This window comes from Haloactinopolyspora alba (assembly GCF_003014555.1).
GTDB classification, from domain to species: domain Bacteria; phylum Actinomycetota; class Actinomycetes; order Jiangellales; family Jiangellaceae; genus Haloactinopolyspora; species Haloactinopolyspora alba.
On sequence record NZ_PYGE01000004.1, the window covers coordinates 1 to 56,451 of the forward strand.

Annotated in this window: 54 protein-coding genes, 3 tRNA genes and 1 pseudogene (1 of these 58 only partly in view); 33 read left to right on the forward strand and 25 right to left on the reverse strand. The window is 70.2% G+C overall.

Going from position 1 to position 56,451, the window contains the following annotated elements:
• From CLV30_RS26910 to CLV30_RS06565, 3 genes are all read left to right on the forward strand, one after another.
• On the forward strand, positions 1–102 hold a 102-nt coding region (locus tag CLV30_RS26910; protein WP_211300022.1), incomplete at its 5' end, for a DLW-39 family protein.
• Between the two features lie 168 nt (positions 103–270).
• Positions 271–1,020, forward strand: coding sequence for a MerR family transcriptional regulator (locus CLV30_RS06560; RefSeq protein WP_106536420.1), 750 nt, complete (start codon positions 271–273; stop codon positions 1,018–1,020).
• A 121-nt stretch (positions 1,021–1,141) separates the two neighbouring features.
• A tRNA-Ala gene (locus tag CLV30_RS06565) sits at positions 1,142–1,217 on the forward strand.
• Between the two features lie 119 nt (positions 1,218–1,336).
• Here the strand turns inward: CLV30_RS06565 and CLV30_RS06570 are convergent.
• Entirely contained in the window at positions 1,337–1,822 is a 486-nt protein-coding gene (locus CLV30_RS06570; RefSeq protein WP_106536421.1) for a hypothetical protein, read from the reverse strand.
• Between the two features lie 141 nt (positions 1,823–1,963).
• On the opposite strand from CLV30_RS06570, the gene CLV30_RS06575 reads away from it, so the two are divergent.
• Entirely contained in the window at positions 1,964–2,881 is a 918-nt protein-coding gene (locus tag CLV30_RS06575; RefSeq protein WP_106536422.1) for an LLM class flavin-dependent oxidoreductase, read from the forward strand.
• 49 nt (positions 2,882–2,930) lie between these two features.
• On the opposite strand, the gene CLV30_RS06580 is transcribed toward CLV30_RS06575, so the two are convergent.
• From CLV30_RS06580 to CLV30_RS06600, 5 genes are read right to left on the reverse strand one after another with little or no spacing between them, the layout of a single operon-like run.
• The gene (locus CLV30_RS06580) at positions 2,931–5,594 is read right to left on the reverse strand and encodes a GH116 family glycosyl-hydrolase (RefSeq protein WP_129710877.1); all 2,664 of its coding nucleotides are present in this window, start codon (positions 5,592–5,594) and stop codon (positions 2,931–2,933) included.
• An 8-nt stretch (positions 5,595–5,602) separates the two neighbouring features.
• Positions 5,603–6,304: a hypothetical protein gene (locus tag CLV30_RS06585; RefSeq protein WP_106536423.1), complete on the reverse strand. Its 702-nt coding sequence runs from the start codon at positions 6,302–6,304 to the stop codon at positions 5,603–5,605.
• Positions 6,301–7,176 (reverse strand): carbohydrate ABC transporter permease, encoded by an 876-nt coding sequence (locus CLV30_RS06590; protein WP_211300019.1) that lies wholly within the window; start codon positions 7,174–7,176, stop codon positions 6,301–6,303. Before CLV30_RS06590 ends, CLV30_RS06585 begins: the two co-directional genes overlap by 4 nt.
• Positions 7,158–8,105, reverse strand: a complete 948-nt coding sequence (locus CLV30_RS06595) for a carbohydrate ABC transporter permease (protein ID WP_106536425.1) — start codon at positions 8,103–8,105, stop codon at positions 7,158–7,160. Before CLV30_RS06595 ends, CLV30_RS06590 begins: the two co-directional genes overlap by 19 nt.
• Positions 8,102–9,427, reverse strand: coding sequence for an ABC transporter substrate-binding protein (locus CLV30_RS06600; RefSeq protein ID WP_106536426.1), 1,326 nt, complete (start codon positions 9,425–9,427; stop codon positions 8,102–8,104). The genes CLV30_RS06595 and CLV30_RS06600 overlap by 4 nt, the downstream gene beginning before the upstream one ends.
• A 544-nt stretch (positions 9,428–9,971) precedes the next feature.
• On the opposite strand from CLV30_RS06600, the gene CLV30_RS06605 reads away from it, so the two are divergent.
• The 9 genes from CLV30_RS06605 to cobT are packed head-to-tail and all read left to right on the forward strand — an operon-like array spanning position 9,972 to position 19,228.
• Positions 9,972–10,928, forward strand: a complete 957-nt coding sequence (locus CLV30_RS06605; RefSeq protein WP_106536427.1) for an ABC transporter substrate-binding protein — start codon at positions 9,972–9,974, stop codon at positions 10,926–10,928.
• A gap of 16 nt (positions 10,929–10,944) precedes the next feature.
• Positions 10,945–12,009, forward strand: coding sequence for a FecCD family ABC transporter permease (locus CLV30_RS06610; RefSeq protein WP_106536428.1), 1,065 nt, complete (start codon positions 10,945–10,947; stop codon positions 12,007–12,009).
• 5 nt (positions 12,010–12,014) lie between these two features.
• A complete protein-coding gene (locus CLV30_RS06615) occupies positions 12,015–12,815 on the forward strand; it encodes an ABC transporter ATP-binding protein (RefSeq protein ID WP_106536711.1) in 801 nt (266 codons plus the stop codon).
• Complete coding sequence (gene cbiB / locus CLV30_RS06620) at positions 12,808–13,773, forward strand: adenosylcobinamide-phosphate synthase CbiB (protein ID WP_205740538.1); 966 nt, start codon at positions 12,808–12,810, stop codon at positions 13,771–13,773. Before CLV30_RS06615 ends, cbiB begins: the two co-directional genes overlap by 8 nt.
• Complete coding sequence (locus CLV30_RS06625; protein ID WP_106536429.1) at positions 13,770–15,182, forward strand: cobyric acid synthase; 1,413 nt, start codon at positions 13,770–13,772, stop codon at positions 15,180–15,182. Before cbiB ends, CLV30_RS06625 begins: the two co-directional genes overlap by 4 nt.
• Positions 15,179–15,745, forward strand: a complete 567-nt coding sequence (cobO, locus tag CLV30_RS06630) for a cob(I)yrinic acid a,c-diamide adenosyltransferase (RefSeq protein WP_106536430.1) — start codon at positions 15,179–15,181, stop codon at positions 15,743–15,745. Before CLV30_RS06625 ends, cobO begins: the two co-directional genes overlap by 4 nt.
• Positions 15,745–16,506, forward strand: a complete 762-nt coding sequence (locus tag CLV30_RS06635; protein WP_106536431.1) for an adenosylcobinamide-GDP ribazoletransferase — start codon at positions 15,745–15,747, stop codon at positions 16,504–16,506. Before cobO ends, CLV30_RS06635 begins: the two co-directional genes overlap by 1 nt.
• Positions 16,503–18,182, forward strand: coding sequence for a bifunctional adenosylcobinamide kinase/adenosylcobinamide-phosphate guanylyltransferase (locus CLV30_RS06640; protein WP_106536432.1), 1,680 nt, complete (start codon positions 16,503–16,505; stop codon positions 18,180–18,182). Before CLV30_RS06635 ends, CLV30_RS06640 begins: the two co-directional genes overlap by 4 nt.
• The gene (cobT, locus tag CLV30_RS06645; protein WP_106536433.1) at positions 18,179–19,228 is read left to right on the forward strand and encodes a nicotinate-nucleotide--dimethylbenzimidazole phosphoribosyltransferase; all 1,050 of its coding nucleotides are present in this window, start codon (positions 18,179–18,181) and stop codon (positions 19,226–19,228) included. Before CLV30_RS06640 ends, cobT begins: the two co-directional genes overlap by 4 nt.
• A gap of 205 nt (positions 19,229–19,433) precedes the next feature.
• Here cobT and CLV30_RS06650 read toward each other — a convergent pair whose 3' ends face one another.
• Positions 19,434–20,324: a hypothetical protein gene (locus CLV30_RS06650; RefSeq protein WP_129710876.1), complete on the reverse strand. Its 891-nt coding sequence runs from the start codon at positions 20,322–20,324 to the stop codon at positions 19,434–19,436.
• A 149-nt stretch (positions 20,325–20,473) separates the two neighbouring features.
• Here CLV30_RS06650 and CLV30_RS06655 point away from each other — a divergent pair, with 149 nt between their 5' ends.
• Both CLV30_RS06655 and CLV30_RS06660 read left to right on the forward strand, forming a co-directional pair.
• Positions 20,474–20,998, forward strand: coding sequence for a peptidylprolyl isomerase (locus tag CLV30_RS06655; RefSeq protein WP_106536435.1), 525 nt, complete (start codon positions 20,474–20,476; stop codon positions 20,996–20,998).
• A 46-nt stretch (positions 20,999–21,044) separates the two neighbouring features.
• The gene (locus tag CLV30_RS06660; RefSeq protein ID WP_106536436.1) at positions 21,045–21,971 is read left to right on the forward strand and encodes a rhomboid family intramembrane serine protease; all 927 of its coding nucleotides are present in this window, start codon (positions 21,045–21,047) and stop codon (positions 21,969–21,971) included.
• A gap of 240 nt (positions 21,972–22,211) precedes the next feature.
• Here the strand turns inward: CLV30_RS06660 and CLV30_RS06665 are convergent, their stop codons facing one another.
• Complete coding sequence (locus CLV30_RS06665; protein ID WP_106536437.1) at positions 22,212–22,466, reverse strand: cell division protein CrgA; 255 nt, start codon at positions 22,464–22,466, stop codon at positions 22,212–22,214.
• 47 nt (positions 22,467–22,513) lie between these two features.
• The gene (locus CLV30_RS27235; RefSeq protein ID WP_244908026.1) at positions 22,514–22,990 is read right to left on the reverse strand and encodes a hypothetical protein; all 477 of its coding nucleotides are present in this window, start codon (positions 22,988–22,990) and stop codon (positions 22,514–22,516) included.
• Between CLV30_RS27235 and CLV30_RS27240 the strand changes: the two genes are divergently transcribed.
• Positions 22,904–23,317: a DUF881 domain-containing protein gene (locus CLV30_RS27240; protein WP_244908027.1), complete on the forward strand. Its 414-nt coding sequence runs from the start codon at positions 22,904–22,906 to the stop codon at positions 23,315–23,317. The genes CLV30_RS27235 and CLV30_RS27240 overlap by 87 nt on opposite strands.
• Positions 23,314–23,958 (forward strand): aminodeoxychorismate/anthranilate synthase component II, encoded by a 645-nt coding sequence (locus tag CLV30_RS06675; RefSeq protein WP_106536439.1) that lies wholly within the window; start codon positions 23,314–23,316, stop codon positions 23,956–23,958. Before CLV30_RS27240 ends, CLV30_RS06675 begins: the two co-directional genes overlap by 4 nt.
• 19 nt (positions 23,959–23,977) lie before the next feature.
• Here the strand turns inward: CLV30_RS06675 and pknB are convergent, their stop codons facing one another.
• The 6 genes from pknB to CLV30_RS06705 form a co-directional block, all read right to left on the reverse strand.
• Positions 23,978–25,852, reverse strand: coding sequence for a Stk1 family PASTA domain-containing Ser/Thr kinase (gene pknB / locus CLV30_RS06680; RefSeq protein ID WP_106536440.1), 1,875 nt, complete (start codon positions 25,850–25,852; stop codon positions 23,978–23,980).
• Positions 25,853–25,943: 91 nt separating this feature from the next.
• Positions 25,944–27,413: a peptidoglycan D,D-transpeptidase FtsI family protein gene (locus tag CLV30_RS06685; protein WP_106536441.1), complete on the reverse strand. Its 1,470-nt coding sequence runs from the start codon at positions 27,411–27,413 to the stop codon at positions 25,944–25,946.
• Positions 27,410–28,807, reverse strand: a complete 1,398-nt coding sequence (locus CLV30_RS06690; protein WP_106536442.1) for an FtsW/RodA/SpoVE family cell cycle protein — start codon at positions 28,805–28,807, stop codon at positions 27,410–27,412. Before CLV30_RS06690 ends, CLV30_RS06685 begins: the two co-directional genes overlap by 4 nt.
• Positions 28,804–30,303: a PP2C family protein-serine/threonine phosphatase gene (locus CLV30_RS06695; protein ID WP_106536443.1), complete on the reverse strand. Its 1,500-nt coding sequence runs from the start codon at positions 30,301–30,303 to the stop codon at positions 28,804–28,806. Before CLV30_RS06695 ends, CLV30_RS06690 begins: the two co-directional genes overlap by 4 nt.
• A gap of 6 nt (positions 30,304–30,309) precedes the next feature.
• Positions 30,310–30,786 carry an FHA domain-containing protein FhaB/FipA gene (locus CLV30_RS06700; protein WP_106536444.1) on the reverse strand — a complete coding sequence of 159 codons (477 nt, stop codon included), beginning with the start codon at positions 30,784–30,786 and terminating at the stop codon, positions 30,310–30,312.
• 7 nt (positions 30,787–30,793) lie between these two features.
• Complete coding sequence (locus CLV30_RS06705; protein WP_106536713.1) at positions 30,794–31,513, reverse strand: FHA domain-containing protein; 720 nt, start codon at positions 31,511–31,513, stop codon at positions 30,794–30,796.
• Between the two features lie 267 nt (positions 31,514–31,780).
• Between CLV30_RS06705 and CLV30_RS06710 the strand changes: the two genes are divergently transcribed.
• Positions 31,781–31,867: transfer RNA gene (locus tag CLV30_RS06710), tRNA-Leu, on the forward strand.
• 128 nt (positions 31,868–31,995) lie between these two features.
• On the opposite strand, the gene CLV30_RS26305 is transcribed toward CLV30_RS06710, so the two are convergent.
• Positions 31,996–32,211 carry a hypothetical protein gene (locus CLV30_RS26305; RefSeq protein WP_165358454.1) on the reverse strand — a complete coding sequence of 72 codons (216 nt, stop codon included), beginning with the start codon at positions 32,209–32,211 and terminating at the stop codon, positions 31,996–31,998.
• A gap of 94 nt (positions 32,212–32,305) precedes the next feature.
• On the opposite strand from CLV30_RS26305, the gene CLV30_RS06715 reads away from it, so the two are divergent.
• Entirely contained in the window at positions 32,306–33,535 is a 1,230-nt protein-coding gene (locus CLV30_RS06715; protein ID WP_165358477.1) for a GNAT family N-acetyltransferase, read from the forward strand.
• Between the two features lie 3 nt (positions 33,536–33,538).
• Here CLV30_RS06715 and CLV30_RS06720 read toward each other — a convergent pair whose 3' ends face one another.
• Together CLV30_RS06720 and add are read right to left on the reverse strand one after the other, a co-directional pair.
• A complete protein-coding gene (locus CLV30_RS06720; RefSeq protein ID WP_106536446.1) occupies positions 33,539–34,252 on the reverse strand; it encodes a polyamine aminopropyltransferase in 714 nt (237 codons plus the stop codon).
• A 29-nt stretch (positions 34,253–34,281) separates the two neighbouring features.
• A complete protein-coding gene (gene add, locus CLV30_RS06725; RefSeq protein ID WP_106536447.1) occupies positions 34,282–35,292 on the reverse strand; it encodes an adenosine deaminase in 1,011 nt (336 codons plus the stop codon).
• A 412-nt stretch (positions 35,293–35,704) separates the two neighbouring features.
• On the opposite strand from add, the gene CLV30_RS26315 reads away from it, so the two are divergent.
• Positions 35,705–36,577: a nucleoside/nucleotide kinase family protein gene (locus tag CLV30_RS26315; protein ID WP_165358476.1), complete on the forward strand. Its 873-nt coding sequence runs from the start codon at positions 35,705–35,707 to the stop codon at positions 36,575–36,577.
• A 49-nt stretch (positions 36,578–36,626) separates the two neighbouring features.
• Here CLV30_RS26315 and soxR read toward each other — a convergent pair whose 3' ends face one another.
• Positions 36,627–37,106: a redox-sensitive transcriptional activator SoxR gene (soxR, locus tag CLV30_RS06735; protein ID WP_106536449.1), complete on the reverse strand. Its 480-nt coding sequence runs from the start codon at positions 37,104–37,106 to the stop codon at positions 36,627–36,629.
• Positions 37,107–37,191: 85 nt separating this feature from the next.
• On the opposite strand from soxR, the gene CLV30_RS06740 reads away from it, so the two are divergent.
• Positions 37,192–38,169: a zinc-binding dehydrogenase gene (locus tag CLV30_RS06740; protein WP_106536450.1), complete on the forward strand. Its 978-nt coding sequence runs from the start codon at positions 37,192–37,194 to the stop codon at positions 38,167–38,169.
• A gap of 173 nt (positions 38,170–38,342) precedes the next feature.
• Here the strand turns inward: CLV30_RS06740 and CLV30_RS06745 are convergent, their stop codons facing one another.
• Positions 38,343–39,182 carry a PP2C family protein-serine/threonine phosphatase gene (locus CLV30_RS06745; RefSeq protein WP_106536451.1) on the reverse strand — a complete coding sequence of 280 codons (840 nt, stop codon included), beginning with the start codon at positions 39,180–39,182 and terminating at the stop codon, positions 38,343–38,345.
• A gap of 345 nt (positions 39,183–39,527) precedes the next feature.
• Here CLV30_RS06745 and CLV30_RS06750 point away from each other — a divergent pair, with 345 nt between their 5' ends.
• Positions 39,528–40,157, forward strand: coding sequence for a hypothetical protein (locus CLV30_RS06750; RefSeq protein ID WP_106536452.1), 630 nt, complete (start codon positions 39,528–39,530; stop codon positions 40,155–40,157).
• Between the two features lie 87 nt (positions 40,158–40,244).
• Here the strand turns inward: CLV30_RS06750 and CLV30_RS06755 are convergent, their stop codons facing one another.
• The 3 genes from CLV30_RS06755 to CLV30_RS06765 all read right to left on the reverse strand — a co-directional run bounded on the left by CLV30_RS06755 (position 40,245) and on the right by CLV30_RS06765 (position 43,646).
• The gene (locus CLV30_RS06755; protein WP_106536453.1) at positions 40,245–41,489 is read right to left on the reverse strand and encodes an RNA polymerase sigma factor; all 1,245 of its coding nucleotides are present in this window, start codon (positions 41,487–41,489) and stop codon (positions 40,245–40,247) included.
• A gap of 8 nt (positions 41,490–41,497) precedes the next feature.
• Positions 41,498–41,854: a YciI family protein gene (locus CLV30_RS06760; RefSeq protein ID WP_106536454.1), complete on the reverse strand. Its 357-nt coding sequence runs from the start codon at positions 41,852–41,854 to the stop codon at positions 41,498–41,500.
• A gap of 103 nt (positions 41,855–41,957) precedes the next feature.
• A complete protein-coding gene (locus CLV30_RS06765; RefSeq protein ID WP_205740536.1) occupies positions 41,958–43,646 on the reverse strand; it encodes a S49 family peptidase in 1,689 nt (562 codons plus the stop codon).
• 95 nt (positions 43,647–43,741) lie between these two features.
• Between CLV30_RS06765 and CLV30_RS06770 the strand changes: the two genes are divergently transcribed.
• Both CLV30_RS06770 and CLV30_RS06775 read left to right on the forward strand, forming a co-directional pair.
• The gene (locus tag CLV30_RS06770; protein WP_106536456.1) at positions 43,742–43,966 is read left to right on the forward strand and encodes a hypothetical protein; all 225 of its coding nucleotides are present in this window, start codon (positions 43,742–43,744) and stop codon (positions 43,964–43,966) included.
• Positions 43,967–44,131: 165 nt separating this feature from the next.
• Complete coding sequence (locus tag CLV30_RS06775; RefSeq protein ID WP_165358475.1) at positions 44,132–44,914, forward strand: SurA N-terminal domain-containing protein; 783 nt, start codon at positions 44,132–44,134, stop codon at positions 44,912–44,914.
• Positions 44,915–45,440: 526 nt separating this feature from the next.
• Here CLV30_RS06775 and CLV30_RS06780 read toward each other — a convergent pair.
• A complete protein-coding gene (locus CLV30_RS06780; protein WP_106536458.1) occupies positions 45,441–45,737 on the reverse strand; it encodes an immunity protein YezG family protein in 297 nt (98 codons plus the stop codon).
• On the opposite strand from CLV30_RS06780, the gene CLV30_RS25900 reads away from it, so the two are divergent.
• The 7 genes and pseudogenes from CLV30_RS25900 to istB all read left to right on the forward strand — a co-directional run bounded on the left by CLV30_RS25900 (position 45,724) and on the right by istB (position 53,230).
• Positions 45,724–45,969 carry a hypothetical protein gene (locus tag CLV30_RS25900; RefSeq protein WP_129710874.1) on the forward strand — a complete coding sequence of 82 codons (246 nt, stop codon included), beginning with the start codon at positions 45,724–45,726 and terminating at the stop codon, positions 45,967–45,969. The genes CLV30_RS06780 and CLV30_RS25900 overlap by 14 nt on opposite strands.
• On the forward strand, positions 45,966–47,648 hold the full coding sequence (locus CLV30_RS06785; protein ID WP_106536459.1) for a UvrD-helicase domain-containing protein: 1,683 nt from the start codon (positions 45,966–45,968) through the stop codon (positions 47,646–47,648). The genes CLV30_RS25900 and CLV30_RS06785 overlap by 4 nt, the downstream gene beginning before the upstream one ends.
• Before the next feature lie 762 nt (positions 47,649–48,410).
• Complete coding sequence (locus CLV30_RS06795; RefSeq protein ID WP_106536460.1) at positions 48,411–48,983, forward strand: PadR family transcriptional regulator; 573 nt, start codon at positions 48,411–48,413, stop codon at positions 48,981–48,983.
• Positions 48,984–49,075: 92 nt separating this feature from the next.
• A complete protein-coding gene (locus CLV30_RS06800; RefSeq protein WP_106536461.1) occupies positions 49,076–49,498 on the forward strand; it encodes a DoxX family protein in 423 nt (140 codons plus the stop codon).
• Between the two features lie 27 nt (positions 49,499–49,525).
• The gene (locus tag CLV30_RS06805; RefSeq protein WP_106536462.1) at positions 49,526–50,359 is read left to right on the forward strand and encodes an alpha/beta fold hydrolase; all 834 of its coding nucleotides are present in this window, start codon (positions 49,526–49,528) and stop codon (positions 50,357–50,359) included.
• Between the two features lie 410 nt (positions 50,360–50,769).
• Positions 50,770–52,454 (forward strand): annotated as a pseudogene (gene istA, locus CLV30_RS06810) (IS21 family transposase).
• Positions 52,451–53,230 carry an IS21-like element helper ATPase IstB gene (gene istB, locus CLV30_RS06815; RefSeq protein WP_106536463.1) on the forward strand — a complete coding sequence of 260 codons (780 nt, stop codon included), beginning with the start codon at positions 52,451–52,453 and terminating at the stop codon, positions 53,228–53,230. The pseudogene istA and the gene istB overlap by 4 nt, the downstream one beginning before the upstream one ends.
• Before the next feature lie 287 nt (positions 53,231–53,517).
• On the opposite strand, the gene CLV30_RS06820 is transcribed toward istB, so the two are convergent.
• Positions 53,518–53,590, reverse strand: a tRNA-Arg gene (locus CLV30_RS06820).
• Between the two features lie 201 nt (positions 53,591–53,791).
• Between CLV30_RS06820 and CLV30_RS06825 the strand changes: the two genes are divergently transcribed.
• Together CLV30_RS06825 and CLV30_RS06830 are read left to right on the forward strand one after the other, a co-directional pair.
• Positions 53,792–54,994 carry a metal-dependent hydrolase family protein gene (locus CLV30_RS06825; RefSeq protein ID WP_106536464.1) on the forward strand — a complete coding sequence of 401 codons (1,203 nt, stop codon included), beginning with the start codon at positions 53,792–53,794 and terminating at the stop codon, positions 54,992–54,994.
• A 261-nt stretch (positions 54,995–55,255) separates the two neighbouring features.
• Positions 55,256–56,451: the 5' portion of a phosphoenolpyruvate carboxykinase (GTP) gene (locus tag CLV30_RS06830; protein WP_106536465.1), read on the forward strand. Its footprint extends 652 nt past the window's final position; only the first 1,196 of its 1,848 coding nucleotides appear in the window; the start codon lies at positions 55,256–55,258; its stop codon lies off the right edge, out of view.

Consider the following 56,451-nt stretch of genomic DNA (forward strand, 5'->3'; position numbering starts at 1 on the left):
GTTGCCGGGTACCTCGGCTACCGCCGTTACCAGTCCGGGCAGGCTGAGCAGGATCTGTGGGCCGAGGCCACGGATCCGATTCCGCCGGCCGACCCGCGCTGACCACCGTTGTCGGCCGCGTGCCCCGACGTTCGAGGATGTCGGGGCACGCGGCCGACCCATGTCCGCAGACGCGCACGTTCCGAACTTGAAGTTGACGCATCGTCAACCAATACCGTCGTCGTCGGATCGGAGAGACCGATCCGGTGAACGACACGGGAGTGCACAGCCGTGAGCTGGTCGATCAACGAGGTGGCCCGCGATTCCGGCGTGACGTCGCGGACGCTGCGTCATTATCACGCTGTCGGGCTGCTGACGCCGGCGTGGACCGAACCGGGAGGTCGCCGGTTCTACGAGCGGGAGCAGCTGCTGCGGCTGCAGCGCATCCGCGTGCTCCGCGAACTGGGCCTGGGCCTGGGCGCCATCGGCGAGATCCTGGCCGGTCAGGACCGCGACAGTACCGTCGACGTCCTGCGCCGGCACCGTGATTGGCTGCTGGCCGAACGCGACCGCGTCGACCGGCTGGTCGCCACCGTGGAGAACACCATGACCGACCTCGAGGAGGGAGGCACGATGTCCACGAGGGCCATGTTCGACGGATTCGAGACGAACCCTTACGAGACCGAGGCCCGGGCCCGATGGGGCGACGACGCCGTCGACGACACCGACGCGCGGATGCGCAACTGGTCGCCGGAGCAGGCCGAACAGGCGAAGAACGGGTTCGACGAGGTGCGTGCCCGGCTGGTGGAGCTGCGCGAGGCCGGCGCCGCCGTCGACGACGAGCGTGTCCAACAGACCGTCGATGCTCACTACCGGTGGATCCGCCTGTTCTGGACGCCGGACCGGGACGCGTACCAGGGCCTGGCCGATCTCTACACGGACGACGACCGGTTCCGGCAGAACATCGGGCAGGGCGACGACGGCGTCGTCGAGTATCTGCGGGACGCGATGAAGGTCTACGCTGGGGCTCGGCTGAGCTGATGAACGGTGCCGGGATAGCTGCAGATCTCCCGGCACCCGGTCCCGGTCGGATTGGGTGCCGTGGCCCGGCGCGGGTTATCCTTGGGCGGCGCACCGTGCCGACACCTCGTGGCGGTCGTACGGGGACGTAGCTCAATTGGCAGAGCACTGCCTTTGCAAGGCAGGGGTTAGGGGTTCGATTCCCCTCGTCTCCACCAGCGACAACACCACCAGAACGAGCTTCCGAACTTCAATACCGGAGGATGCACGTCGAGGCCGACTTCGTCCGTTGGGCGCCGCAGTCGGTATCGAAGTCGGCTTCGTGGTGGCTGCCTGGTCAGTCCCAGGGACCGACGATCCGGCCGCGCTTCGCGAAGTGCCTGAGAAGAGCCGCCATGGTCACCAGTAGTGCGACGCCCAGCGCGATCGCTGCCCACGGCGGGAACGCGACGAGACGTGTGCCGTCGCCCGGGAGCCACTGGGTGAGGACGATCGCACCGGCCAGGGCGAGCGCGGCGCAGCCGCCGACGGCACACGCGGCGGTTCGCCGCACAGTGGTGGCGGCTACCCGGACCAGCCCGTAAGTACCCGCGACGACCACCGTGAGCAGGACGAGCAGGGACAAGGCATCGGCTACGGTGTACGCCACGGTCTGCTCCCCGGACGCGAGCCCGTCGATCAGCAGGTCGGTGCCGATCAGTGCGCAGGCGCCGGAAGCCAGCCCGGTGCCCATGGCCGCCGCCGGCGATCGGACCTTGCCCCTGACGCTGAACTGTGCCGCGACGTCGGCGGCGTAAGCTCGCGGTGCGCCGAACGCGTCCACCGGATCCTCACACTAGTCGACACGATCTCCTAGTGTCGGTCCACCCCGCCGGTTTCGCGGCTACCACCGTCTCGACCGGCCGGGTTCTGCACTGTCAGAGGGGCCGTGCACAATACGCAGATCACTTACGGAGGAGGGCTCATGGTGCAGATCGGCGCGGCACTACCGGTTTCGGGTCACGACATCACGCCGGGGGCCGTCGCCGCGGTCGCGGAGACGGCGGAACGCATGGGGCTGGGCAGCGTGTGGACGTACGAACGGTTGCTGCGCCCGACCGAGCCGATACCGATGGGCGGGCCGGGTGGGCCCGTCATGGACGCTCCCCAAGCGTGGGCGAGCATCTACGATCCGATCGAGGCGCTGAGTTACGTCGCGGCGAGGACCGAGCGGATCATGCTCGGCACCAGCGTGCTCGCCGCGCTGTTCCAGCCTCCGGTGATGCTCGCGCGGCGACTCGCGACCCTCGACCAGCTCAGTGGCGGGCGGCTGCTCGCAGGGGTCGGCCAGGGGTGGATGGCGCACGAGTTCGACGCCGCCGGCGTGCCGATGAGTCGTCGTGGCGCCGGTTTCGAGGAACAGCTCGAGGTGATGCGGGCGGTCTGGGGACCGGACCCGGTGCGCTACGAGGGCCGGTTCTACCGGGTGCCCGAGTGCGAGATCGGCCCGAAGCCGTTCCGTGCCGGCGGACCGGCTGTACTCGTGGGTGCGGCGACACCACCCGCCGTCGAGCGGGCCGGCAGGCTCGGCCTCGGTCTGTGCCTGGTCGCGTTCGCCTGGGACGCATTACGCGACACCGTCTCGGATTTCCACGATGCTGCGACGGCCGCGGGCCACGACGCGGCCAGCCTGCCGCTGACCGTGCAGGTGAACGGCGCGGTGTCCGCCGGTGGCCCGGTCGACGACCGCGCCCCGCTCACCGGTTCCGTGGAGCAGGTGGCCGACGATCTCGTCGAGCTCGATCGCCTGGGTGTCGACCACGTCTACTGGGCGATGATCGACCCCGACGAGCAGCTCGAGGTGCTGGGCCGGCTGCGCACGGCATACGCCGAGCGGGTGTGACAGGCACGACGACGCAGGCGCACCTCCGGCGTCCGGGCTCGTTCCACCGCTACCTCGCCCCGCTGACCTGGTCGTGCCGTATGCGCATGGACTGACCGGGCGCCAACCGGACTTCGTGACCGAACTCGATCGCCGGACCGTCGGCCGTGCGCCGGATCGAGAACGCGGGCGCGTTCACGCCGTCGACGTCGCAGGTGGGGTCGTGGGGCCAGGCCACGGCATCCAGTTTGATCCGGCGCAGCGCGAACCGGCCGGAGGCACAGCTCAGCCGTAGGGCCTCGTCCTCGACGGTCAGCGACCCCCACCCGCCGTCCAGCACCACGGGCCAGGTGCCGTTCCGGTCGCCGCGCAGCGTCAGTCGACCGGACGGGGCATCGAACCGGACACCGGACAGCGCGTCCAGCACGGACCAGCCGGCCATCGACCGGGCGTAGTGGTCGCCGCATTCGATCTCGTTGTACGGGTTCCGACGTCGCCCGTCGTAGCGTGTCCACAGCCCGTCCAGGATGCGCCCGGCCTCGGCGTCCAGGCCCTCGCGCAGGCAGTGCGCCGCTACCTGGTACTCGCTCCCGGTCCAGACCTCGTCGGCGTAGCGCGTCGGCACGTCCGGGCGCCCGCCCTTCGGCCAGCTGCACATCAGCAGGCCGGTGTCGTCGGCGTCGGCGAAGACGCGGTAGTCGTGGTGGAAGTCCCGGAATCCCTCCCGCAGGTTGTGACGCACCACCGCGCTCAGGGCCGATCGGACGTGGTCGGCAGGCAGCAGATACCCGAGGTCGAGCTCGTGCGCCCACCACTGCCCGATCAGCTGGTCGGACAGGCAGCCGGCGCCCCATTGGAAGTCGGGCGACTCGCCGTCGTCCAGGACCTGTGTGTAGTACTCGCCGTCGAACAGCAGCTCGTCGTAGGACGCGCTCCCCAGCCGGAACAGTTCGGTCAGCTCACGGGCCGCCTGGTCGTCAGCCATCCGCCGCGCCATCTCGGCGCCGGCCCGCAGGGCCGCCAACCAGAACGTCCCCATGAAGCTGTTCACACCGCACAGATCGATGTCGTGGGTGCTCGGCTGGACCCCGCGCAGCACGCCGGTGTCCTTCGGATCCCAGTGCCGGCGCACATGGTCGAGCAGCAGCCGTACCCGCGGCCAGTAGGTGGCCAGCCAGTCGTCGCCGGCACCGGCGCGGTACTCGCGGTAGGTCTTGAGCACCGTCCCCAGCATCCCGTCCAGCGCGGGTTCGCCCGGCCCGCCGATGAACTCGTCCCAGAGTTGAGGCAGGTAGGTCGGGGCGATGAGCCGGTGCGGGACGTAGCCGTCCGGGTGCTGCATCACCTCGAACTCCAGCCGCCGCATGCTCCGTTCGAGCGACGGGAACGTCCGGGCCAGCGCGTGCTCGTAGTTCCACACGTGTGTGCAGTTCAGCGGACACGACCCGCCGTACGACCCGGACCACATGACCGTCGACGCGCCGAGCACACCCTCGAAGCCGAAGAAGTCGCCTTCGGCGGACTGGAAACAGGTCGGGCTGCGCACCACCGCCAGCTGAGCGGCCAGGTGTTCCACCTCGGCGTCACTGAGCGTGCTGCCGGCGAACGTCGACGTCCAGGCGGTGGTCTCGGCGCGCAGGTCGTCCCAGTCGTCGCGTACCCGCCGGAAGACGTCGTGGGCGTCGGCGAACCGGGTCGTGTACGCGTTGCCGAGCCAGAACCGCGACTTGCCCCACTCCGGCCGGGCCGGTCCGAACTGCTCGAAGTTCACGTAGCGGTTCGGGAAGTGCCAGGTGATCGCGAACCGGATCGTGGTCTCCTGGCCGGGGTCGAGGCGGAACGGCACGCCGACGCCGCCGTTCCAGGTGCTGCCGGCCGGGCTGGCGCCGGAGGCGGCGCGCGGCCCGTGCCGCTGCGGGTTCGCCGCCGACGGCGCATGGGCCAGCCGCTTGGCGCCGCTGGCAGGAGCACGAGACGCGAGGTAGGTCATGAACTCCGCCGCGTCGCGCCACTGCGTCAGCACGGACGCCTCGGAGGAGTCCGCGGCCAGGACCATCTGCCCGGCGCCGGGGTCGTCGTCGGGCAGTGTCGTGTTCTCCATCAGCACGCCGGTCCAGCCGCGGTCACGCAGCAGCCGGTTGGTGTTGCCGCCGTACCCGGCGCCACGGACGCCGTCGATCGGCGAGACACCGTCCCAGCCGACGGCGTTCTGCAACGCACCGCCCAGGGTGCCGTGCACCGCGACCTCACCGTCGTTGCGCAGCGTGAACGTGAGCATCGTGACCGGCAGCGAGCTCTTCTCGACGTCCGGCGGCACCAGCGGCGTCAGCGCCTCCAGCCGTACGTCCAACGGCACGTCCTCGTCGGCGAACTCGACCTCGGCCACCGGGTACGTCGCGCTGAACCGCGAGCCGGCGAACCCGCCGTACTCGCCGAGCCGCTGCCGCTGCCACTGCGGAATGTGGTCGTCGGTGACCAGCGGCGTCTCGGTCGACTCGGTGGGCGGTGCGGCCTGCAGGACCCGCAGCACGTCCAGCGGCGGTTCGATGCGGGTGAGCCGCAGCGCGAAGAAGCTGTCCGGCAGGGTTCCGACATGGTTGCCGATGTTGTGCAGCTGCCACTGGCGCAGCGACCCGTCGGCGCAGATCGAGACGTTGCCGGTGCCGATACCACCCAGAGGCATAGCGGTGTGGCGGGCGTTCGTGTGTGCGCGGGCGTGGCGGCGGATGGACATCGTGGGGCTCAGCTCCTCGTTCGGGGGTCCGGCAGGTGCGTGTCGGTTCCGCACGGCAACGTCGTCCGGGCGGCGGCCGCTGTGGTCAGCGCGACGGCGCCGGGGACGAGTACGGCCACGGATGCGGACAGCGCCACGCAGGCCCACACGCCCAGTCCGGCGAGAGCGACGGCGCCGATCGGCGGTACCGGGCGCCGGGCCACCGCGTACGCGGCGCTGATCCAGACCCGGGCGTGCGGCGTGGCGGGCTCGCGCACGCTGGTGGGCAGGGCCACGACCAGCACCAGCGTCGCGACGACCGTGGCCGCCCCGCTGACGCTCATCGGGACCAGCAGCCACGGTTGCGCCGTCTGCGTCCACATCTCGTGCGCGACCAGGAACAATGCGGCCGGGACCGCGGCCACCAGTCCGGCGCCGGTCCCGCGGCGCCAACAGGACGGCACCGCGGCGGCGAGCTCGCGTACGGTCACGTCGTCGCCCAGCCACAGCCGGTCGGCGAGAGCCACGACGGCGGCGAACGCGGGTGTGACCAGGACGGCGGCGAGCACGGCCGCGACCGGGTTCGGGCCGGGACTGGCGAACACGACCGGCACCGCGGCCGCGCAGACCAGGACGCTGCCGGTCAGCACGGCCGGCAGGCTGTGCCACGTGCCCGAGAACAGCGCCCGCAGGTCCGGTGGCCCGCCGGTCGTGTCGCCGTCGGCGCTCATCCGCGGATCCCGGTCGAGGCGATGCTGGTCACGAAGCTGCGCTGGAAGAGCAGGAACAGGATCAGCACCGGCAGCACCACCAGCGTGATCGCCGCGAACACGACCACCGCCGGGCTCCCGCCGCCCTGACCGCTCTGCAGTGTCACCAGGCCCAGCGGCAGGGTCATCTTCTCCGGCGTGGAGATGAAGATCAGCGGGTTGAAGTAGTTGTTCCACGACATCTCGAACAGCAGGATCGACAGTGCCGCCAGCGCCGGACCGGACAGCGGAACCAGCATCCGGAACAGGATCCACAGATGCCCCGCGCCGTCGATGCGCGCCGCGTCGTCCAGCTCCTTCGGGATCGAGTTGAAGTACTGCCGGAGGAAGAAGATCGCGAAGACGTTGATCAGCGTCGGCAGCCAGAGCGCGGTGAGCGTGTCGACCAGGCCGAGGTTCCGCATCAGAATGAACACCGGGATGATCGTCAGCTGGGTCGGCACCATCAGCGCGCTCAGCAGCGCGACGAACAGCGCCCGACTGCCGCGGAAGGACAGTCGTGAGAACGCGTACGCGGCCAGCACACTGACCAGCAGCGCTCCCGCGGTGCTGATGGTCGCCACCAGCAGCGAGTTCAGCGCCATTCGGCCGAACGGCACCAGTTCCGGGACGTCGGCGAAGTTCTGCAGCGAGAACGGCCGCGGGATCCACGTCGGCGGCAGCGAGAAGGCCGCCGACGCCGCGGTCAGGCTGGACGAGATCAGCCACACCAGCGGCGCGACCATGATGACGCCGACGGACAGCAGGACCAGGTCGACGACCAGCGAGCCGGTGCGCAGCCGGCGTCGCCTGCGGGGCGGAGCAGCGATGTCGGTCATTGTTCGTGTACCCATCGTTTCGACAACCAGAACTGCACGACCGTGACCGTCATGATCACGACGAAGACGACGAGCGCGATGGCCGAGGCGTAGCCCACCTGGAACGACTGGAACGCGTTCTCGTAGAGGTACATGACGATGCTGGTGGTCGAGTCGTCCGGCCCGCCGTTGGTGATGATCTGCATCGGCTCGAAGATCTGGAACGCGCCGATGAACGTGATGACGGTGGCGAAGAACAGCGTGGGCGACATCGTCGGCACCGTGACGTGCCAGAACACCCGCAGGCTGTTCGCGCCGTCGGTCCGCGCCGCCTCGACCAGCGTGTTCGGCACGGTTTGCAGGCCGGCCAGCAGGATCACGAAGGTGAAGCCGATGGTGTGCCAGAAGTCGATGCCGATGATCGCGGGCAGCGACCACGTCGGGTCGGAGAACCACGACGGCGCGTCGATCCCGATGACGCCGAGGTAGTACGTCATCAGCCCGAACGTCGGGTCCAGCACGTACTTCCAGAGCAGTGACACCGCGGCCCACGAGATCAGGAACGGGAAGAACACCGCTGTCCGCACGAAGTACGACAGCGCCCGGTTCATGGCCCGGTTGACCCCGATGGCCAGCAGCAGCCCGCCGACGATGTGCGTGACCACCGACGCCAGCGCGAACAGGAACGTGGTGATCAGCGACTTCGCCAGCATCGGATCGTCGAACAGCCGGGAGAAGTTCTCCAGGCCGACGAACCTCGCCGGTGTCAACAGGTCCCAGGCGTACAGGCTGAGGCCGATGGCGTAGACGAACGGTCCCACGATGAAGATCGCGAACAGCACGACGGCCGGGCTGACGAACGCGTACGCGGTCCACGTCTGGCGGCGGCGACGCCGGCGGCGTGCCGTGCTGGCCGCCGGCGTTCCGGGCGCCGTACCCGGAACGGTCGTCGGCGCGGCGGTCACAGCAGCGTGCCCAGCTTCTCGTTCGCGGCGGCGAGCGTCTCGTCGGCCGCGCCGTTGCCGGAGAGGACCTTCAGCCACGCCTCCTCGATGACCTGTTGGCACTCGGCACCGCGGTCGGGCGACGGGATCGGCGTGGCGTACGACACCGCCTCGGACAGCCGCTCGCTGTGGGCCGGTGCGTTGTCCAGGAAGTCCGGACTGGCGGCGACGGAGCGCCGTGCCGGGACGATCGTGCCGCCGAGCGTGGCGAAGAAGGACGCGGCCTCCTTGGAGATCAGGAACTTGAGGAAGGTCCAGGCGTCCTCCTTGTTCTTCGACGCTTTCATGATCGGCCAGGCGTCCCAGCCGATCGGCGAGCCGTGGCCCGTCCTGGTCGGCCACGCCATCACCATCGTCTTCTCGACGAGGCCGAGACGGCGCAGGTCGATGACCGGCCAGCGCCCGCCGCCGAGGGTGGCCAGCTTTCCCTGCTTCATCTGGCTGGGGGCGTCGAACTGTCCTCCCGGTTCCGGTGCGAGGCCGGCCTCGACCAGGTCACGGACGAACGCGGCGGCCTCGGCCGCCTCCGGGCTGTCGAGAGTGGCCGCGGACCAGTCGGCGTTCAACGGGGACGTGCCGTTGGTGGTCAGCCACGGCATGACGTCGGTGAAGTATCCGGAGTTCGCCGGTATCAGGAACGCGCCCGTCTTCTGCTTGATCCGCTCGCCCGCCGCGGCGAACTCGTCCCAGGTCCAGGTGCCCTCGGCCGGGATCTCGACACCGGCCGCGGCGAAGATCTCGGTGTTCACGTACAGGCACATCGTGTTGAACCCGCCGGGCATGTAGTAGGTCTGCCCGTCGTGCGAGGCGTACTCGGTGTTCCACTTCACCAGGTTCGGGTTGATGTCGGCGAAGTAGTCGTCCACCAGTTTCTTGTCCTGGGCGATGAAGTCGTCCAGCGGCTCGAGCAGGCCCTTGGAGGCGAAGATGCGCTGGCCTTCGGTGGCGATCTGCACGATGTCGGGCACCTGACCGCCGGCGATGCGGGTCGAGACGGTGTTGGCGAAGGTCGCCCAGTTGCCCGACGGGATGCCTTGCGCGTCGAGCTCGATCTCCGGGTGGACCTTGTTGAACTCCGCGAAGAGCTTCTCGAACTGGTCCTGCTGTTCCGCGTCGCCCATGTAGACGAAGCTCAGGGCTCCTTTGGTGGAGCCGCCGTCGGAGCCGCCACAACCGGCGAGCGACAGCCCGGCCGGGACGGCGGCGGTCGTGGCCGCCGCTCGCAGGAAGGTTCGGCGGGACAGCGTTCGGGTCTGGGTGATCGTGTCGGCAGAACCTGTCATGGGGGTTCCTTCCGCTCTCGGCGCTCGGTCGTTGGCCACGTCGTGCCACGTCGAAGCCGTACTCACGACGTGCGTGAGGTGCGGTCATGGGGCCGGATCAGCGGCGTCCGCACGGAGCCGACCTCTCAGAGTGGCGCGGGTTCGCGTATGAGAAATCGATTGCTGAACGCTAGGAGAGTGTTGCGGTCCTGTCAACGCCGTTCGCGCATGTCTGTACCGAACCGATACGCGACCACGTGCCGCGCGGTGTCCGTTCCGGTGCCTCGTGTCCAGCAGTACCGGGCTTGACCTGCGCGAATCTGCACCTTTCAGGCAGAGGCGCTACGATGGACCTGCTCGGGCCACGGCCCGGGTGCTACGAGAGCCTGCGAAGTCCGGTTCAACTCCGGCGCTGTCCCGCAACTGTGACGCCCCCGCCTCCGGCGGAGGGACGAGCCAGGTCGCCAGCCTCGTGGCCCGGATTCGTCCTCGGTAGAAGGGCGGTTCGCGGCCGGCAGCGAAGCCGGCATGCGCGCCCCTTCCGCCGACGTGAAGGAGGCGTTGTATGAAACTCGCGTCGCGGATCGCCGCACTCGCGGTCCTGCCGTTGCTCATGGCGGCCTGCGGTGACGACACCGGCGAGGCCGGCACCGACGGGGCGACGGCCGGGGGCCCGTCCTCGACGGCCGCGGCGTCGTTCCCGGTCACCGTCGGCAGTGGTGAGAACACGGTCGAGATCACCGAGCGGCCCGACGCGATCGTGTCGCTGTCGCCGTCGGTCACCGAGATGTTGTTCGCCATCGGAGCCGGCGACCAGGTCGTCGCCGTGGACGAGTACTCCAACTATCCGGAGGAGGCGCCGACGACGGAGCTGTCGGGCTTCGAGCCGAACGCCGAGGCGATCATCGGTTACGACCCGGATCTCGTCGTCGCGTCGAGCGACCCGGGTCAGCTCACCGACAGCCTCGACGCGGTCGGCGTCCCCACCATGGTGCATCCGTCGGCGAAGAGCCTCGAGGACACCTACAGCCAAATCGAGCAGCTCGGCGTGGCCACCGGGCACGTCGACGAGGCCACCGACCTGGTCGAGCAGATGCGGTCGGACATCGACGAGATCGTGTCGGGCATCCCCGACGACGCCGAGCCGATCACCTACTTCCACGAGCTCGATCCGAACCTCTACACGGTGACCAGCGACACGTTCGTCGGCGAGCTGTACTCGATGGCCGGCATGGAGAGCATCGCCGACGAGGCGCCGGAGGCCGCCGGCGGCTACCCGCAGCTGTCCCCCGAGTTCGTCGTGAGCTCCGACCCGGACGTGATCTTCTTCGCCGACGGCGCGGACGCGGGGGTCACCGCTGACGCCATCGCCGGCCGGCCCGGGTGGGACCAGCTCAGCGCCGTGCAGAACGGCCACGTCGTCCAGGTGAACAAGGACATCGCCAGCCGGTGGGGTCCCCGGGTCGTGGACTACCTGCGGACGCTGGCCGACGTGCGTGCCGAGCTCACCCAGGCGTCGTGACGCATCGGCCACGCGCATGAAGACGACACCACCGCAGCGACCGGCCCGGGACGACACCGCCCCGGTCCGGCCGGTGCGGCTGACCGCAGGGCCGCTGCTGCTGGCCGTTTCGGTGCTGCTCGTGGTGATGCTGCTGGGCATGACCATCGGCCCGGCCGGGTTGCCGGTCCGCGGTGTCCTGGTCGAGCTGGTCGGCCACGTCCCGGGCGTCGACGTCGCCGGCGGGCTGGACGAGCAGGACACGGCGGTGCTGTGGGAGTTGCGGGTGCCACGGGTGGTGCTCGGCATGATGGTCGGCGGGATGCTGGCGATCGCCGGCGCCGGCTACCAGGGCGTGTTCCGCAACCCGCTGGCCGACCCGTACCTGCTGGGCGTCGCGGCCGGTGCCGGGCTCGGGGCGACGTTCGCGATCGTGTCCGGTACCGACCGCGCGTTCGTGCCGCTGTTCGCGTTCACCGGCGGCCTGGCCGGGGTGGCGGCGACGTACGCGCTGGGGCGCAGCGCGGGCGGGCGCAGCGTGAACTCGCTCATCCTGGCCGGCGTGGCGGTGTCGGCGTTCTTCGCGGCGATCCAGACGTACGTGAACCAGCGCAACTCGGACTCGCTGCGCGAGGTGTACGGCTGGATTCTCGGCCGCCTGCTGACCGCCGGGTGGGACGAGGTGCTGACGATCCTGCCGTACGTCGCCGTCGCCACGGCCGTCATCTTCGGCCACCGCAGGTTGCTGGACGTGCTCAGCGTCGGTCAGGACGAGGCCGGCAGCCTCGGCGTGCCGGCCGCCCGGGTGCGGCTGCTGGTCGTGCTCGCCGCGACGCTGGGCACGGCCGCCGCGGTGGCGGTCAGCGGGCTGATCGGGTTCGTCGGCATCGTCGTCCCCCATATCGTGCGGATGCTCACCGGCACGTCGTACCGCATCATCCTGCCGTTGTCGGCGCTGCTCGGTGCGGCGTTCCTGGTGGCGGCGGATCTCGCCGCGCGGACGCTGATCTCGCCAGGCGAGCTGCCGGTGGGCGTGCTGACGGCGTTCATCGGCGCCCCGTTCTTCACGTTGGTGCTGCGATCGACCCGGAGGAGCTGGTGAGCGCGCTGGCGGTCGGCCGGCTCGACGTCACCCTGCTGGGGCGCCGGGTCCTCGGCGACGTCGACCTGGCGGTGCCGTCCGGATCCTGGGTGACCTTGGTCGGCCCGAACGGCGCCGGCAAGTCCACGCTGCTCAAGGCGGTCGCGGGAGCGGTGGAGCACGCCGGGTCCATCGGCCTGGACGAGGTGTCCCTCGACGGTATGCGTTCGCGTGAACGCGCCCGGCAGGTCGCGTTCGTGCCGCAGGAGCCCACCCGGCCGGACGGCATGAACGTGGTCGATTACGTGCTGCTGGGACGCACGCCGTACGTTCCGTACTTCGCGGTCGAGTCCGCGAGCGACGTGGCCGTGGTCGAGGAGCTGCTGGACACGCTGGAGCTGCGCGAGCTCGCCGACCGGCCGGTCACCTCGCTGTCCGGCGGGGAGTTCCAGCGTGCGGTCCTGGCGCGTGCTCTGGCGCAGCAGGCGCCGCTGCTGCTGCTGGACGAGCCGACCAGCTCACTCGATCTGGGGCACGCGCAGCAGGTCCTCGAGCTGGTGGACGAGCTGCGGGTGGACCGCGGGCTGACGGTGGTGAGCGCGCTGCACGACCTGACGACGGCCGGTCAGTTCGCCGACCGGCTGGTGCTGCTCGTGGACGGCGAGGTCGTGGCGGAGGGCCCGGTGCGCGAGGTGCTGACCGAGAAGCTGATCTCCGCGCATTACGGAGCCGCCGTCCGGGTGGTGCACGACGCCGACGGCGGCGTGGTCGTCGTTCCGGTGCGCGAGCGCACAGCACGGCTGACGAAGAGGACCGACGGTGCGTGAGCCGTCCGGTGGGAGCGGCCGGCGGCACGACCGGTCGTCCACCGGCGTGATCGACGCGGGCGCCGTCGTCGTCGCGGTCGCGCTGGACCGGGCGCTGGGTGAGCCTCCGACGGCCGTGCACCCGGTGCGGATGATGGGCCGCTGCTTGGACCTGGCAGCGAGGATCGTGCCGGCGGCTCCCGCCCCGCGGGCACGGGTGGCCGGTGGCGCTGCGTGGACCACTGGCGCGGCAGCCGCGCTGGCGTCGGGCGTGCTGCTCGAGCGTGTGGCGGACCGGCTGCCCTCGTGGGGCCGCGTCGTGGTGCTGGGCACCGTCGTGTGGCCGCTGTTCGCGCACCGGCTGCTGCTGGACGAGGTCGACGCGGTCGAGCGGGCACTGGCGTCCGGTCTGCCGGAGGCACGCGCTGCCGTGCGCCGCATCGTCAGCCGGGACATGAGCGCCGCCACGGAGGGTGAGATCCGCCAGGCCGCCGTCGAGTCCCTCGGCGAGAACCTGTCCGATTCGGTCGTCGCGCCGCTGTTCTGGTTCGCCGTCGGCGGGCTGCCCGCAGCCGTGCTGTACCGCTTCGTCAACACGGCGGACGCGATGTGGGGTTACCGGACACCACGGTGGCGCCACGCCGGGACCGTCGCGGCGCGGGCGGACGACCTGATGAACCTGCTGCCGGCGCGGGTGACCGGCTTGGCGCTGGCGTTTCCGGCGGTGCGCCCGGGTGCGGTGCGACGCGAGGCGGCCCGGACGCCGTCGCCGAACGCGGGCTGGCCGATGGCGGCACTTGCACTGCACCTCGGCGTCCGGCTGGAGAAGCCCGGGGTCTACACGCTCGGTGCGCACGGTCGTGAGCCGACGGCCGACGACACCGCCGGCGCTGCCCGGCTGGCCCGTCGGCGCGGGTGGGCACTCGCCGCGGCGGCCGCCGTCCTGGCCGTGGTGAACGTGACCCGGGGGCGCCGATGACCGCCGTGATGATCCAGGGCTGCAGCAGCTGGGCCGGCAAGAGCCTGCTGACGACCGCGGTGTGCCGCTGGTACGCGCGGCGGGGCCTGCGTGTCGCGCCGTTCAAGTCGCAGAACATGTCGAACAACGCGCGGGTGGCCGACGGCGGCGAGATCGGCGTGGCGCAGTGGCTGCAGGCCCGCGCCGCCGGCGTCGAGCCGGACGTGCGGATGAACCCGGTGCTGCTCAAGCCGGAGGCCGGAGGCAGCCAGGTGGTACGGCTCGGCCAGGTGGACCACGAGCTGTCCCGGCGGCCGTGGCGCGGCCGGAGCGCGGCGCTGTGGCCGGTGATCGAGAACGCGCTCGCGGACCTGATGGACACCTACGACGTGGTGGTCATCGAGGGTGCCGGCAGCCCCGCCGAGATCAACCTGGCCGCGAACGACGTCGTCAACATGCGGGTCGCCGAGCGGGCGGACGCGCCGGTACTGCTGGCGGTCGACATCGACCGGGGCGGCGCGTTCGCGCACCTTTACGGCACGTGGGCGCTGCTGCCGCAGCGTCAGCGCGAGCGGGTGTCCGGGTTCGTGCTCAACCGCTTCCGCGGCGACGCCACCCTGCTGCCCCCCGGGCCGGAGCAGCTGGAGCGGCTGACCGGGGTGCCGACCGTCGGCGTCGTGCCCATGCTCCGGCACGACCTGCCGGACGAGGACGGTGCCGCGCTGCACGGTGCGCCCGCCCCGGGCCGCCCGCCGGTCGCCGTGCTCCGTTACCCGGCCGCATCGAACCTCGACGAGTTCGTGCCGCTCGAGCAGGTGGCCGACGTGCGGTGGGTGCGACGGCCGGAGGACCTGGACGGCGCCGCCACGATCGTGCTGCCCGGCTCGAAGCACGTGTCCGCCGATCTGGCCTGGCTACGCGCCACCGGGCTCGACGACGCCGTGCGCGCCGCGGCCGGTGCCGGTACCCGCGTCGTGGGTGTGTGCGGCGGTCTGCAGCTGCTCGGCCGGCGGCTGGAGGATCCCGACGGCGTGGACGGGTCCGGTGACGGTCTGGGCCTGCTGCCGCTGACCACGACGTTCGGTGCCGACAAGCTGGTGCGGCGACGACGGCTGCGGATGCCCGACGGTGTCGCCGGGCCGTGGCGGCCACTGGCCGCGCGGGAGGTCGACGGCTACGAGATCCGGCACGGCCGCACGGAGGTCCACGGCCCCGTGGACGTGGCCGCCGAGGACGCCCTGGTGGTGACGGACGGCAACGTCGCCGGCTGGTACCTGCACGGCGTGTTCGAGGACGCCGACGTGCTGGACGCGTTGTTCGGCGCCCGGCCCGAGCGCACCGACGAGCAGACCTTCGATCACCTCGCCGACGTGGTCGAGACCCACATGGACACCGACGTCCTGCGACGACTCGCGGAAGGATCAGCATGAACGAGGAACCACGGACCGCTCCCCCGCAGCGTCCGCAGCGCGTGAACGTCCCCTCCGTCGTCCTGGTGAACACCGGAGACGGCAAGGGCAAGTCGACGGCGGCGTTCGGCGTCGCGATGCGCTCGCTCGCGCGTGACTGGCCGGTCGCTGTCGTCCAGTTCATCAAGTCCGACCAGTGGCGTACCGGTGAGGAGGCGGTGCTGCGGCGGCTCGGCGCCGACTGGTGGAGCCTGGGCGACGGGTTCTCCTGGGAGTCCGACGATCTGGACGAGTCGCAGCGGCACGCGGTGGAGGCGTGGCGGCACACCCGCGGGCTGCTGCGCGACGGCGTGCACCGTACCGTCCTGCTGGACGAGATCACCTACCCGATGAACTGGGGCTGGATCGACACCACCGAGGTCGTCGAGGCGATCCGGGGCCGCGCCGAGACCGTGAACGTCGTGTGCACCGGCCGGGACGCCCCGCAGCCGCTGACCGAGCTCGCCGACACCGTCACCGAGATGCACAAGGTCACGCACGCCTTCGACCGCGGCATCATGGCCCGGCGCGGCATCGACTTCTGATGCGTCTCGTCGCCGGGTTCCGTGCGGCGCTCGGCTTCCTGACCAGGGTCCCGGTCGGCCGGATCGACGCCGCCGACATGTCGCTCACCAGGGCGGGCGGGTACTTTCCGCTCGTCGGTGCGGTGGTGGCTGCCGTCGCCACGGGTGTGTGGTGGCTGGGGACGTCCACGGCCGGGCCGGCAGCGGGCGCGGTGTTGAGCGTGCTGGCCGCCGTGGTCGTGACCGGAGCCATCCACGAGGACGGACTGGCCGACACCGCCGACGGGTTGTGGGGCGGCGCGGACCGGGACCGGCGCCTGCAGATCATGCGGGACAGCCGGGTGGGCACCTACGGCGTGGTGGCGATCGCCGGCGATCTGGCGATCCGGACGGCGGTGCTGATGCCGTTCGGCTCCGGCGACCTCGCCGACGCGACGCGGATCCTGGTGGCAGGGCACGTGCTCGGCCGGGCGGCGCCGCTGGTGCTGGCGGCGGTGCTGCCACCGGCGCGCACGGACGGGCAGGGCTCGCGGCTGGGCCGGCCCGGAGCCGGTGGCACGGCGCTGGCGACGGTGACCGTGGCGCTGGCGGCCGTCGCGTGCGCGGGCTGGTGGGCTCCGGTGCTGGTCGGCGCTGCGGCCGTCCCCGTACTGGGGCTCGCGGTCGCCGCCCGCCGCCGGGTCGGGGGCGCGACCGGCGACATCCTCGGCGCGGGTGTGGCGTTGACGAATCTCACCGTCGCGGCGGTCGCCGCGGCACTGATCAGGGAGGGGTTGGTGTGAGCGACGCGCAGACGCGACCGTGGCCGGGTTCCGGCTCGGACGGACGGCTGACGGTCCTGCTCGGCGGGCAGAAGTCCGGCAAGTCGGGGATCGCCGCACGGCGGGCGGAGGCGAGCGGGCGTCCTGTCGTCGTCGTGACGCCGGCCGTCGTGCGCGACGCCGAGTTCGAGGCTCGGGTGGCTCGGCACCGCGCCGACCGCCCGCCGCACTGGCGCACGCTCGAGACGTTCGACCTGGCCGCAGCGGTGGACGAGGCGGACCCGGGCGCGTTCGTGCTGGTGGACGCTCTGGACACCTGGCTGGCCGAGTCGCTGGAGTCGATCGGGCTGCCGATCGGCGACGAGGTTCCCGAACCCGGGCATCGGGCCGCGACCGAACGCCGGCTGGTGGCCGAGCTGCACGCGTTCACCGACGCCGTCCGCACCGGTGACCGGGAGGTCGTCGTCATCGCCGGGCAACCCGGACTGGGCCCGCACGCGGTGGGCGCCGGGGCACGAGCCTACGTCGACCTGCACGGAGTGTGCCTGCAGGCACTGTCGTCCGCGGCGGACGACGTCCGGCTGGTGATGGCGGGACGGACCGTGCCGCTGGAGCGTGAACCGGGTCGCGAACCGGGTCGCGAACCGGAGCGTGACCCGGCCGCGGGTGCCGGGGACGTGCCGCCGGGGCTGCGCGAGCACGGTGACACCCAGGTACCCGACGGTGCGGTCGATCTTGCGGTGAACGTGCTGCCGGGACCGCCGGCGTGGCTGGCCGACCGGCTGGCGCAGGCGACGAGCGACCTGGCCGGCTACCCCGACGACGGCCCCGCCCGGGCCGCGGCGGCGCGGCGGCACGGACGTGCGCCCGGCGAGTGCCTGCTCGTCGACGGCGCGGCCGAGGCCTTCTGGTTGATCGCTCAGGTGCTGCGGCCGCGCCTGGCCGCGTGCGTGCACCCGTCGTTCACCGAGCCCGAGGCGGCGCTGCGCGCGAACGGAGTGCCGGTGGTGCACGTCCAGCGGTCGGCGGCGCGGAACTGGCTGCTGGACCCCGCGGACGTGCCGGAGGCGGCCGATCTGGTGGTGCTGGGACGCCCGGACAACCCCACCGGAGCGCTGGACCCGGTCGAGACCGTCGAGCGCCTCGCCCGGCCCGGCCGGACGGTGCTGGTCGACGAGGCGTTCGCCGAGTTCCTGGACGACGCGGACGGGTTCGCCGCCCGGGGGGACCTGCCCGGGGTGCTGTCGGTGCGCAGCCTGACCAAGATCTGGGGACTGGCCGGCCTGCGGGTCGGATACGTGCTCGGCGCGGAGGCGTCGATCGCCCGGCTGGCCGCGGGGCGGCAGCCCTGGAGTTGCAACAACCTGGCCCTCACCGCTGTCGAGGCGCTGGCCGGGGCCGAGGACGAACGTGTCGAGCGCGCCCGCGAGGTCGCCCGCGGCCGCCGCGAGCTTGTCGACGAGATCAGCGCGATCCCCGGCTACGAGGTGTGGGACGCCGCGGCGAACTTCGTCCTCGTCCGGGGCAGCGAGCCGGGTCTGCGTGACCGGCTGCTGGAGCACGGGCTCGCGGCCCGGCGCGCGGACACCTTCCCCGGGCTGGACGACCGCAGTGTGCGGGTGGCCGTCCGTGATCGGGAAACGCACCGCCGTCTCGGCGCGGCGCTACGGACCATCGGTGAAAGGAGCGCTCCATGACGGAGAACACGCTGGGCGATCTCGTGAAGTCGGTGGTCGCGGTCGACGGCGTCGCGGCGGAGCAGGCGCGGCAGCGGCACACCGGCCTCGCCAAGCCTCCGGGAAGCCTGGGCTGGCTCGAAGAGCTCGGCGCCCGCCTCGCGGGCATCAGCGGACGGTGCCCGCCACCCGTACCCTCCGCGCCCGCCGTCGTCGTCGCCGCCGCCGATCACGGGGTGCACGCTCAGGGCATCTCGGACTGGCCGCAGAGCGTCACTGAGGCGATGCTGGCGACCATCGCGTCGGGAGGCGCGGCCGTCAACGCGATCGCGGGCTCGGTCGGGGCGGAGGTGACGATTGTGGACGTCGGCACCGCACGCACCGGTCCGGTTCCGGACGGTGTCCACGACGAGCGGGTCCGTGCCGGTACCCGTGATCTCACCGTCGAAGCGGCGATGACGGTGGACGAGTGCGCGGCCGCGGTCGAAACCGGGGCGCGGGTGGCGTCCGCTCGCCTGGACGCCGGGGCGGACGTGCTCGTCACCGGCGAGGTCGGAATCGCGAACACGACGGCCACGGCGTGCCTGCTGAGCGCGTTCGCCGACGTCGACCCGGAGACGGTCACCGGCAAGGGTGCGAACACCGACCACACCCGGACGCCGCGCAAGGTCGAGGTCGTCCGCACGGCGCTGGCCAGGCACGGCGACGAGCGGGACCCGCTGCGCACGCTGGCCTCGCTGGGTGGACTCGAGCACGCGGCGATGGTGGGGGTCGCCCTGGCGGGCGCTGCGGGGCGGGTCCCGGTGATCGTGGACGGTGTCGTCGCAGGTGCCGCGGCCGTCGCCGCCGTGGCGCTGTGCCCGGACGTGGCAGGCTATCTGATTCCCGGGCATTCCTCGGCCGAACCGGGAGGGCACACGCTGGCACGGCGGCTGGGCCATCCGGCCCTCGTGGATCTCGACCTGCGCCTCGGTGAAGGCACCGGCGCGCTACTGGCGGTGCCGACGGTCACCGCCGCCGCCGCAGTGCTGGCGCGGATGGCCACGCTCGACAGCGTCCTCGGCTGAGCACCTCGAGCGGTCGCCGGTCGAGCGCGCGAGTGGCCGTCCTGGCCATACCGTGGGCGGGCAGGTCGTAGCAGGTCATGGCACGTCGTGGTGCTGCTGGGTGACTGGAGAGTTGACAGCGAAAACGCCGTCACCTCTCCAGTCACCGCACCAGCACCACGACCTGCGATGACGCCATCGCCTCCGAAGCGGCCGGACGGTGCCGTCAGGCGCCGTCGTCGAGCGTGCTCTGGCTCGTGGACGAGCTCTTCGACGCGGACTTGGTGGCCGTCTTCCGCGGGGTTGTGGACTTGCGCGTCGTGCTCTTCTGCTGCCCGGACTCCGCGGACCCGGTGGACTCCGCCGACCCGGTGGAGCCCGAACCCGTGGAGCCGCTCGAGCCGGTGGAGCCCGTCGACTTCGTGGTCTCGGTGTCGCCAGCGGTCTCGTCCGCCGACCCGCCGCGCTCGCCGGACGCCGCGGTCGTGGTCGTGGTCGTGCCGGCGCGGTCCTCGTCACTCGAGCTGCCCGTGCCGGCCTGCTCGGAGCCGCTCGTGTCGCCTTCGGTGCGGTCGGTCTCGTCCGGCTCCGGTGCGGGTGCCCACGGACCCATCGAGGGGTCGTAGGTCGTCCACTGCTCGCCCTGCCCGCGTCGGCGGACCACGGCGGCGACCGCGGCACCGGCCGCGGCGAAGCCGCCGAGCACCACGGCGGTCTTGCGGCGGCGACGCTTCTTGCGCTGCTTCTCCGCCTGCTTGGCGAGTTGCGCCGACTTGTCCGAGAAGTCGTGCGCCCGCTCCGACAGCTTGTCGGCAGCGTCGGCGAGCGAGCCCGCGACACGTGGCATGACGTCGTGCACGACTGTGTCGCGGGCCTGGGACGCGGCGGGAGCGACCCGCTCGCGCGCGGACTGGACCGTGGGCGTCACCCGCTCGACCGCGGGACCCACGACCGGCGACATCCGCTCGCGTGCGTTGTTGACCACCGGCGTGGCGGCCGCACGCGCTCGTCTGCCGGCCTGCTGCGCCGTGATTCGGGCTTGGCCGGCGGCGTCGCGTGCCCGTACCTTGGTGTCCGCGGAACGGCGCCGACGCCGGATGTTCAAAAGTCTGCTCACGCTGGGCCTCCTCGTGGAATTTTTCTGCAGGGCCCGATCTCCTGCGTCCGTCCTCGTCGATCTTGCCTTGTCACGACCGTATGCCGACGTGCGCCCCGTCGTGGGAGGATGGACCGAATTCGAGAACATCCAACGCGAAGGGCTTACCCGTGGCCGACGAGCTTCATGCCACCTTGCATACCAACCACGGCGACATCACCGTGCAGTTGTTCCCCCATCATGCACCCAAGACGGTGCGGAACTTCGTTGAACTCGCCCAGGGCGAGCGCGAATGGGTCCACCCGCAGACCGGTGAGAAGAGCACCGACAGGCTCTACGACGGCACCATCTTCCACCGCATCATCCCGGGCTTCATGATCCAGGGTGGCGACCCGCAGGGTGACGGCCGCGGTGGGCCGGGCTACGAGTTCGGCGACGAGTTCCACCCCGAGCTCGTGTTCGACCGCCCGTACCTGCTCGGCATGGCGAACGCCGGCCCCGGCACCAACGGATCGCAGTTCTTCATCACCGTCGGCCCGCAGCCGCACCTCAACCGCAAGCACACGATCTTCGGCGAGGTCGCGGACGCGGCCGGCCGCCAGGTCGTCGACACCATCGCCCAGGTGCCCACGGGTGCCCAGGACCGCCCGGTCGACCCGGTGGTCATCGAGTCGGTCGACGTCACCGGCGCCTGAGCCCGACCCGCAGACCGACCCTGAAACCGATGAGGAACGCACCTTCATGACCGGATCCGCCGGCTCTCCCGGTGGGCCGCCCGCGGACGGCGGCCCGGCGGTCCCCACCTGCTACCGGCATGCCGACCGTGAGACCTACGTCCGCTGCTCGCGGTGCGAGCGCTACATCTGCCCGGACTGCATGTCGGCGGCTCCGGTCGGTTTCCACTGCCCGGAATGCGTGAACCAGGGCAGCAAGTCCGTGCGCCAGGGCAAGACGATCCTCGGCGGCGCGGTCCGCGAGCGTGGCGACCTCGTCACCAAGTCGCTGGTCGGCATCACGGTGGTGATGTGGCTGCTCGGCCTGGTCGTCGGGAACGGGTCGCTGTCGGACGAACTGGCTCGCGCTTCGCGCGGGCTGATCAACTGGTCCGAGATCACCGCCCGCCTGGGCCTGGTCATGGGCAGCTCGGGGGACCCGGTCTCCATCGGGCTCGCCGACGGCGAGTGGTACCGGATGCTCACGGTCGCGCTCGTGCACGAGGAGTTCTTCCACATCGGGATGAACATGTTCGCGTTGTGGATCCTCGGCAGTGCGCTGGAGCCGGTGCTGGGCCGATGGCGGTTCATCGCCCTGTACGTGCTGTCCGCCCTGGGCGGCTCGGCGGCCTCACTGCTGACCGCCGGGCTGTACACGGTGTCCATCGGCGCGTCCGGTGCGGTGTTCGGGCTGTTCGGCGCGCTGTTCATCATCATGCGCCGGCTCGGGCGCGACACCGGGGCGGTGGTGGTGATCCTCGGGATCAACGTCGTCTTCGGCTTCATGGTCGAGGGCATCGACTGGCGTGCCCACCTCGGCGGCCTTGTCGTCGGCACCGCCCTGGCCGCCGTGTTCGCGTTCGTCCCGCGCCGGTTCCGCACGGTTGGCGCCGTGACGGCATGCGTGCTCATGTTCGCGATCGTGATGACGGTGGCGGTGTCGCAGGTTCCGTGACGACGGCTCCGGTGTGACGCCGGACGAGACGAGAAGCGGCCATCACAGGGGTGTGGTGGCCGCTTCTCACGTCCTGACCCGGTGACCGCGTCGTGCGCTCCGTCCACACCGGTGGACGGAAGTTATCCACAAGAGTTGTCCCCAGTGGGGAGAACTACACGGGTGTAATCACAGCTGTGTAGTAGTCTGTGGAAAACTTCGTTCCCGCAGGTCAGCCCTGTGGACAAAGCTTCGGTCGGGTCACTTCCACTGGGTGGCGGTCATGAACCCGCCGACGATCAGTCCCATGCCGATCAACAGGTTCCACCCACCGAGGTCGCTGACCAGCGGGAGATCCTGACCCACGAGGTAGTACGCGACGATCCACACGAGTCCCAGAAGCAGTAGAGTGACCATGGTGGGTGCGACCCACCGGCTGGACGCCGTGGGGTCCTTGCCCTCGCCCCGGTCAGGCGGTGTGTAGTCGTCCTTGCGACGGCTGCGAGACTTGGGCACGGCTGTAGTTCCTCTCGGTCTTGCGGCTGGTTGCCAATCGTGCCTGGCTAGCGTAGTCGCTGGTACAGGCTGCCGCCCACACCTGAGCGGCGGCTGATTGTGGACAGGAGGTGCTCGCCATGGAGCAGCCGTCCGGAAACGGCCGCGGCTGGAAGTTCGCCGCCCCGGTCGTCATGGCGTTGTGAGGCGCGCTCCTGATCACCAGCTCCAAGGCCGCGGACGGCGATGACCTGCGCGGCAGCGACATTCTCGAGTTCTCGGACCTGGTCCGCAACGAGGAGCGCCGGGTCGAGGAACTGCAGGCTCGCGTCGACGAGCTGTCCCAGGAGGTCGAGAAACTGACCGCCACCCGCGGCAACAGCCGGACCGACCGGATCGAGCAGCAGATCGAGGATCTCCGGCCGCAGGCCGCGCTCACGCCGGTCGAAGGGCCCGCGCTGTCGGTCACCCTCGACGACGCACCGACACCACCCGATGCCGCGGACGGTTCCCAGCAGTTCAACATCGAGGACTACATCGTCCATCAACAGGACCTCGAAGGCGTCATCAACGCACTGTGGGCTGGCGGCGCCGAGGCGATGACCGTCATGGACCAGCGGTTGTCGTCGAACAGCACGGTTCGCTGCGTCGGGTCGGTCCTGCTGCTGCACGGACGCACGTACTACCCGCCGTACACGATCACCGCCATCGGCGACCACGAGGCGATGCGCGACGCGCTGGAGTCGTCGCCCACGGTGCAGGAGTACCGCGACTGGGCGGACCTGGTGGGCCTGACGTACGAGGTCGCCGACGAGGGGACGGTCACGATGCCGGCGTATTCCAGCACCATCGGAGGGAACTCGACATCGTGACGCCACGCATCCTGGTCGTCGACAACTACGACAGCTTCGTCTTCAACCTGGTGCAGTATCTCGCACAGCTCGGTGCCGAGTGCGACGTGCGCCGTAACGACGACATCGGCCCGGGCGAGGGCTACGACGGCATCCTGCTGTCGCCGGGGCCGGGCACGCCGGAGCACGCCGGCGGCTGTATCGACCTGATCCGGCGGGCGGCGGGCGTCACTCCGGTGCTCGGCGTCTGCCTGGGCCTGCAGGCCATCGGCGTCAGCTACGGTGCCACCGTCGGCCGCGCGCCCGAACTGCTGCACGGCAAGACCAGCCGGGTGCACCACCACGGCAGCGGTGTCCTGGCCGGACTGGACACGTCGTTCACCGCCACCAGGTACCACTCGCTGGCCGTCGAGCCGGACACGGTGCCGCGCGAGCTCGAGGTCACCGCGCGTACCTCGGGCGGCGTCGTGATGGCGCTGCGCCACCGCGACCTGGCTGTCGAGGGTGTGCAGTTCCACCCCGAGTCGGTGCTGACCGAGGGCGGGCACCGGATGCTGGCGAACTGGCTGGCCGTGTGCGGCGACGCCGACGCCGTCGAACGCTCGGCCGGGCTGGAGCCGGTGGTGACCAAGCCGCCGTCGCCGGAGCTACTCCCCTCCTGACCGCAGCGCGGACGGCCGGTCACTCGGTCCCGACGATGCCGCCCTCCTGTTCGGTACCCCACTCCGTGCCGCCCTCGCCACCGGTCTCGTTGCCCTCGTTCCCGGTTTGGTCGCCGGTGGGCTCGTCGGTCGGCTCGTCGGTGTTGTCGTCGGTCGGCTCGTCCGTGGGTTCGTCGGTGTTGTCGTCGGTCGGCTCGTCGGTGGGCTCGGTCGGCTCCTCGTCCTCCTCGGCGACGTAGAGGATGACGGTCTCGCCCTCGTCGAGCTCGGTACCCGGGTCCGGCTCCTGGTCGAAGACCGTGCCGGCGGGCTCCTCCGACGGCTGGGTGACGACGTCGGGTTCCAGGCCCTCCTGCTCGAGCTCGGCTTCGGCGACCTCCTGCGAGTCGCCGATCAGGTCCGGGACCTCGACGGTCTCGGTCCCGCTGGAGTAAATGATGTCGACGGTCGTGCCCGGCGCCACCGGTTCACCGCCCGCGGGCTCCGTCCGCAGCACCTCGTCCTCGGGCCGGTCGCTGTTCTCGGCAGTGCGGTTGCCCGGCGTGAGCCCGGCGTCCTCGATGGCCTGGGTGGCTTCGTCGAGCGGGACACCCACCACCGACGGCACCGGCACCTCGTCCGGCGGGACGCCGACGAAGATGGTCACGGTCGAGCCCTCGGCCAGCCGGGTCGACGGCGTCGGGTCCTGGCGGACGACGTTGCCGACCTGCGACTCGTCGTCCGTCGGCTGCGACTGCGCCCGAACCTCGAGGTTCTCGTCGGCCAGCCGTGCCTCGGCGTCCTCCTGGGACATGCCGACCAGCCGCGGGACGGTGGCCTGGGCGGTGCCGCTGGACTGGAAGACCAGGTAGCCGATGAGGCCCGCGATGGCCAGGATCGCCAGCGCGCCCAGCACGACGGCCCACCAGCTGAACCCGCGGGCCTCCTCTTCCTCCTCCTCGTCCTCGTCCGGCAGCGGCGTGGCGTCGTCGAGGGGCATCGCCTCGGTCTGCGGTCCCGGCGAGTGCGCGATGAGCTGGGTGGCCGCCGATGCGTCGGCCGCGGCCGCAACCGGCAGGCCGTCGGCGGCGCGTTCCAGGTCCGAGCGCATCTCGTAGGCGCTCTGGTACCGCTCGAGCCGGTCCTTGGCCAGCGACTTCATGACGATGGAGTCGAGGTCCGGCGAGATGGTGGGGTCGAGCGCCGACGGGGGGGACGGCATCTCGCGCACGTGTGACACGGCCACCGACACCAGTGACTCGCCGATGAACGGCGGGCGGCCGGTCAGCAGTTCGTACAGCACACACCCGCTGGCGTACAGGTCGCTGCGGGCGTCGGCCTGCTCACCGCGGGCCTGCTCCGGAGAGATGTACTGGGCCGTGCCGACGACGGCGGCGGTCTGGGTCAGCGCCATGCCGGTGTCGGCGAGCGAGCGGGCGATGCCGAAGTCCATGACCTTGACCTCGCCACCGGTCGTGATCATGATGTTTCCGGGCTTGATGTCGCGGTGCACGATGCCGGCCCGGTGGCTGTACTCGAGGGCGTCCAGGACGGCGCTGACCACCTCGATCGAGCGTTCCGGGGTGAAGCGCACCCGGTCCTGGACCATCTCGCGCAGCGTCTGGCCCTCGACGTACTCCATCACGATGTACGGGATGCGATTGCCGTCGACGACGTCTTCGCCGGTGTCGTACACGGCGACGATGGTGCTGTGGTTGAGCGAGGCCGCGGACTGTGCCTCCCGACGGAACCGCGCTTGGAACGTCGAGTCCGCGGCGTGGTCGACCCGCAGCATCTTCAGCGCCACGGTGCGGCCCAGCCGGGTATCGCGCCCGCGCCGGACCTCGGCCATGCCGCCACGGCCGATGACCTCGCCCAGCTCGTAGCGATCTCCGAGGAGTCGCGGCTCGTTCATTCTGCGGCCCTTTCTCGTTTCGACCTCGGGCACGCGAACCGTACCGGTACAGGCATGCCCGCTGCTGATTCCGACCGAACAGTGGTGATGGTCACGATCCGAGTACCGCCTCCATGACGTCCCGGGCGATCGGGGCGGCCAGTGCGCCTCCGCCGATGTCCTCCCGGGCCGTGTCGGGAGCCTCTTCGATGACGACGGCCACGGCGACCCGCGGCTCGTCGGCAGGGGCGAACGAGGTGAACCACGCGTACGGCGGCTCGTCCTCGCGCCCGGTCTCCGCGGTGCCGGTCTTCCCGGCGACGTCGATGCCCTCGATCTGCGCGTTCTCGCCGGTGCCGTCGTCGACGACCTCGACCATCATGTCGGTGAGCTGCTCGGCGGTCTCGGAGGAGACCGCCTCGGTGAGCTCTTCCGGCTCCGTCTGCTCGATCGGGCTGACCAGGTCCGGGCCGCGGACCTCGCGGATCAGGTACGGATCCATCAGCACGCCGTCGTTGGCGATGGCCGCGGACACCATGGCGATCTGCAGCGGCGTGGCGGCGACCTCGAACTGCCCGATCGCCGAGTACGCGGTCTCGGGTTCGCTGGCGTCGTCGGGGAAGACGCTGGTGGCGGCGTTCATGTCCGAGTCGGTCAGCGGCTGGGTGTTGAAACCGAACCGCTCGGCCTGGTCGAGCAGCGCATCGTGACCGAGTTCGTTGCCGATGTGCGCGAACGCGGTGTTGCACGAGATGCGCAGCGCCTCGATGAGCGTGGTCGTCCCGCCGGGACCACAGGCTCCTTCGAAGTAGTTGCCCAGTGGTTTGTCGGAAAGCGGGAGGTCGTACTGCGCCGGCCCGGGAACCTCGGAGTCCGGCTCGTACTCGCCCGACTCGAGCGCGGCCGCCGCCGTCACCAGCTTGAACACCGACCCCGGTGGTAGCCGCTGCGCGAACGCGCGGTTCAGGGCGGGCTGGTCCTCGTCACTGTCCAGGTCGTTCTTTGCGGCGGTCTGCTCGTCGAAGTCGTGGGTGGCGATCGCGTTCGGGTCGTAGGACGGACGGTTCGCCGCGGCGAGGATGGCGCCGGTCTCGATGTCGATGGCGACCACCGCGCCCTTGTACCCCTCGAGGCCCTCGTACGCGGCCTCCTGCGCGGCCGGCTGGACGGTGAGCTTCACCGCGCCGCCCTTCGGCTCCTCGCCGGTGGCCATGTCGATCAGCCGCCGCACGAACAGCCGGTCGTCCTCGCCGGAGAGGATGTCGTTCTGCGCGCGTTCCAGCCCAGTGCGGCCGTAGAACCTGGAGTAGTAGCCGGTCAGCGGCGCGTACATCGGCCCCTGCGGATACTGCCGCTGGAACTCGAACTCGCTGTCGTCGGGCACGGACCGGGCGATCGGCGTGTCGTCGGCCAGCAGGATCGGGCCGCGCTCACGGGAGTACTCGTCCAGCAGGACCCGGCGGTTCTCCGGGCGCGCGTTCAGCTCGTCCGCCCAGAACGCCTGGACGTAGGTGATGTTGATCAGCAGCGCGACGCACAGCAGCAGGCAGCCGGCGGAGATGCGGCGGATCGGCGAGTTCATCGGATTCTCACCACCTGAGTCTGGGCGGTGTCGCTCGATGCGGACGGCGACGACGACGGGACGGGCCGGCGTGCGGCGTCGGACAACCGGATCAGCAGGGCCACCAGCACCCAGTTCATCACCAGGGACGACCCGCCCAGGGACATGAACGGCGTCGTCAGGCCGGTCAGCGGGATCAGCTTGGTGACGCCGCCGAGCACGATGAACACCTGCAGGAAGAACCCGGCGGCGAGCCCGGCGGCCAGCAGTTTGCCGAACGGGTCGCGCAGTAGCAGTGCGGAGCGCAGCCCGCGGGAGGCGAGCAGGGCGTAGAACAGGATGATCGCGACCAGCCCGGTCAGCCCCAGCTCCTCACCCAGCGCGGCGGCGATGAAGTCGCTCTCGGCGATCGGGATCAGGTCCGGGCGTCCCTGGCCGAGGCCGGTGCCGACGACGCCGCCGTAGGCGAGCCCGTACAGCGACTGCGCGATCTGGCCGGTGGGGTCGGCGAACGGGTCGAGCCAGGTGTCGACCCGTTCGGCGACGTGGCCGACGACGGCGTTGGCGCCGAGCCCGCCGGCGAGGATGAGCAGCAGTCCCAGGAAGATCCACGAGATGCGCTCGGTCGCCACGTAGATCATCAGCACGAAGATGCCGAACAACAGCACGGACGGCCCGAGGTCGTTCTGCACGATCAGGATGCCCAGGCCGCCGAGCCAGACCAGCAGGATGGGGCCGAGGTCGCGCGCCCGGGGCAGGTCGACGCCGAGGAAGCGCCGGCCCGCCAGGGCGAGCGCGTCGCGTTTCTGCACCAGGTAGGCGGCGAACGCGATGATCAGGATGATCTTCGCCGCCTCACCCGGCTGGAACGTCATGGAGCCGACGTTGATCCAGATCCGGGCGCCGCGGACCGAGTGCCCGATGACCGGCAGCAACGGCAGCATCAGCAGGACGAGCCCGGTCAGCCCGGCGAGATACGGCAGCCGCGACAGGATCCGGTGGTCCCGGACGAAGATCAGCACGGCGACGAACAGCGCGACGCCCACGCCCATCCAGGTCAACTGAGCGGTTGCATGCGAGGTGTCGTCGGCGAGGTCGAGCCGGTGGATCATCGCCAGACCGAGACCGCACAGCGTGACCACGATCGGCAGGATGACCGGGTCGGCGTAGGGGGCGCGGATCCTGATGACGACGTGCGCGACGCCGGTGGCCAGCGCCAGACCGCCGAGATAGCCCAGCGCGTTCGGCGGCACCCGGCCGAGCGCTCCGAGGTCGACGTTGATGTAGGCGAACGTGGCGATACCGATGGCGAACAGCAGCAGGATCAACTCGGTGCCCCGGCCGCGGCGGGGCACGACGGACTCCGCCGCCGGCGGGTCGACCCGGGAACGTTCGCGCGCGCGGTCCAGGCTCATCGCGTACTCGCACAGAGCAGGCCGGGATAGCCGACGTCCTCGCTGAGCCAGCCGCCGTACCCGGCGTCGCCGGTGCCGTCGGTGGTGTCACCCGGCGCGTCGGCGGTGCCGGGCGCGTCGCTGCCGGGGGTGCTCCCGGCGCCGGGTGTGGCCGGAGCGGTGGACCGGTTTCCCGGCCGCCCGGTGGGCGTCTGGGACGGGCTCGGCGACGACGTCGCGGGTGGCGACGTCGCGGGTGGCGGCGTCGTCGGCTCGAGACGCTCGTGCGCACGGCAGGCGTTGACCCGCAGCGAGTCGACGACGTCCTGGGCGTCCTCGAGGTCTTCGGCGGTGATGGTCTCGGTGACCTGGTTCTGGTAGATGTCGGGCAGCGCGCCGATCGGGAGGCCGCCGGGGATCTCGTACAGCTCGGACAGCCGGATCGGCCCGATCTCCTGGCTCACGCCCTGGTAGATGGCCACCTGGCCGGAGCTTTCCGAGACGTAGTACTGGTCGCGTACCCAGTCGTTCGCCAGCGTGAGGCCACCCCAGCCGAGGAGTACCACGGCCGCCACCACGACCAGCGCACGCAGCCAGCGGAACCGGCGCGGCGGCTGGGGCGCGTACCGCATCGCCTCGATGTCGTCCGGCTCGGCGGGCTTGTCGTCGTTGCCGAGCAGGCCGCGCAGCGCAGCACCGGGACCGCGCCGCTGGTGCCGTTCGTGTGGCGGCTCGTGGTTCGCCGCGGCACCGACGAGGTACGCCTCGGCCGTGTCGTCGGGATCGCGGGGCCGGTCCGTCTCGGAGATGTCGGCGAGCACGAGCGTCACGTTGTCCGGCGCGCCGCCGGCCAGGGCGAGCCGGATCAGCTCGTCGGCGGCGGTGTCGAGCTGGGGGTTCCCGGTGAGCGTTTCGCGCAGTGTCTGGTCGGACACCACTCCGGTCAGCCCGTCGCTGCAGACCAGCAGCCGGTCGCCGGGGCGCACGTCGAGCAGCTCGAGGTCGGGGTCGACCTCGGCCTGGCCCTGCAGCGCCTTGAGGATCAGCGACCTGGCCGGATGGACACCAGCCTCCTCGAGGGTGATGCGGCCCTCGTCGACGAGCGACTGGACGAACGTGTGGTCGTGCGTCAGCTGGCTGATCTCGTCGTCGCGTATCAGGTAGGCGCGCGAGTCGCCGATGTGCCCGAGCCCCAGGGAGTCGCCGGTCCACAGCAGCGCCGTCACCGTCGTTCCCATGCCTTCGCGGCTGGAGTCGTCGACGATGAGCTGGCGGATGCGCGCGTTGGCCGCGTCGATGGCGCCGGTCAGCGCCGCGAGCGGGTCGTCGCCACCCGGGTCGCGCTCGGCGAGGACGAGCTCGTCGATGGCGGCCTGGCTGGCGACCTCGCCGGCGGCGTGTCCGCCCATGCCGTCGGCGACGGCGAGCAGGTAGGGGCCGGCGTAGCCGGAGTCCTCGTTGCCTTCGCGCACGAGTCCGACGTCAGAGCGCGCGACGTAGCGCAGCGTCAGGGCCATCGAGTCCTACTTCCGCAGCTCGACGACGGTCTTGCCGAGCCGGAACCTGCTCTTGGCGTTGACCGGCGTGCTGCGGGTGAGTCGCTGGTTGCCGACATAGGTACCGTTCGTGGAGCCGAGGTCCTCGACGAACCACTGCCCCTCGTGGAAACGCAGCCGCGCGTGCTGCGTGGAGACGTACTCGTCGGAGAGCGGGACCGTGCAGTCCGCGCCCCGGCCGAACGTCACGGGAGCACCGTCCAGCGGGACGGTCTTGCCGGAGTCGGAGCCCTCGATGATGGCGGCCTTGGTGGGCACTCCCTTGGCCGTGCGTGGCTGCCGCGTCTGTTTGGCCGCCTCGCGGGCCTCTCGCGGCGGCTTGGGTTCCTTCGGTGGACGCACGCCGAACAGGTCGGCACGCATGGCCGACGTCACGGAGAGGATCAACAGCCACAGGACCGCGAGGAACCCGAGCTTGATGACCGTGAGGGTCAGTTCGGACACGCCGCGGTCACCTCCCGGCGCCGTGCCGGCGCACGTCCACGACGGTGGATCCGAGTTCGATCCGCGACCCGTCCGAGACCTGCGCCTGCGGCACACGTGCGCCGTCGATGATCGATCCGTTGGTCGACTCGAGATCGACGGCGACCAGCTGGACCTGCGCCCCCTGCTGGTAGACGCGGATCTCGAGGTGCCGGCGTGAGACGCCGGGATCGTCGATGCGGATGTCGCACTCGCTGCCGCGCCCGAGGACGATGCCGGGGGCGACGACCGGGTGCTGGGTGCCGTTGATGATCAGGTACGCCGCCGCCTGCTGCTCGGCCGTGGCGCTGGGGTCGTACGACCCGCCGCGGTCGACACCCGCGCGGACCGAGCTGCGGATGCGGAAGTCACCGGTACCGACGTCCTCGTGCCGCTCGAAGGTGACGCCCACCGGCCCGGTGAACGCGTAGTGCTGCAGGTCGGCGTGCTCGCGTGCGAGCTCGACGAGCTGTGTGGTCAGCGTCCCCGTGTAGGCGGCCATGCGGTCGTAGTCGGCCGTGCCGAGCTCGACGACGAAGTCGTTCGGCACCAGCGACCGGTCGCGGCTCACGATCTGCGCGTTGTTGTCGATCTCACGCTGGATGGCCGCCGCGATCTCGACCGGTTGGACCTCGTACTGGAACGTACGGGTGAACGCGCCTTGAACGAGACTTTCGAGCCGGCGCTCGAAGCGTTGCAGGACGCCCACGGCCACCTCCCCTCACCATGACGTGCCGTGCACACGTGCAGCTGTGCCCTGATCGTAGCGGCGAGCAGCCCGGCCTCGCGGCTCCGCCTGCGATCGGAGCCGTTCCGGTATGCGAACCCGCCCTGGCCGTGACCGTCGTCGGTCCGGCAGGCCGGATCGGCCGCTCCCCACGGTATGTTGTCGACAGCACAGCCTACGTGCATCATGGGTCCGTGCCGAAGACGTGCTAGTCTTGGCACAGCACCGGCCCGCTGGGTCGGCGTTTGCGCGCGGGTGGCGGAATAGGCAGACGCGCACGGTTCAGGTCCGTGTGTCCGAAAGGACGTGGGGGTTCAACTCCCCCCTCGCGCACCACGTTGGTTCAGCCCCTCAACTCGACGGATACTCCACCGAGGTGAGGGGCTGATTCGCGTTCGTGGACCGTTTCACGGGCCAAGGGCCGATTCCTCGCAAGCCTCGTGGCTCCGTGTCACGTCGTGGTCTCATGTCACGTCTGGTGCCCGAATCGGGCGTGAGATCGTTACTGGAGGCCATGAAGCGACATGAGACCAGGAAGCACCGTCGACGGCACCGGCCAGGGCGATCGGGACTGTGGTCGGACCGGTCGGCGTGTTCGGTGACTTGTCCATCTCGTAGTAGAGGCGCACCGACGAGCCGATGGTGCCCGTGAACCAGTACAGCGCGACGTTGGCCAGCACGAACTCGTCGTCGAGAGCTCGGCCGCCGGTGGATCCCGCGCTGGCGCCCGAAACCCACTGGCCGGGCGCGCGCCGAACCGGATACACAAGTGCCATGACCGGAGCGCTCGAACCACGCCTTGCCACCGACGACGACTTCGAACTACGCGGCCGGCTGGTGGCCGGCGCGTTCCTTGGCGACACCGAGCAGACGGACACTGAGCAATTCCGCCTGATCGACGAGCCCGAGCGGACCCACCTGATCACCGACGAGGGCGTCGCGGTGGCGGCCGGCGGCGCGTTGACGCGTGAGCTGAGCGTGCCCGGCGCGCAGATCCCCGCCGCACACGTCACGGCGGTCGCGGTCGCCGCCACCCACCGCAGGCGCGGGCTGCTCACGTCGATCATGACCGCCCAGCTCCGGTCGGTACGTGACCACGGGACCGAGCCGCTGGCCGTGCTGTGGGCCAGCGAGGGCGCGATCTACGGACGGTACGGCTACGGGCTGGCGTCCTGGCACAGCGGCTACGACGTCGCGGTCCGGGAGACGTCGGTGCCCGGTGAGCTCGCGCCGGGTACCCGGCTGCGCGAAGCGGTTCCGCGGGAGTGCACGGAGCGGCTGGCCGAGGTGTTCGACCGGGTCCGTGCACGGCGACCCGGCCTGTCCAGCCGGCCCGGTCGCTGGTGGGAGTACCTGACCGCCGACCCGTCGAGCTCGCGGCGCGGCCTGTCCGTCGAGCGCGCCGTGTTGTACGAGGTGGACGGCCGGCCCGAGGGGTACGTGCGCTACCGGACGCGCAGCGGGCGCAACGACACCGGTCCCGACGGCGAGGTCGTCGTGACCGAACTGGTGGCCGAGACGCCGGCGGCGCACGAGGCGCTGTGGCGGTTCCTGCTCTCCATCGATCTGGTCCGCACGGTGCGGTACCCGTTCGCCGCCGTCGACGACCCGCTGCCGTACCTGGTGACCAACCCGCACGGGCTGGGCGTGACCGCCGGGCCGGGGCTGTGGGTGCGCCCGGTCGACGTCCCGGCCGCGTTGGCGGCCCGGCGCTACCTCGTCCCGGTGGACGCGGTGCTCGAGGTGACCGACGCGCGGCTGCCGGAGAACGCCGGGCGCTGGCGCCTCGTCGGCGACCCGGCCTCCGCGACCTGCACGCCGACGGACTCCGAGCCGGACGTCACGCTCGACGTCCGCGAGCTCGGTTCGCTCTACCTCGGCGGTGTCCGGCTGTCGTCGCTGATCGAGGCTGGTCTGGTGCGGGAGCGGACCCATGGGGCGTCGGACCGACTGTGCACCGCGTTCGGCTGGCGGCACGCGCCCGCGGCCATGGAGGTGTTCTGAGGCTCACGCGCGGGCGACGTACACCGTGTTGGTGGCCTCGCCGCCCTGGTAGTGGTTGGGGAAGCTGACGATCTCGGCGCTCACGTCCTCGAACACCTGCCGGAGGTCGGCGGTGAACTCCGCGTCGGGCGGGTCGTTCGACCACAGGCCGAACACGCCGCCCGGCCGGAGCAGCCGGGCGAGCCGCTGTAGGCCCTCCGGCTCGTAGAACGGCGCGTGGCCGGCATGCAGCAGGTGCCGCGGCGAATGGTCGATGTCGACGAGGACGGCGTCGAACTGCTGGCCCGGACGGTCGGGATCGATCCCGGAGGGGTCCGCGACCCGTGCGAAGAAGTCGCCGTGGAGCAGCCGGACGCGCGGATCGGCCGACAACGTGCTGCCGGCCGGGATCAGCCCGCGCTCGTGCCAGCGGATGACCTCCTCGAGCGCCTCCACCACCAGCAGTGATCCGACGTTCGGGTACTCGAGCGCCGTGAGCGCGGAATGGCCCAGACCGAGCCCGCCGACGACGACGTCGAGCCCGGTCCCGGGCACCGTGTCGAGGCTGCGCCGGGTCAGCTCCACCTCGCCGGCGGTGAACAGGCTCGACATGAGGAAGTCGTCGTCGAGCTTGATCTCGTACACGTCCCGCTCGACCACCGGGTCCCACCGCCGGCGCAGGCTGATCGCGCCGAGCGGTGTCGGGACCCAGTCGAGCTCCTGAAAGCGCGCAGACACGTCTCCCCCGTTCGTGGTGTCGGCCCAGCCTAGGCGCCGGCGAGGTGGTCGATCTCGGCGACGGCTTTCGCGCGCAGCTCCTCCGGGGCGAACGACGCGGTGAAGCTGCGACGGGCGAGCGCGGAGACGCCGGCCTCGTCGAGCCCGGCGAGCTCGGCGACGATGTCGTACTCGCGGTTCAGGTCTGTGCCGAACATGCCGGGGTCGTCGGTGCTCAGGCAGACCTCGACGCCCGCGGCCAGCATGGTCGGCACCGGATGCGCGGCGAGCTCCGGCACCGACACCGTCCGCAGGTTCGACGAGACGCAGACCTCCACCGGCACGTCGGTGTCCGCGAGGTGGGCGAGCAGCTCCGGGTCGGTGACGGCGCTGGTGCCGTGCCCGATCCGGTTGGCGTTGAGGTCCCACAGCGCGGACCAGATCGACTCCGGTCCAGTGGTCTCACCGGCATGGATCACGGCGTTCAGCCCGAGCCCGCGGGCCGCGGCCACGTGCCGACGGAACATCGCCCGCGGCGCTGCCTGCTCGAGCCCGGCGAGCCCGATCGCCAGCGTGCCGTCGGGTGCGTGCTCGCGCAGGAAGGCGACGGTCGTGTCGGCGGCGGCGAGCCCACGCTCACCGGGGATGTCGAAGATCCAGCCCAGCTCGACGCCCAGGTCGCGGGAGGCCGCGAGCCGGGCCTGTTCGAGGCTCGCGCGCAGGTCCGGTGCGCTGATGCCGGCAGCGAGATGGGTGGCCGCGGTGACGGTCACCTCGGCCCATCGCACGTTGCACTCGGCGGCGTCCGTCGCCAGGCCCAGGACCAGCGTGACGAGGTCGTCGGGGGTGGTGATCAGCGAGTCGACCGCGTGGCACACGTCGATGAAGTGCCGGAAGTCGCGGAAGGCGTAGAAGGCGGCGAGCTCGTCGCCGTCGGTCGGCACACCCGCGTCCGGGTGGCGGCGGGCGAGGTCGAGGACGGTGTGCGGCGACGCCGAACCGACCAGGTGGATGTGCAGTTCGGCCTTGGGGAGGCCGGTGATCAGGGTGGCGAGAGTCATCGTGGGTGCTCCGAGGACAGCGGCGCGCGTCCGGGGCGTGGCGGGCCGGTGTGTGGACATCGGCTCCGCGGCCGTGTGGTCACGGCTGTGCGGCGGACCTGCGCCGTCAGCGGACGGGAGAGGCTGCTGTCCGGCCGTCGGCGCTGCCCGTCGGCCGGACGCGGATTCGCTGTGAACGTGCGTGGACCGTCAAGGAGCGAGGTCGCCGCGCTCCCGGTCGCTCCCGTAGAGCGGGAGCTTGATCATCGGGGGGCGCGGCACAGCAGCAGCATCTCATCCGGCCCGGGCACGTCGCAGCTCGTTATTTCAACGGCGGATACGTCGTCCGGCTGGGCGACGGCGTCCGCCGCAAGGCTGCCGACCAGCACGCGTTTCGTCGTGCTGGCGGCGTCGACCGGCCGCGGGCGCGGACGTGCCGGGGGATCACGCCGAGGACCTGCGCCAGTGGACCGCGTACGCCGACCGGCATCTACGTGATCCCGTCGACGGCAGCTGGCACCATGAACCCGATGCGGCCAACCGTCCGGCCCGGACCATGTGGTCCGGGAAACCGGACGTGTACCGCGCGCTGCACGCCGCACTGATCCCGGTGCTGCCGATCGCCGAGAGCACCGTCCGTCGTGTCCTGCTGAGAGGTCACCGAATGTCGCTCCCCGACAGCGACGTCTCCGTCGCGTCCCTGGCCGAACGGGTCGGCGCGCTCCTCGGCTCCGCCGACCGGCGAGTGCTCGTCGGTGTCGCGGGCCCACCCGGAGCGGGCAAGTCCACGCTCGCCGCGGCCGTGGCCGAGCAGCTGGGCCCGCAGGCGGTGCTCGTCCCGCAGGACGGATTCCATCTGGCGCAGCGCCAGCTCGAGCAGCAGGGCCTGGCGGATCGCAAGGGTGCACCCGAGACGTTCGACGTCCACGGTTTCGCGGAGCTGTTGCGGCGGCTGCGCACACGCGGCGACACGGACGTGTACGTGCCGTACTTCGACCGGAGCCTGGAGGAACCGGTCGCCGGCGGCATCCGGGTGCGTCCGGACGTGCGGATCGTGCTGACGGAGGGCAACTACCTGCTGCTCGACCGGTTCGGATGGTCCGACGTCCATGCCCAGCTGGACGAGTGCTGGTACCTGGACCCGCCGGACGAGGTGCGCGTCGAGCGCCTGGTGCGCCGGCACGAGAGCTACGGACAGACCCCGGGGGACGCCCGCGCCTGGGTCGATTCCGTGGACGAGGTGAACGCGGCGCTGGTGGCACGCAGTGCGCCCCGGGCCGAGCTGCGCGTGCGGGAGTGGCACTGACCGACCCCGCATGCTGGCGGTGCGAGCAGGCGCCCGGGCCGGTCTGGTCTCACGTGTCCGCGCAGCTCGGTTCGGCGTCCTCGAGCAGGACCCGCGGTCCGGGGCCGTGCTCGCCCAGCTGATCGTGGGTGTTGGCCAGCGCGCAGCAGGTCAGTGACAGGCAGCCGCAGCCGATGCAGTCGGTGAAGTCGTCACGGAGCTGCTGCAGCCGTTTGATCCGCTCGTCCAGCTCGTCCCGCCAGCGCATCGACAGCTGCTCCCAGTCCTCCCGGGTGGGGGTGCGGCCGTTGGGCAGGTTGTCCATCGCGGAGGCGATCTCGGACAGCGGGATACCGACCCGCTGGGCGACCCGGATCAGCGCCACCCGCCGCAGCATGGCGCGCTTGTACCGGCGCTGGTTGCCCGACGTCCGCCGGGACTCGATCAGGCCCTGCCGCTCGTAGAAATGCAGCGCCGACACCGCCACTCCGCTGCGGCGAGCCATCTCGCCGACGGTGAGCTCGGCCTTGTTCCACGCCGGTGCCTCCATGAACGTGCCCCCTCGACTCTTTACCTCAACCAAAATTCAGGTTCTACCGTGACGATGGTACGCCCACTCGAGGAGGATCCGACAGATGGAAGCGATACGGCTGCACGAGTTCGGCCCGGCCGAGAACCTGCTGCGTGAGCAGGTGCCGGACCCCGAACCGGCCGAAGGGCAGGTGCGGATCGCCGTCGAGGCCAGTGGCGTGCACTTCATCGACACCGCGCTGCGCGCGGGAACCATGAAGGGTCCGCTGTTGCCGGATGCGCTGCCCGCGATCCCGGGACGCGAGGTCGCCGGGACGGTCGACGCGGTGGCTGACGGTGTCGATCCCTCCTGGCTCGGTGCCCGGGTGGTCGCACATCTCGGTCCGGCCGCCGGTGGGTACGCCCGGCTGGCCGTCGTCGCGGCCTCGTCGCTGCACGTCGTTCCGGACGCCGCGGGATTCGACGCGGCGGTGGCGATGATCGGGACCGGCCGGACCGCCGTCGCCGTCCTCGACGCCGCGGTGCCGACCGCGGACGACGTCGTCCTGGTGACGGCGGCCGCGGGCGGGCTGGGGACGCTGTTCGTCCAGGCCGCGCGCCGTATCGGTGCCGAGGTCGTCGGTGTCGCCGGTGGCCCGGAGAAGGTGGACCATGTCCTGAAGGAGGGGGCGACGCACGCCGTCGACTACACCGAGAGCGACTGGCCGCGCCGGGTCGCCGACGCGCTCGGCGGGCGCACGGTGAGCCTGGTGCTCGACGGTGTCGGAGGCGAGCAGGGTCGTGCCGCGTTCGACCTGCTGGGCGCCGGTGGGCGGATGGTGATGTTCGGCTGGTCGTCCGGAGCGTTCGCCTCGTTCACCTCCGCCGACCTCGTCGACCGCGGGCTCACGGCGATGTGGGCGCTCAGCGCGCGGACCATCGGACAGCCGGGGGTGTTGCGTTCGCTGGAGGAACGCTCGCTGGCCGAGCTGGCGTCCGGGCGGATGCGGCCCCAGGTGCAGCGCTTCCCCCTGGAGCGAGCGGCCGAGGCGCACGCGGCGCTGGAGAACCGCGCGACGACCGGCAAAGTCGTCCTCGTCTAGCTCCCCGAAAATGACCACGTTCACCATGGAATTCCCTGCGTCACCACCCTTTCAGGCCTGGTGATGCGTGTACGAGCCTGGTGATGTGCCGGATCGTTGATGATCAGCCGGCTCGCTCCGGCCCGGCGGCGACGGCGATGCCGCTGCGGCCGGCCGCGATGTCCAGCGTGCCCTCAGGCCTGGGACGCCGAGTCCGGACGATCGGTCGACGTGTTCTCGCGCCGGCGCGGGTCGGCGGCCATGGCGCCGACGAGGAACGCCTCGGCGGTGTCGTCCGGCTCGCGCGCGGACTCCGTCGCCACCACGTCGATGACCACGACGGTGACGTTGTCCGGCGCGCCGGCGGCAACCGCCAGTTCGATCAACCGGTCGGCCGTCTCGTCGACGGCGTCGGTCTCGCGGAGCGCGGCGCCCACGGCATCGTCGTCGACGACATCGGAGAGACCGTCGCTGCAGATCAGCACCCTGTCGCCGGCGCGCACGCGCAGGACCGCGTAGTCCGGTTCGATGGGCTCGTGGCCCTGTAGCACCTTGGTGACCACCGACCGGGCCGGGTGGTCGCGCGCTGCGGTGGGCGACAGCCGTCCGTCGTCCACCAGCGCCTGGACGAAGGTGTGATCGTGCGTGACCTGGGTCAGCTCGTCGTCACGCAGGCAGTAGGCGCGGGAGTCGCCGATGTGCGCGACGCCGAATTCCGCGCCGTCCCACAGCATCAGCGTCGCCGTGGTCCCCATGCCGTGCAGGGACGTGTCGTCCGTGGCCAGTCGCCGGATGCGTTCGTTGGCGGCGGCGAGTGCGTCGGCGAGTACCGCGCGGGCGTCGGTGCCGTCCGGAGGCCGGTCCACTTGGACGAGCTCGTCGATGGCGGCCTGGCTGGCGACCTCGCCGGCGGCGTGTCCGCCCATGCCGTCGGCGACGGCGAGCAGGTAGGGGCCGGCGTAGCCGGAGTCCTCGTTGCCTTCGCGCACGAGTCCCGGGTGCGAGCGGGCGGTGTAGCGCAGCGTCAGGGGCATCCGCGCCTACTTTCGTTCCGGACGCGCGGAGCCGACACACTCGGCTCCGGATCGGGAACGCGGTCTGATGCCCACCACATCACCTTCGTCACACCGTGATCACCGACTCTCGGTTCCTCGGATCGTAGCGGTGTCGCGGGTGCCTGTGGGAGTCCGGCCCGTGTCCGGCCGACACGAACCGCCGTGCAGGGGGTTACGGGGTGCTTCGTCCACAGGCTCGGCCGAGCGACGAGGTTGTCCACAAATCGCCGTCACGGGGCTGAAACCCATGGCGCCTTCCGCGAACCATGGGCGTCACACGGCAACTCCGGCCGGGACTCCCCATTCTCGAGGAAGGACACCACCATGCCCCTCACCAGCATCATCGTGCACGGAATCGCCGCGACGATCGCGCTGGCCGGCGCCGCGGGCGCCACCGCCGTACCCGCCGTCTCCTCGACCGCGACTCCCGGAGCCGACGGCCGGACGCCGGACGTCGGGTCCCATCACGAGAACACCTCGGGTCTCGTCACGGCCTGCGATCCCTTCCGCGAGGTTCCGCCGCGCGCCCAGAGCCGGACGGTCGACGGCTTCCGGCTGGGCTGGCTGCCTCCCGGGCTGGGCCCGACGGTCTCCGACTTCGAGTACGAGTGGGGCGGGGTGGCCTTCACGACGCGGGTGTGGGAGTCGGGGTCCGACCACTCAGGCTGGGACGTCGACATGCAGGTGTCGGTCCTGCGTGGCGACCGGCTGCACGATGCGGCCGGGATGCACGCGTTCCTGGCCGAATACCACGAGCGTGATCCCGAGACGTGGGCGCGTACGGAGTTCGATCACCGAGGCCGGCCCGGGTTCCGCACCGACTCCGAGGTGTTCTGGCTGGCCCGGCCAGGGGTCGTCGTCTCCGTCGACCTCGACCGTTACCGATTCCCGGAACCGGCTGTCGCCCGCACGGCCTGTGGCGTGAGCGAGGCATCCGGCGCGCAGGTGGGCTGACCCGGCAGGGCAGCGCCCCCGGGGGGCCGGATCGGGACACCCCGGGGGCCGCTGCGTCCGCGACCGGACAAGGGTCGATCGGCGGGTTCACGCATCACGCGATCCGCTGTCGTCGATCTGCTGCCGCCTGTTCTCCAGGAACGCCTGTTCCACCGGGTTGCGGGTACGCGCGATCGCCCGGTCGTAGGCACCGGCCGCCTCGGCGTCCCGGCCCAAGCGGCGCAGCAGATCCGCACGGACCGCGTGGAACAGGTGGTACCGGTCGAGATCCAGCTCGTCGACGAGGGCGAGCCCTGCTTCGTCGCCTTCGACCTCGGCCACGGCGACCGCCCGGTTGAGCGCGACGACCGGGCTCGCGGCGATGGCGGCGAGCTGGTCGTACAGCTGCCAGATCTGCTTCCAGTCCGTGTCCGCCGCAGTGTCGGCGTCGCTGTGTACGGCGTTGATGGCGGCCTGGATCTGGTACACCCCGGGCTGGTTCCGTCGCAGGCACCGCCGCACGATCGCCTGACCCTCGGCGATGAGCGCGCGGTCCCAGCGGGTCCGGTCCTGTTCGGCCAGCAGGACGAGCTCGCTGTCGGCGGTGATCCGGGCCGGCCGGCGCGACTCCACCAGCAGCATCAACGCCAGCAGGCCCATGACCTCCGGCTCGTCGGGCATCAGCTCGGCCAGCAGCCGGCCCAGCCGGATCGCCTCCGCGCCGAGGTCGTCTCGGGTGGGCTGCTCCCCCGAACTCGCCGTGTGCCCTTCGTTGAAGATGAGGTAGACGACAGCGAGCACAGCGCCGAGACGGTCCGGGAGGTCGGCGTCGGCAGGCACGCGGTACGGGATGCGCGCGTCGCGGATCTTGCCCTTGGCGCGGGATATCCGTTGCGCCATCGTCGGCTCGGGGACGAGGAACGCCTGGGCGATCTCCGCGGTGCTCAGTCCGCCCACGAGCCGCAGTGTCAGCGCCACCCGCGCGGCCGGCGCGAGTGCGGGGTGGCAACAGGTGAAGATGAGCCGTAACCGATCGTCGTCCACGGGTCCCTCCTGGGCCGCTGTGCCGCTCCGACCGTCGGCGTGCAGCAGCGCGGCCTGCGCGTGCCGGTCCGCGCGGGTGCTCTCGCGGCGCAGCCGGTCGATGGCCCGGTTGCGGGCGGTGGTGATGATCCACCCGGACGGGCTCGGCGGCAGACCGTCCGCCGGCCATCGGCGTACGGCGGTGGCGAAGGCGTCCTGGACGGACTCCTCGGCGATGTCGATGTCGCCGAAGGTGCGGACCAGGACCGCCACCGCGCGCGCGTGCTCCGCGCGGAACACGCGCTCGATCTCGGAGTGCCGGGTCGGCATGTCCGTGGTCAGCCCTCGGACGCGTCCACGAACGGGCGGACCTCCACCGGCAGCAGCGACAGCGCGCGGGTGAGTTTGCCACCCCACTCCAGGGCCGCGTCCAGGTCGGCGACCTCGATCACGGTGAACCCGCCGACGTGCTCCTTGCTCTCGACGTAGGGACCATCGGTGGTGAGAACGTCGTCCCCGTCCGCGCGCACGACGGTCGCCGTGCTCGCCGGGTGCAGCCCGCCGGAGAACACCCAGACCCCGGCGGCCTTCATCTCGTCCTTCACCGCGTCGACGTCACGCATGATCGGGTCCAGGACTTCCGGTGGCGGCGGATCGCCGTCGGGCTGGTAGATGCTGAGCAGGTACTGCTTCATCGTGATCCTCCTCGCGGATCGTGACCGATGCCGGCCCGGTGCCGGCTCTCACTCTCCACACGAACGGCGGTGGGAGTTCTCGACAATCGCGGCGAGACGAATTTCAGCGGATCCGCCACGCCCCCGGCAGCGTCAGGGGCCCGGCGGCCGGCAGACCCATCGACGCGGCGGCCTGAGCGAGATTTCCCCAGCCGGCCTCCCGCACCGCGTCGAGCGGCAGAACCGCGCCGACGTCCTCGCTGGACCGTGGCGGGCGCAGCCGTTCCCACGGTGCCGTGCGCGGGAACGGACGCAGATCGACCTCGACATCGGGTTCGAGTCCCGCCTTCTGCTTGGCCAGCTCGACGGCACGGCGGAGCCCGCCGAGCTCGTCCACGAGGCCGTGCTCGTACGCCTCGGCGCCGGTCCACACCCGTCCGCGCGCGAGCTCGTCCACCTGGGACGCGTCGAGACCGCGCCCCTGAGCGACCTTGTCGGTGAAGTCGGCGTAGATCCGGTCGAGCGAGGTGTGCAGGCGTTCCCACTGGCTGTCGGTGTACCCGCGGTTCGTCGAGAACATCAGGGCGTTGCTGCCGTCGGCGACGGCGTCGTGGGTGAGCCCGATCCGCGCCTTCAGCTCCGCTGTCACCGCCTTGCCGCCGAGCACGCCAATGGAGCCGGTGAGGGTGCCCGGTTGCGCCACGATCGTGTCCGCGCCCATGGAGACGAAATAGCCGCCGGACGCGGCGAGGCGTCCCATCGAGACGACGACCGGGGTGCCGTGCCGGCGGGCCAGCGTCACGTGCCGCCAGATGGCGTCGGAGGCCACGTACGATCCGCCGGGGCTGTCGACGCGGAAGACGATCGCGCGGACGCGGTCGTCCCGGAGTGCCGCCCGGAACGCGGCGCTCACGGTGTCCGAACCCATCGCCGACCCGAGCGGGTGCCGTGCTCCGCGTCCCTGCCGGACGATGCCGGCGCCGTGGATCAGCGCGATCACGTCCGTGCGTCGGGCCGATCCGAGCTGTCGGGACACGTTCTGCGCCGTCGTCCGGCGATACCGTGTCACGTACTGGAGCCGGGCGCGCGCGCCGACGTCGCGCCGGATGCGTGCGTACACCTCGTCGCGGTAGGCGAGCCCGTCGATCAACCCGGCCTCCAGCGCCTCGGACGCCAGCAACGGTGCGCGGTCGACGAGCTCGCGGACCCGTTCGGGACGCAGCCCACGGCCCGCGGCGACCGCGTCGACGAGCTGTCGCGACAGTGCGGTGACGAGCCGCTCGCTCATCTCGCGGTGGGCGTCGGTGTAGGCACGCTCGAGGTACGTGTTGGCCGCGGTCTTGTACTCGTGCCGCCGGCCCAGCTGTGGTGTGACGCCGGCCTTGGTGAGCGCGTCGCTGAGAAAGTGCTCCTCGATGCCGATGCCGGTCAACCCGACGTCGCCGGACGGTTGCAGGTAGACGTGTTCGCACGCGACCGCCAGCAGGTACGGAACGTTGCCGGCGCCGAACTCGCCGAACGACTCCGCCCAAGCGACGGTCCGCTTGCCGGCGGCGCGGAAGGCGCTGATCGCGTTCCGCAACTCCTGGGCCTGGGTGAGGGTCAGCCGGGAACCACCGACCCGGAGCACCAGCGTCGTCACCTGCGGATCCGACGACGCGCGCCGCAGACCGTCCAGGACGTCCTGCAGCCGCGGCCTGCGCTGCGAGAGCGCGGCGCTGAGCGGATCCGCCGGAGGCGCCTCGATCAGCCCTTCGGTGACGTCCAGCTCGAGCACCAGCGGAGGCCGGCGCTGCCGCGTCGTCGATGTCACCCGTTCTCTGAGCCCTTGTGCACCTTCGGCCATACTTCACCCTACGGCGACGGACGACGAGCGTCGGCGTACGGAAAGCCGTCGGGTGAGATGACATGGCCGGCGTGGACGTGACGCCACTGCGTGACGTGAGTGCGGGCGCGTGGCTGGGCCGTCACCTGACGTCGCTCGGCGGGCGGGTACGCCACGTCGTGCCCGACGTCTACGAGGCGTTCGCCCTGGTCTTTCACCGTGACGACGGAGTCGACGCGGTGTTGTCGTGCACGGACCTCGATGCGTCGCGAGTCGGATCCGACGACCCGCTTCCGGAACGGGCCTGACGAGCCGGCGGGAACAATCGGCGGTGCCTATTCGTTCTCGCCCGGACAACACGCCCCGGACCTATGGTGGGCATGGTCCACTGTCACGAACATAGACACGCTGACTTCATCGCCCGACGCTCTTCATGCGCAGCGGAACGAACCCGTTCGATCGGCGGTGCTCCGGTGGCGGGTTCCAGCAAGCTGAGGAGTTTCATGATCAAGAAGTTGTTGACGGGCGTCAGCATGGCGGCCCTGTTGTTCGGAGCGTCGGCGTGCGGCGAATCGGACGGGTCGAACAGCGGGTCGGGTGGTAGCGAGTCGAGCGGCGCAGCGAGCACCAGCCCGTCCGCGAACGCGGCGCCGAAGCCCGACGTGGCGGATGTCCCGGATGTTGTCGCCGAAGTCAACGGCGAAGAGATCCCGAAGGACGAGTTCGTCGCCACCTATGAGGGCCAGTTCCAGCAGATGGCCATGCAGGCCCAGCAGACCGGCCAACCGGTCGACCAGGACAAGCTCAAGCAGCAGACCGCCAAGAGCATGATCGACAACGAGATTCTCGTCCAGGAAGCCGGCAACCGCGGCATCGAGGCGACTGACAAGCAGATCGATCAGACACTGCAGAGGCTGGTCAAGCAGAACGGCATGAAGTCGACCGACCAGCTCTTCGCCGCACTGAAGAAGCAGGGCATGAACAAGGAGGACGTCATGCCCCAGATCGAGCACCAGGTCGTGGTCGAACAGCTGATCGCCGACGAGGCCGGCAACATCCAGCCGACCGAACAGGAACTGCGCAAGCTGTACGAGCAGACCAAGGCGCAACAGGGTGGGAGCGGCTCGAAGATCCCGCCGTTCGAGAAGGTGAAGCCGCAGCTCAAGCAGCAGGCGGTTTCGCAGAAGGAATCTCAGGTGGCCAGGAACCTGGTCAGCGACCTTCGCGAGAAAGCCGACATCAAGAACCACCTGTGAGCCGCGTCCGGCGCCCCTGATTCGTTCGAGGGGCGCCGGAGGCTCGACCATGGCGCCGTTCCGGTTCACGTCCGACGTGATCACGACCGACGCCGTCCGTCCACTGTGTTGCCTGCTCGGTGTCGATCCGTCGCTCGCGCCCCTACGTCGTTCCGGAGGTGTGGCGATCGGAGCTGTCCATCGTGGGCGGCGCCGACGACTGGTGTGGAGCTTGTACGTCAGCGGTGTGTGGCTACGGGCGCGCCAGGCCCAGCTATCGCACAGTGGTCCTGCGGTTTCGCTGCTGGAGACGGTGGGTGTGCCCGTCAGGCAGTCCCGAACCGGCGAACTTCAAGGGCGCGCCCGAAGGGATTCGAACCCTAACCTTCTGATCCGTAGGGAGAAGGAAGGCGCCTCATGACGCCACTACCAGCAACAATGGTTACCGCAGCAGACGCACCACAGCGCTGGAACCACCTGCGTTGACTCCGTTTCGCACCACAAACCGCACCAGGCGCTTGTGGCCGAAACCGGTTCGATCGCGGGTTCACGTACTCGCCCGTCTCTGTTCGGTCCAGGCCGACGAGCCGGTACGGGCGTGGCGCCCATCCGGGAGGTTCTCGGGGTCGCGCGGATAGGTCGTGTGATCCTTCAGCATCAGCTCGTTGTAGGCGCCGCCCCGGTGTCGGGCTCGTTGTCGTTGACCATGCCGCCGAGCGGCGGGGTTGTCGTAGTCGAAGTCCGCCGTGATCTTGCCGGTGTCGTCCACGGTGAACGTGGCGTTGTACCAGGTACCCTTCCCCGGCTCGTACATCGACTTGCGCAGCTCGGTGACCGTTCGCACTTCGGCCCCCTGGGCAGCGCTTCAGTCCTCGGGTCTGTTCACGCCGAATCAGCTCGCCAACTGTGCGACCAATGGTCCCGGCGGCACGCCGACCGAAGCGGACGTGGTCGACTTCATCAAGCCGAAGCACAAGGTCCGGTCGGCGATGGCTGTCGCGAAGGTCTTCGACGAAGCGACCGCCCGTAAGATCAAGAGCGTGGAAAACGTCCTGGTTGAGATCGCGGACAAGTGAAGAATCCCACCCCTGCGCAGGTGAAGGTCCGCGATCATGAGTCACTCTCGCTGCTCCTGGTCGCGCCTGCAGGCTGCGGGAAGACCGAAGCTCTCGCGATCCGGATCGCTAGCCTCATAGAGAACGGCCAGATCGCGTCACCACAACGGATCTTGGCTACGACCTTCACCAACAAGGCGAAGGACAACATCCAGAATCGGCTGAGAGACTACGTCACGTACTCCGCGCGGCGCGACCACGTCACGGTGATGAACTACCACGGGCTCGCCGCGAGGCTGGTCCGGGCGCACGGCGCGATCATCGGCGTCGACCCGACGATACAGCTTCCTGAAAGCGACTGGGTGACCGACCGATGCCTCGAACTCGGCCTCGGGTACGCCGGTCGGGACACCGTGAACGTCATCCTCAACGAACTTAAGCGGCAGCCGCTGGACGACGCGGCGATCGCAGCGGCGCTCGCGGAAAACGGGCACCCATGGGCGATCCAGATCGAGGAGGAGCGCGTCGCGGCCAACCGGTCTACGTACGACGACTTGCTCCGCTACGCGGAACTCATCCTCGCCAACGACGCGGTCGCCAGCCTGTATCGCTGCCATTTCGGTGCGATCATCGTCGACGAGTACCAGGATCTCACACCGCAACAACTGCGGGTACTACAGCGCCTCGGGGCAGGCAACATCACGTTCGCCGGCGACCTCGCCCAAGGCATCTACGGCTTCACCGGCGCCCGACCACACGAGATCGACGCGACCATCCGGCCGCTGTGCGACGAAGTCATCATGTTCAACGAAAGCCACAGATCGTCGCCCGCCGTGCTATCCATGGTGAACGCAATGAGCACCCTCACCGGCGGGGAGAACCTCGTCTGCGCTGATCCGGAATCCTGGCCTGGGAGCGGTCTCGCCGGGCGACTAACATTCCCTCACGCCGTGAAGGAGGCCGAATGGGTGAGCAAGGCCGCGCAGACCATTCTCGCCGGCGTTCCGAATCACCGGGTTGCGGTAACGTCGCGTATCAAGAGCCGACTGCGGTTCATCGACCAGCACCTCGAGGACACAGGCATCGAGATGCACCGGTGGGAAGACGGCGTACTCGATACGGAGACAGCTGCCATTGTGCGCTCGACGCTCACGCGCCTCAACCTCGCGGACCTCGACGCTGCCCACGACAAGCTGACGTTCCTGCGCGACGTCGCGGGCATCGCGCAGGTGGAGGAGCCCGACACCCGCAAGAGCCTCGCCGATGCGCTCAACTGGATCCTCGAGCGGCTCGGCGACGGGTTAAGCCCGGCTGAGGTCGCTGGCCGTATCCGAGTCGGCGACCAGACGACGCTCCTGAACGCTCCAGGAATCCACCTGCTCAGCGGCCATGTGGGCAAGGGCCAGCAGTTCGACTGGGTATTCATCCTCGGAGCCGAAGACGACAACATCCCATTCTTCCGCGCAACGACCTCCGCCGAGGTCGAAGAAGAGGCCCGCATCCTCGGTGTGATGCTTTCCCGCGCACGACACGGTGTCGTGGTGACCCATAGCGAGGTGGTGCCCACGGTGAGCGGAAGCAACAGAAACCGTGATCGCTCCCGGTTCTGGCCGTACCTTGATGCGGCGCGCCCTCGCGATCGAGAGGGCATCGTCGAGTGGGTCAAGGTAGCGCCCTGGAACTCGCTGCGAGACAAGTGACGTCGTCAGGGCCGAGGTCGCGACGGTCCCCACTTCACCTCGAAACTGACAACCACGCTTGTGCTAGGCCCGGACCAGAAGAGAACTAGGTACGACGACAGCGAACTTCGCCGCGATCTGACTGCCTACGACCGCGCCGCATCCGCCCGCACTCGCTGCGGCACGCCGCGATCACCAACGCTCTCGACGTCGGCGTCCCGCGGTGCGACGCCCGGAAACTGGCCCGCCACGCCGACCCACGCACCACCGAGCACTACGACCGAGCCCGATGCAACCTCGACCGCACGGCGTCCACTTCCTCGGACGGCCAGCTGCCTCAACGGGGCGATCCGCTCACCGGACGCCACCACCGCCGAAGAAGCACCGCCCCCAGGAGTGGCTCCGTGCTCTGGAAGGCGGCATGGTTTTCAACGTGTATGACGAACTACATTGCGTAACGACCTTACGACAGAGCGGGCTACACGAGGGCCAGCGTTAGTAAGCGAACTCAACACTTACGACACCCTAGACAGGGCGGTCGTGTCGACGGCGAGCACTTCCGCATCAACAACGCTGTCGCCCACGGGTGAACTGGCCTGTGGAAGACAAGCAGAGGCTTGCTGAGCTGCAGGTTGGCTTTGGAGGTCTCCACCAGCACCGTTTGTAGGTCAGTGCTGACACCACCCGGACCAGGAGGGCACCCTAGTGTTGGTGGGAGTTGACACCACCCTGGCGGGCGCGCAAGCGGAGCGAGTCCGAGCGAGATTGAGCGGAGGTGGGCGCATGTCGGCGACGAAGCTCCTGGTACTCGGTATCGTGCACCTCTCCGGCGGCGCGCATGGCTACCAGGTGCGGTCCGAGCTGCAGAGCTGGCGTGCGGAGATTTGGGCCAAGATCAAGCCCGGCTCGATTTATCACGCGCTGAAGAAGGCGGCGGCTGATGGCCTCCTCACCGAACACGCCGAGCCGGGCAACTCCGGGCCGGAGCGCGTTCTGTACCGCGTGACAGCTCGGGGACGTGACGAGATAGTCGAACTGGTCCGCGACGGTCTGCGGCGCACCCATGACCCCACCATGCTCAACGCGTCGATCGCCATGTTGCCCATGCTGACCAGGACAGATGCCATCGCGCACGTCAACGAGCGGGTCGCGCGCCTGGAAGCGGAGCTCGTAGAGCAGGCCAAGTGGCGGGAGCACCCGAACCCCGACATTCCCGAACACGTCCGCGATCAGGCCGAACTGTGGGCGGGACATGCACGCACCGAACTGGAGTGGGCGAAGAGCCTGAGCAAACGACTGGCTGAGGGCGCCTACACCATGGCCGATGATCCGGGTTCGTGGCGAACGGCCCCCTAATCAACCTTGACTAGACGCTCCTCCTCGTGTACTTTGGCCGAGTAACCAAACTTGACTAGCCGCCCGGGCCCGGACACGGCAAGGAGAGCCGAATGAGCACCATCCTCAAGAACAACTCGGAAACCGTTGCGCACACGCCCGGGCGGGCGAGCAGCATCGGGGTCTGGATTCTGCAAGTCGTGCTGGCGGCGATCATCGCCGGCGGCGGAATCTCGAAGCTCGCCGGCGACCCGGTCATGGTGGACATGTTCGCCGACATCGGGGCCGGCCAGTGGCTCCGGTACCTGGTCGGAGCGCTGGAGGTCGCGGGAGGGGTTGGACTTCTGATCCCGGCTCTGGCGGGCCTGGCCAGTCTCGGGTTGGCGGCATTGCTGACCGGTGCTGTCATCACCGATCAGTTCGTGCTCGAGCAGAGCCCTTGGCTGCCGCTCGCCCTTCTCGTCGTGGCGGCCGTGATCGCAAGGGCGCGGTGGCCGCGCACCGAGGCCGTCGTCGGCACGCTGCTCAGGCGCTGAGACAAACCTCTCGAACGGAGATGTGAGATGAACGAGATGGCCTTTCGCGTGACATCAAACGATGGCACCACCATCGCCTACGACCGGAAGGGAAGCGGCCCGGCTGTCGTCCTGGTAGGCGGCGCACAGGACGACGGAGCCGAGAACGCTCCCTTGATACCTGCTCTCGCCGAGCACTTCACGGTTTACAACTATGCCCGTCGGGGACGCGGCGCGAGCGGCTTCACCGAGCCCTACGCCGTGGAAAGGGAGATCGAAGACCTGGATGCGTTGATCGCGGAGGCGGGCGGCTCGGCACACCTGTTCGGGGCGTCCTCTGGTGGCGCTCTGGCGCTGGAAGCCGCCGCGGCCGGGTCAGCCATCGACACGATCGCCGTGTGGGAGGTGCCCTACGCGGTCGGGGACGACATACGCCCGCGATTCGAGGAGTACGTCGCGGACACCCGACGCGCCTTCGACGCCGGGCGAGACGAGGAGGTTCTCGAACTGTTCATGCGCATGACCGGCGCCTCCGACGACAACATCGCGGCCAGGAAAGCGGCAGGCAAGCAGACGGCGCATTGGGCGGATTCGGTCGCCCTCGCGCCCACGCTGGTCCACGACAGCCTCTTCCTCAACCGCTACCAATTGCCGGCCGATCGACTGGCAACGGTCACCCAACCGGTCCTGGTCACCACCGGAGGACCGATCACGGTCCCCTACATGGCAGGCCTGCCCTCGGACTTCTTCGACCGCGCAGCCGACGAGCTTGCAGACCTCCTACCCCACGCTCAACGGGAGACCCTCGAGGGGCCGGATCACTTCGTCGACCCACAGATCGTCGGCCCGCTGTTGCTACGGTTCTTCAGCAGCGAACACTGAGGGGCCCGCGAGGTGTTGCGGGAAGACCGATTAGGCACCGCGCAAGCAGATCTTCGTCGCGCCAGGGACAGGTGGTGTCGAGGTTGATGTCGTCGGCGGCAGCACAGGCCTGATCCTGGGCGTGCTCGTCACCAACGTCTTCGTCACCACGCAAGGCCGGGCCGTCGTACTGACCTGGGCTTCAGTGGGACTCGACCTGGCCTACTCGCTGCTCATCGGCTCCGTCGTCGGTCGTACCCCGCACTCCGGGCCGACTCAGTACCGCCCACCGAAGCCCTGCGCAGCACATGACCAGGCACCTCGGTAGGGCCAGTGATTCCGGGCTGTGGTCGCATGCGGTCACCGTTCCCGGGCGGTGGCCCGGTGCCGAAAGTCGTGCCCACGGCGTGCTCACGTCAGGAGTGCCACCGATGACGCAGCCGCGTTCCCGGGTCGACCTGTACGCGGCGATCCGACGGGATGCCCGATCTGGGATGTCCAACCGCGCGCTGCAGCGCAAGCACGGCGTCGGCTTCCGAACCGTGACAGCGGCGCTGGAATCTGCATGGCCGAAGGAGAGAAAGCACCCGCCCAAACGCGGCTCACGGCTTGACGCGTACCGAGTGGTGATCGACGACTGGCTGCGCTCGGACCTCGACGCGCCGCGGAAGCAGCGACACACGGCGAAGCGGATCTTCGATCGACTGCTTGACGAACATGACGGGGCCGGGGTGGTGTCGTACTGGATGGTCCGCGAGTACGTCGCCACCCGACGCCGTGAGATTCGCGTCGAGGTCGGACGGGAACCTGCCAACGCGTTCATCCCGCAAGAGCACCTCCCGGGCCGCGAGGCCGAGGTTGACTTCGGCGACGTCGCCATCCGCCTGCGCGGCGAGCTCGTAACCTGCGCGCTGTTCAGCCTTCGGCTCTCCTACTCGGGTACTCGGGCAAGGCCGTGCACAGGGTCAGTGCCTCGGCTGGGCAGGAAGCCTTCTTCGAGGGTCACGTCCACGCCTTCAACGTGCTCGGCGGGGTGCCGACCGGGAAGATCCGCTACGACAACCTCAAGGCCGCCGTCGCGAGCGTGATCGGGTTCTCCCGCCAGCGGGTCGAGGCCGACAGGTGGACCGCCGTCCGTTCCCACTACGGCATCGAAGCCTTCTATTGCCAGCCCGGAATCCAAGGTGCGCACGAGAAGGGCGGCGTCGAGGGGCAGATCGGCTGGTTCCGACGCAACCACCTCGTCCCTATCCCCGAGGTCGACTCCCTAGACGAGCTCAACGCTATGGTCGACGCCTGGGACGAAGCCGACGATGCCCGGCGGATCGGGTCCCGCGCCCGCACGGTCGGGGAACACTTCGCCACCGAGCAGCCACTCCTCGCGCCCCTTCCGACCGAGCCGTTCGAGACCGGCCGCTGGTTCACCCCGCGCGTGGACAGGTACGCCCAGGTCACGGTCCGGATGAACAAGTACTCCGTGCCCGCGCGCATGGTCGGCCGTCAAGCCCGGGTGCTCCTGAACGCCAGCGACCTGGTCGTGTTCGACGGCAGGACCGAGATCGCCCGCCACGAACGGCTCATGACCAAGGGCTCGACCCGGGTCGACCTGGACCACTATCTCGAGGTCCTCCTCCGCGAACCGGGCGCGCTACCCGGTGCGACAGCGCTGGAGCAGGCCAGGGCATCCGGGCGGTTCACGCCCGTTCACGACGCCTGGTGGGCCGCGGCCTGCAAGGCCCACGGTGACGCCGACGGCACCCGTGCCCTCATCGAGGTCCTGATGCTGCACCGGCACCTTCCACACGACCACGTCGTCGCCGGACTCGCGACGGCGCTGCGTGCAGGCGCGCTCACCGCGGACGCTGTCGCGTTGGAAGCGCGCAAGTACAACGACACAGCAGATGGCGGAGCCGACGACACGACAGCGGACCACCAGTCCCTGATGAGCGGCGACAGGGCACGCGGAGAAGGCGAGATCCCTGCCGTGCGATCGCTGACCGAGCGCCGGCTCCGCGCCCACATCCCGGCCGACACTCGGCCGCTGCCGAGCGTGGAGAAGTGCGACCAGCTGTTGGCCAGCCGACGTGACACCCCGAACGAAGGAGCCGCACCGTGACCACCAAGCGCCGTGGAATGACCGAAGAAGCAGCCGACGCCGCGATCGACCAAGCGTGCCGGATGCTGCGAATGCCCACCATCCGCAACTCCTTCACCGACTACGCCGACCGGGCAGGGCGTGAGCAGATGTCTTACCGCGGGTTCCTCGCCGAACTATTGCTTGCCGAGTGCGACGATCGCGCCCGACGCCGGTCCGAACGCCGGATCAAGGCCGCCAAGTTCCCCCGCGAGAAGTCCCTGCGGGCCTTCGACTTCGACGCCAACCCCAACATCGATCCCGCCGTGATCCACACCCTCGCCAAGTGCGAATGGGTCCAGAAGGGACAGCCGCTGTGTCTGATCGGGGACTCCGGCACCGGCAAGTCCCATCTGCTGATCGCACTCGGCACCGAGGCCGCCATGGCCGGCTACCGGGTCAAGTACACCCTGGCGACCCAGCTTGCCAACGAGCTCGTCGAGGCCGCCGACGAGATGACGCTGGCGAAGACCATCGCCCGCTACGGCCGCGTCGACCTGCTGTGCATCGACGAACTCGGCTACATGCAACTCGACCGCCGCGGCGCGGAACTCCTCTTCCAGGTCCTCACCGAGCGTGAGGAGAAGGCCTCGGTCGCGATCGCGTCCAATGAGTCCTTCGGCGGCTGGACCAAGACCTTCACCGACCCCCGGCTATGCGCAGCCATCGTCGACCGACTCACCTTCGGCGGCACCATCCTCGAGACCGGCACCGACTCCTACCGTCTGGCCCAAGCCACAAAGCAGCGGACAACCTGACACCCGTCGGGCGCGGAAGCGGTGTCGACGCAAACCAACATCCGCGGCACCGACACGTGCCCGGCGGTGTCAGAACTCGCCAACAAGCGGTGTCGGACGAAACCTCCGCAGCCAGCACGTTGACTACAAGACCGTCCAAGCGCACCGGAACTACGCGGGCCAGTAGTAGTTGGGGCCGACAACCCGGCGTACTGCGCACAGTGTAGACGGAGTTTCGCACCACGCGCGGCACCACGCTACTTTCGCTTTCGAGGTGCGCTGCAGCGATTCTCGCTGGTGAGACTGGGCGCGCCCGAAGGGATTCGAACCCCTAACCTTCTGATCCGTAGTCAGATGCTCTATCCGTTGAGCTACGGGCGCACGGCCCGCAGGGCGGACCGGTCACCGAGTGTACCGGTCCCCGCGCTCATCCCGAAATCGCGAACCGGCCCCGCATCACCACCGGTCCCTGCGGCGATGAGCGATGTCGGTGCCGAACCGTAGGCTCGTCCTTGGGCGTGCCGGTCAGCCAGGCCGGCACGGCCCCACCTGGTCACCGACGAGTCCGGAGGCGACGGCACCGTGACGCGGCATCCGCACAGCCTGTCCATCATCAACGCACGGATCTTCGACGGAGAGTCCGCGGAGCTGATCGAAGGTGCCATCCACGTGGCCGACGGGGTCGTCACCGAGATCGGGCCCACCGTCTCGACCGGCGACGAGGTGGTCGACGCGCGCGGCGGCACGGTCGTTCCGGGCCTGATCGACGCGCACTGCCACGCGTACGGCATCGGTCTGGACATGGTCGAGATCGAGTCGACGCCGTCGAGCTATGTCGCGCTCGCTGGCGCCATGCGGCTCGAGGCGGCTCTGCGCCGCGGGTTCACCACGGTGCGTGACGTCGCCGGGGGCGATCCCGGGCTGGCGCGGGCCGTCGACGAGGGGCTGGTCACCGCGCCGCGATACTTCTTCACCGGTGCGGCGCTGTCGCAGACCGGCGGGCACGGCGATCCGCGGCCGGGAAACCGTGACCTGTGCGCGGGCCATCACCACATGACCGAGGTCGTGGACGGGGTCGACGCCGTCCGCCGTGCGGTGCGCGACCGGTTCCGTCAGGGCGCGCACGCCATCAAGATCATGACCTCGGGTGGCGTCGTCTCGTTGACGGATCCGATCCGGCTGCCGCAGTACAGCGCCGACGAGGTCCGGGCCATCACCGACGAGGCCGCCCGCCGTGGCTCGTACGTCGCCGCGCACGCCTACTCACCAGAGGCCATCGAGCACTCGGTGGTCAACGGCGTGCGCTCCATCGAGCACGGCAACCTGCTGGACGAGCCGACCGCACGGCTCATGGCCGAGCACGGCGCGGTCCTGGTGCCCACGTTGGCGACGTACGACGCGATGGATCGCCGCGGCGAGGCGCTCGGTCTGAACCCGACATCGCAGGCGAAGAACCGCGAGGTGCTCGACTCCGGCCGGCGTGCCGTCGAGATCGCCCGCGCGGCCGGTGTGCGGGTGGGGTTCGGCACCGACCTGATGGGGGCGCTCGAGGACGAGCAGCTGGCCGGCTTGCGGTTGCAGGTGGAGGTCGACGGGGTGCTCGACGCGCTGCGGTCGGCGACGTCAGTCAATGCGGACCTGCTGGGCCGTCGCGACCTGGGGCGTGTCGCGGTCGGCGCGGCCGGTGACCTCGTGGTGCTGGACGGTGATCCGTTCGGCGACCCGTCGGTGCTGTGGGCCACCGAGACCCGGCGGACAGTGGTACGGGGCGGCAAGGTGGTGTGATTCGCATCTGGTACGGACCACCGCGCCAGCATGGTCCGGTGAGGTACGTACCAGTGTCGCTTTTGTCCGGGTTTGTACGTGCAGATGTGGCCCTGGTCACCCTCTGATCGGTTCCACGAGCTGAGACGGGCTCGTAGCGTGCTGATCAATCCTGCGGACACGCACCCGCCTCCGAATGGCCTGAGGACGGGTCGTCTCCGCCTACCTCCGTGCCGGCCGCAGGCCGGCGACGGGTGACGACGAAGAGGGTGACCACCGACGATGACGACGTTCGCCGACCCAGGACTGACCCACGGTCTCGACGACGCCCCCACCTCCCACCGGCGACTGCTCACGTGGGTCCGCGAGACCGCCGAGCTCACCCAGCCCGACCGCGTTCACTGGTGCGACGGCTCTGACGCCGAATGGACCGCGTTGACCGACGCGCTGGTCGACGCCGGCACCATGGTCCGGCTCGACCCGGACAAGAAGCCCAACTCGTTCTGGGCACGCACCGACCCCTCGGACGTGGCGCGCGTCGAGGAGCGCACCTTCATCTGCTCCGTCGACGAGGCCGACGCCGGCCCGACGAACAACTGGCGCGACCCCGCCGAGATGAAGGCCGAGATGACCGAGCTGTACCGCGGCTCGATGCGCGGCCGGACGATGTACGTCATCCCATTCTGCATGGGGCCGGTCGACGCCGCGAACCCGATGTTCGGTGTCGAGATCACCGACTCCCCGTACGTCGTCGTGTCCATGCGGGTCATGGCCCGGATGGGCGCGCACGTTCTCGACGCGATGGGTGACGACGCGGACTTCGTCCCGTGCCTGCACTCCGTCGGGGCCCCGCTCGAGCCCGGCCAGGACGACGTCGCCTGGCCGTGCAACGACACGAAGTACATCACCCAGTTCCCCGAAGAACGCATGATCTGGTCGTACGGCTCCGGCTACGGCGGCAACTCGCTGCTCGGCAAGAAGTGCTACTCGCTGCGCATCGCCAGCGTCATGGCTCGCGACGAGGGCTGGCTGGCCGAGCACATGCTGATCCTCAAGCTCACCTCGCCGCACGGATCCGTGCACTACGTCGCTGCGGCGTTCCCGTCCGCGTGCGGCAAGACCAACCTCGCGATGCTCGAGCCGACCATCCCGGGCTGGAAGGTCGAGACACTCGGCGACGACATCGCATGGATGCGCTTCGGCGACGACGGCCGCCTCTACGCGCTGAACCCCGAGTACGGTCTGTTCGGCGTCGCGCCCGGAACCGGCTGGACGACCAACCCGAACGCGATGCGCACCATCGAGCGTGGCAACAGCGTGTTCACCAACGTCGCTCTCACCGACGACGGCGACATCTGGTGGGAGGGCATGACCGACGAGCCGCCGGCGCACCTCACCGACTGGAAGGGCCGCGACTGGACGCCCCACGTGGGTGAGTCCGGTGAGAAGGCGGCGCACCCGAACTCGCGGTTCTGTAC

Excerpts from the sequence above, each read along its gene's own strand:
- CLV30_RS06575 (WP_106536422.1), top strand. The coding sequence starts at position 1,964 with ATGGTGCAGATCGGCGCGGCACTACCGGTTTCGGGTCACGACATCACG.
- CLV30_RS06580 (WP_129710877.1), bottom strand. The coding sequence starts at position 5,594 with ATGTCCATCCGCCGCCACGCCCGCGCACACACGAACGCCCGCCACACC.
- CLV30_RS06585 (WP_106536423.1), bottom strand. The coding sequence starts at position 6,304 with ATGAGCGCCGACGGCGACACGACCGGCGGGCCACCGGACCTGCGGGCG.
- CLV30_RS06590 (WP_211300019.1), bottom strand. The coding sequence starts at position 7,176 with ATGGGTACACGAACAATGACCGACATCGCTGCTCCGCCCCGCAGGCGA.
- CLV30_RS06600 (WP_106536426.1), bottom strand. The coding sequence starts at position 9,427 with ATGACAGGTTCTGCCGACACGATCACCCAGACCCGAACGCTGTCCCGC.
- CLV30_RS06605 (WP_106536427.1), top strand. The coding sequence starts at position 9,972 with ATGAAACTCGCGTCGCGGATCGCCGCACTCGCGGTCCTGCCGTTGCTC.
- CLV30_RS06610 (WP_106536428.1), top strand. The coding sequence starts at position 10,945 with ATGAAGACGACACCACCGCAGCGACCGGCCCGGGACGACACCGCCCCG.
- CLV30_RS06625 (WP_106536429.1), top strand. The coding sequence starts at position 13,770 with ATGACCGCCGTGATGATCCAGGGCTGCAGCAGCTGGGCCGGCAAGAGC.
- cobO (WP_106536430.1), top strand. The coding sequence starts at position 15,179 with ATGAACGAGGAACCACGGACCGCTCCCCCGCAGCGTCCGCAGCGCGTG.
- CLV30_RS06635 (WP_106536431.1), top strand. The coding sequence starts at position 15,745 with ATGCGTCTCGTCGCCGGGTTCCGTGCGGCGCTCGGCTTCCTGACCAGG.
- cobT (WP_106536433.1), top strand. The coding sequence starts at position 18,179 with ATGACGGAGAACACGCTGGGCGATCTCGTGAAGTCGGTGGTCGCGGTC.
- CLV30_RS06660 (WP_106536436.1), top strand. The coding sequence starts at position 21,045 with ATGACCGGATCCGCCGGCTCTCCCGGTGGGCCGCCCGCGGACGGCGGC.
- CLV30_RS27235 (WP_244908026.1), bottom strand. The coding sequence starts at position 22,990 with ATGGACGATGTAGTCCTCGATGTTGAACTGCTGGGAACCGTCCGCGGC.
- pknB (WP_106536440.1), bottom strand. The coding sequence starts at position 25,852 with ATGAACGAGCCGCGACTCCTCGGAGATCGCTACGAGCTGGGCGAGGTC.
- CLV30_RS06685 (WP_106536441.1), bottom strand. The coding sequence starts at position 27,413 with ATGAACTCGCCGATCCGCCGCATCTCCGCCGGCTGCCTGCTGCTGTGC.
- CLV30_RS06690 (WP_106536442.1), bottom strand. The coding sequence starts at position 28,807 with ATGAGCCTGGACCGCGCGCGCGAACGTTCCCGGGTCGACCCGCCGGCG.
- CLV30_RS06695 (WP_106536443.1), bottom strand. The coding sequence starts at position 30,303 with ATGGCCCTGACGCTGCGCTACGTCGCGCGCTCTGACGTCGGACTCGTG.
- CLV30_RS06715 (WP_165358477.1), top strand. The coding sequence starts at position 32,306 with ATGACCGGAGCGCTCGAACCACGCCTTGCCACCGACGACGACTTCGAA.
- add (WP_106536447.1), bottom strand. The coding sequence starts at position 35,292 with ATGACTCTCGCCACCCTGATCACCGGCCTCCCCAAGGCCGAACTGCAC.
- soxR (WP_106536449.1), bottom strand. The coding sequence starts at position 37,106 with ATGGAGGCACCGGCGTGGAACAAGGCCGAGCTCACCGTCGGCGAGATG.
- CLV30_RS06740 (WP_106536450.1), top strand. The coding sequence starts at position 37,192 with ATGGAAGCGATACGGCTGCACGAGTTCGGCCCGGCCGAGAACCTGCTG.
- CLV30_RS06745 (WP_106536451.1), bottom strand. The coding sequence starts at position 39,182 with ATGCCCCTGACGCTGCGCTACACCGCCCGCTCGCACCCGGGACTCGTG.
- CLV30_RS06750 (WP_106536452.1), top strand. The coding sequence starts at position 39,528 with ATGCCCCTCACCAGCATCATCGTGCACGGAATCGCCGCGACGATCGCG.
- CLV30_RS06755 (WP_106536453.1), bottom strand. The coding sequence starts at position 41,489 with ATGCCGACCCGGCACTCCGAGATCGAGCGCGTGTTCCGCGCGGAGCAC.
- CLV30_RS06760 (WP_106536454.1), bottom strand. The coding sequence starts at position 41,854 with ATGAAGCAGTACCTGCTCAGCATCTACCAGCCCGACGGCGATCCGCCG.
- CLV30_RS06770 (WP_106536456.1), top strand. The coding sequence starts at position 43,742 with ATGGCCGGCGTGGACGTGACGCCACTGCGTGACGTGAGTGCGGGCGCG.
- CLV30_RS06795 (WP_106536460.1), top strand. The coding sequence starts at position 48,411 with ATGTCGGCGACGAAGCTCCTGGTACTCGGTATCGTGCACCTCTCCGGC.
- CLV30_RS06800 (WP_106536461.1), top strand. The coding sequence starts at position 49,076 with ATGAGCACCATCCTCAAGAACAACTCGGAAACCGTTGCGCACACGCCC.
- CLV30_RS06805 (WP_106536462.1), top strand. The coding sequence starts at position 49,526 with ATGAACGAGATGGCCTTTCGCGTGACATCAAACGATGGCACCACCATC.